Raw genomic sequence first — 48,964 nt, 5'->3', positions numbered from 1 at the left:
GTCTGGCCTTTAAAGCCCAGACGGACATAGCTGTTATCCCCATCAATGGCGGTATTGTCGCTGAAATAATGCCGGGCACGCACACTACCGTATAAATCCAGTTTGTTGCCGTCTTTGTTGTAAATCTCAGCGGCATGAAGAACTGGGGTCACCAATGTGGCTAAAACGGCCAATGCTATCTTCTTCATCACTATTTCCTTACCAAAAAAACTCTCTTGTTTAAGTGAAAGACTCGCCTTTTTGATGGCTGACGTCCGGGAGTAACCAAATTGTCATTTTCACGACAACAGCTCATATCTCACACAGCCATGGCCGGGGTAACTGCCCATCGCCAAATCGCGGTGGATAGTATCAGCTTACAGGCGGCAAAGATTGTGAACTTTTCATTAAATAAAACGTCACCACTTTATTAGAACCAGGGACCTGAGTTCAGGAAGGCCAACTGATAATCGCTCTCAAGACAAAGGACAAACCCGCTGCCAATTGTCCCAACCCGGATTAATTGATGGATCAAAATGATGTAAAGTCAATTAACCTGTGGTTAAGTTTTTATGATTCCCCATCCTGTCCAGGCCCTTTACTGCTATCTCCGTCTGGAAATTACCTCTTACGCTCTGCGTCGCATAATTCAAATTATCTCGCGGCATCCCATGCGCGGCGAATTCGGTGGCACAAGTGTCCACCGCCAACGGCGGACCCATAATGAGAGACAGGCTATCGCTCATTGCTTCCCAGTCGCGACGACGTGACGCGAATGCGTCAGCATATAAAATACAATCCACCGTCTAAGATAAAATACCCGACAACAATAACGGCTCCCCAGGGTAAAGCGTCAAACAGTCGACATCCCCCTATTGACCAGGGTAAGTCAACAGGCGCTAAGATAACTTGTCATACAGATTTAAAAGTTGAGAGCCATCACAAAAACCTTAATTTATGACTGAGTATACCCCTCTGTCTGAGGTTGTCCAGTAGATCGTTGATTGTTAATAGTCAAATCTGTAAAAGTTATCAGGGTTATTTATTTGTTAATTTTTTTGTAACCCGAGCGATACAAAGAATCGAGAAGGCAACTATTTACTTGATTTATGAGAAATTATTATTTTTTTATGCTCATTCTAGCGGTAAAAGAATCTACCGGTTTCCGCCGTTGGGTTCGTTTGCCCATCTGCGCGGACTTGCCTCAACGATTGGCTTTGAAGTAAATTCAATAAAAGTAAACTATGATTTTAAAAAAATGAAATTATGATTTTTTTGTCATAACGCGCTTTATGCTTTATCTGTATGACATCTTTTCCCGCGAATTGTCTGTCTTTATCATGTGTGCGAAAACCCCCGCGTGCCCTGGGCGAAACCCGCCATCGGCCCATATTTGCGTTACGCCTACCCTCAGTGCGCCGCGCGCTGAATTAGCAATAATGTTCCAAGCTTATAACAATTTTATCTCATGTCCCGATGGGAAACTAACAATAATTATTTAAGTTATGCTTGCCATATCTTAAGCCGCTTGGCAAAAAGACGATAAGCATGACAAACTCAATAAAGACCGTAGCCCCGCGCAACGAAAAATGGCCGTTTCAATCGGCAGATATTATAAAGGATTTTATCAAGCATGCTAATGAAATGTTCCACTTAATGCTTCGGCAAAACCGCTATTCTTTGTTGGACATTTGCCCAGAAAAATATATAGCTAGCAAACTATATGTTCATCCTGCTTTTACTGTGCTCACGGCACAACCCGTCATACTTCAGTTTGCCTCTTTGTTGGCCACGCCTGTCCACCCCGGTCACACAGTCGGCTATGCATTGGGGAGGCGAAAAGCATCCTGTCCCTCACCCGGACCCGTATGGACGGTTCGCAGGCGTTCCCGGCGTATTTGTCACTCACTTTCACCCGCGACGCCACTCCACGTATTTGGCGTAGTAAGTAAACATAAGGGTTGGCTATTATAGCCAACCTGCTATTAGAGGAGGGGAAATGTGGTTGATAACGGTAAACCCATTATAAGGAGGTGGAAATGAGGCTGAGAAAGGTAAAGTTGTCCTCGAAAAAAATCACAAAATTGACATAAATTTATAAATATAAAAATTTTCCTTGTAAATCAATATACTATAATTGTCATTTGTATTTAGCAAAATGAGCTTTGCAAAAATATAAGCACGACTTGTATAACAAGAAAAATTTAAAACTGACTATGGTTAGAGAACGGATTAACAAAAAAACCGGTACGAAAGCGATTGGCTTCACAAAAAGATAATTTTTACATCAAATAATACCTCTGTAACTTTGTTTGGACCATACTATTTACCCCGGAGCCCTATAAGGCAGGTGATCAGCATGTTAGAACTCTCCCTTCACGCCAAGCGCAACGACAACGCGGCCGTTTCCGGCTACCGCGCCGACGTCGCCTTGGGCGACTTGCTGTTGCAGCAGGCGGCTTTGAATAAGCATCATCCTGCGATCATTACCGCTCACCGGATCCTGCATTACGGCGAATTGGCGCGAGACGCGGTTTGCCTGGCCAGCCATTTGCGGCATCAGGGGGTCGATGCCGAAACGACAGTGGCGGTATTATTGCCGCCGGGTATTGAACATATCACCTGTCAAGTCGCCATTATGCTGGCGGGAGGGACCATCCTGCCGCTGGATCCCGCGTTAACCGATGATCGCCTGCGGGCCATTCTGCGCGACGCCGGCGCCGCGTGGAAACTGACCGATGCGCGGCATCGGCGCCGGCTTGCCGATGCCCGTTCTATTATTGTTGAACAAGTGGCCGTGGGCGACGGCAACGCGCTGGATTTTCGGCCGATGCGCTACAGCCTGTCGCAAATCACCCATCGCCTTTACGCCACCGCTCCCCATGATCCGTTGACGCCCAAATCCGTCTTTGCCAGGGATATCCTCCGGCTGGCGCTGGATTCCCGCCATGTGCGTTTTCATCATGAAGACAGGGTCGCCAATATCGCGCCGCTGACCGGCGAGGCTTCTCTATTCGAAGTGTGGGGCGCGTTGCTCAACGGCGCGGCGGTCGTGATGATTCCCGATAACGTGGTCAACGATCCCTGCCGATTCGAAAAGGCGCTTGGGCAATTCGCCATCAGTATTTTGCGGGCGCCGCCTGCCCTGTTCAATCTGATCGCCGACATCCGGCCGCAGATGTTCAGGCATTTGAATTATCTGCTGGTGGGCGGCGAGTCGATCAATGCCTTTGCCATGCGGCAGATACTGCGGGCCGGGCCGCCGCGCCATCTGCTTTATGGGGATGGCACCTCCACCGGCACCCGGCTGATGCCGGCGCTGTAGAGGGTATGGGCACGCGGGTTCGCCAAGGCCGTGCGGGGCGCTTTTCGACGCGCCGCCGCGGGCGTCAGTGGTGCTGTTGCCAAAGCGTCAGCATTTGTTCCTCTATCCGTGCCGGATCGTCCCTAAGGCTCTGCCAGATATCCCTGGCCCGCTGATCGGCCAACACATGATCCTCCCCTCGGCGGATGCCCGCCAGGGTTTGTTCGGCCACCTGCGCGGGGGAAACCTTGGGATTGACGATATGCGAAGTCATATCGGTGTCGATGAATCCGGCGTACACACCGATGACCTGGGTGCCCTGAGCGTGCAGCTCGACGCGGGCCGCATCGGTGACCGCCAGCGCGGCACGTTTTGAGGCGCCATAGGTGGCGTTCAGGGGCGAGGTGAACCAACTGACCACTGAAAGCATATTCACTATCGCGCCGCCGCCGTTGGCGGCCAGAATCGGCGCAAAGGCCCTGATCATCCGCAGTACGCCATAAACATTGACCTCCATTTCCCGCCGCATGGCCTCTTCGGCGTGCTCGGCCAGCATCGAACTTTGCAGCAATATGCCGGCATTATTAATAAGCAGATTGACATCGCCGCAGCGCCGCACCGCGCCGGCTACCTCTTCAGGGGAGGTAACATCAAGCCTGACCGGTATCAGCCCCGGCTCAGTGATAAGCGCCGGGTCGCGGGCCGCCGCATAAACCCGCGCCGCGCCCGCCGACAGCAGCGCGCGGGCAAACGCCTTCCCCAGGCCGCGATTGGCGCCCGTGACCAAGGCCACACATCCTTCGATTTTCATGGTGAAGTCCTCCCATCAGACTTTCATGACGGTCAATAAAGTGGTTATCACGATGATACTGATAAATACCGACACCGAGCCGGTAAAACTGGAAACCGAGCCCAGGCGGCTATCAGCGCAGCGGGTGGTGAATACCGGCGCCAGCGAGGACACGGGAGCGAACACCGCCACGGCCAGCACTTGCCGGACTTCCAGCGGCAAGGGCGTACCGAAATAGAATAAGGCGGCAAAGGCCGCTCCGGCGCCATAGCGCAGCAGCAAGATTCTGAAGACATTCTTCAGTTGAGTCCGGTCGATTTTGATTTCCAGCATCATGCCGATGATTAGCATGGCAATGAATGGATTGGCATTACCCACGACAGTCACCAGCGCGGTCACCTGGCTGGGCAGGTGCAGACCCAGCAACGCGGCAATCAGTAACAGGACGTACACATCGAACGGGACGGAGGAGAAAAGCCGGACAAAGGTGCTTTTCAGACCCGTGCTTATGCCAATGGCCCGGGAGGCGGCGACATAACTGCCGCCGGTGCAAATGATGGAATTACCGGCATCGAACAGACAAGTGGCGACGATGCCCACCGGGCCCAGAAAACTTTGCACATAGGGCAGGGTGAAGCAGCCGATGTTATAGCCCGGGGTATTGATCATGTACAACGCTTTGGCGTCGTTGTCCCGCGCACGTCCGACCATGAAGCCGGCGAACAACAGCGCGATGTTGCAGAGAAAACCGATGGCGACCAAGATCAGCAGGGCGTGATCCACCTGAAAGCTGGCGAAGCCGGTAATGACCGCCGCCGGCAGGGTTAGGTTCATCATGATCTTCGACAAGGCAAGGGTATCGTTTCGCTGCAATACACCGTAGGTTTTTAGCAGATAACCCACTACGATAATCAGAAAAAAAGACAGGGCTTTTATCAGAACATCAAACATAAGCGTGGTTCCCTGACGCGCCGGCCGGGGCGAGGCCGCTGATCCCCGCCTGATAACTATGACATGTTATTTATCATACCATTACATTTTCTCACCGTGGCATCTTTTTCCGCCGCATCCCATATGAAAAACGCCGCCGCGCAACTGCCTTCTCCTGGCTCAGGGTAAGCGGAAGGCGTGATAATCCCCCAGCCGCCATCGCCGCGTGGGAGAGACGATGGGGTGGAGGGTCGGCGTTGTCATCAGTACCAGCCGCCGGAGACGGCCAGCCTTTCGCCAGTTAGCCAGGCGGATTGGTCAGAGGCCAGAAAAACCGCTACCTTGGCGATATCATCGGGCTGGCCGAATCGGCCCAGCGGCGTTTTGTCCACCATGGCTTTTTCGAAATCGCTGCCCACCACGCCTATGCTGGCGGTACCCTCGGTGGCGACGCCGCCCGGCGCGATGGCATTGACCCGGATGAGGCGGTCGCCCAGTTCACGGGCCAGTTCCACGGTCAAGGTGTCCACCGCGCCCTTGGTCGCGGCATAAATCGAGCTATGCGGCGTGGGGTTGGTACTGGCCACCGAGCTGATATTGATGATGCTGCCGCCTTGGGGCGAGAAGTAACGCAGCGCTTCCCGGGTCGCGAGGAAGGTGCCCAGCACATTGATATTGAATTGCCGATGAAACTCATCCTCCGTCGCCTGCTCGATGGGATCAAAACGGAAAACCCCGGCATTGTTGACCAGAATATCCAGCGCGCCGACGATGCCATTGGCGGTAAGAAACAATTGCCGCACATCGTCCGATTTGGCCACATCGCCTTGAACCGCCACGGCCTGGCCGCCCCCGGCGGTGATCGCGGCCACCACCTGTTCGGCCCCTTCGCGATCAGAGGCATAATTGACGATAACCGAGGCGCCCGCCGCGGCGAGGCCTTTGGCGATGGCGGCGCCTATGCCCTTAGAGGCGCCGGTGACCAGGGCGGATTTTTTTGTCAGTTGACTCATGGTTGCTCCCATAGACAAGGTAAGTGCGTTAGTTCTGTTTTTATGAACTAGAGTAGTTCATAAAATATGAACTATTAGACGACTTGTCAATGTTCTGCTATAAAAGATCCATGAGACCCCTAATCCATCCCGCCGCCAGCGAAATCACCGTCGAAGGCATTCTTCATGCCTTGGCCGATCCGGTGCGCGCCCAGATTTTCGTTGAGATCGCCAAAGCCGATTGCCCGCAAACCTGTTCAGCTTTTCTGGCGGTCAGTGACAAATGCGTTCCCAAGTCGACGTTGTCTCAACACTTTAAGGTGTTACGGGAGGCCGGTTTGATACGCAGTGAACGCAAGGGGGTGGAAATGCTCAACACGTCGCGGCGAGAGGACCTGGAGGATCGTTTCGGCGCGTTGATTGCGGCTATTCTCGAGGCGCTGACCGCGCAATATCGGCGGGCGCGGCGGGCGGAAAATCAGCCCTCGCAACAGACCCCGGCTTGATTGCCCCGTCGCGGGCAGAGGTCCTTCTTCCCATCACACCGCCATGAGCTTATGCCGTTGATAGGGCGTAAGGACATCAGTCTTTGCATCGGTATTGCTCGCCGGATTGATATTCTGTATAGCGTCGGCGGAGTATGTCGTCAATTAGCGTTTCGCCTGGCGTGAATACCGGGCGAAACGGCATTGTCCAGTCAAGGTCGCCGCACAAGAAAGGGAGCAAGGATGTGTTCAGCATGAACCGTTATAACGCCGACCCATGGCGGGAATGCCGGCCTCGGCATAATCCGCCGGCCAATTCGGCCGCGGACGCCGACAAACCGCCGCCGGTTTTCGCCGTCCGCGGCGTGATCAATGCCGCCAATGGCGGTCCGGTGTTATCGCGACGCCCCGTGGGCCAAACGCCCTTTTCCATGCCAGTGGTCATGGCATACGGGTTCAACAATGTAAGGAATTTGGCGAATCGTGACGGCAAAGCCAAATTCACCATTGATTTACTTAACCGGGCGCTCAATATTTCTCACCGGAATCTTTCCCATCGGGTGATCATGGATATTTGGCGCGGGATACGGCTGCAAAAAACGGCGGTGGACAGATTTGCCGGCGTGACCGGCATCGATCAGCAAACCGCGAAGTTTTTACTGCAGTCCTGGGCGGACTGTCTGCGCGACGAATATCACTTTATTTCAATACAAAATGTCTTAAACAAGAAAACCACAAAATACGATCTCAGCCGTCTGGAAACCGTACATTATCTCTGCGTGAAAAACTTTCCCGGCGCTGCCTGTATCGAGCCGGCCATATTGAACCAGTTGGCGGCGACGTTTCAGGAGTTCATCAAACACGGCGACTACAGCGGTTTTCACGCGTTGGCCCGTTGCGATTCGTCGATAAAAATGGCATCGTCCAGCATCATCAGTACGCTGTTTTTTCGGCGGACATCCAAACTGGCATTGAAATGGAGCCACGATAATGCCATTCCGGTGAATTTCGATCGGAATTTCAGCTACAAGGACGCCCAGCGGAAATCAATGAAAAATTATCGGCCGATTACCTTTTCCGAATACTGTTTTTATCGCAAAAACCGCTTTAATAATGTGACGGAATGGCAAGTGGTCAATAACGAGTTCGCCGCTGTTTTCTGTTGTTTCGGCCGCCGGCGCATCATTAACCCCAATGGCTGAAAATAAACGCCGGACGTTTTGCCTATCACGGGCCAAGCCTATACCACCTGGCAATGGCTTTCCATACGCCAATGGCGGGGCAGAACATGCGTCTGCCCTGTTACCGTCACTCTGCCGCTGGCGCGCAGATCGGCGCTGGACGCGCCGATCTGCACCTCGAATTCCCCCGGCTCCACCACTCGTCGTCCGGCGCGATCGGTAAAATTGAGCATGTCGACGGGTATGCGAAAGACCAGGACGGCGCTTTGGTTGGGCTGTAGCGCGATTCGCTGGAAGGCTTTGAGTTCGTGTAACGGACGGACCAACGACGCGACGAGATCGCGGATATAGACCTGCACCACCTCGACGCCCGCCGTCGCTCCGGTGTTGGTGAGCGTTATTCGTGCCGTAATGTCGCCATTTACCGCTACGACGGCGGGCTGGTCGAGACAAAAATCGTTGTAGGCGAATGTCGTCCAGCTTTTACCATAACCGAACGGATAACGGGCGCCAAAGGAAAATGCAATGGGGGTGCCGCCGCTTTTGGTTTTATGATTATAGTAAAAAGGAACGGCGCCGGCGCTTTTGGGCGCGGAGATCGTGAGTCTGCCCGACGGCGCTTGGCGGCCGGACAAGATGTCGGCGATGGCGCGGCCGCCTTCCTGGCCGGGCTCGAACGCCATCATAAAGCCGGCCAGCCGGTCTTCGAGCCCATTGAGTGTGTAAGGTCTTCCGCCGGTCATCACGACGATGGTCGGCGTGCCGGTAGCCACGATTTCTTCCAGTAATCGTTGCTGAACGCCGGGCAGTTGCAAACTGTCGGTATCCGAACCCTCGCCCACGGTGCCGCTTTGGAATAACCCGGCCAGATCACCGACAAACACCAGCGCGATATCGCTTCGCCGTGCCAGCGCCACCGCGGCGGGAATAAGGCCGGGGTCCCGGGAGACCGGGGATTCCTGCATGGATTTACCGCTATCCCCCGGAAATACCGGCGCGCCGGCGCGGCGTGTCGCCAAAATGGAGCACCCCTTGGCGTAGGACACCTTATCGGCGCCGAAGACCTCCCGCAAAGCCTGGAGCGGCGTGATAACTTGCGAAGCGTGGCTCTCGATATCGCTAATGATAAGATGCACCGGGAAGCTGTAGCCGCTCAGCATGGCCAGCGGGTCGTCGGCGGTGGGGCCAATGACCGCCAGTTTCCGGCCAACGGCGGGTGACAGCGGCAGCATACCGGTATTTTCAAGTACGGTTATCGACTCCAGCGCGACTTGATAGGCCAGTTGCCGGGTTTCCGGTTGCTGCAACGCGACGCCGGTTTCATCCACATAAGGCTGCTCGAACAGACCGAGACGGAATTTTTCTCTCAGGACCCGCGCCACCACGGCATCCACGGTTTCCATGGCCACGAGTCCGTCGGCCACGGCCTGCCGCAGATGGCGGCTACAATCGTCCTTGGGCAGTTCGATATCCAATCCGGCGTTAAATGCCAGCGCCGCGGAGGCGGCGGCATCGGCGCTGATGCCGTGATGCTGGTGCAAAAGACTGATTCCGCCATAGTCCGCGACGATCAGCCCGTCAAATCCCCACTGACGACGCAAGACATCGGTGAGTAAAAATTCATCGCTATGGCAGGGTTGGTTATCAATATCATGGTAGGCCGGCATAACGGAACCGGCGCGGGCGAGCTTGACCGCCATTTCAAACGGCAAAAGGAAGGTGTCGTTCAATTCGCGAAATCCGAGATGGACCGGCGCGTGGTTGCGTCCTCCCTCGCTGAAAGAATGGCCGGCGAAATGTTTAAGCGTTGCCAGCAGACGCCGATCGGACCCTTGCAAACCACGGACATAAGCGCAGGCCATGATGCCCACCAGGTACGGGTCTTCGCCGAAGGTTTCTTCGGTTCGTCCCCAGCGGACATCGCGGGAGACGTCCAGCACCGGCGCAAGGCCCTGATGGCAGCCGACGCTGCGGGCTTCCGCCCCTATGGCCGCGGCGGCGCGTTCGATTAGCGCCGGATCCCAGGTGGCGCCATCGTTAAGGGCGGAGGGAAACAGCGTCGCATCACGGCACATTAGCCCGACCAGACATTCTTCATGGAACATGGCGGGAATACCCAGGCGGGTCTCTTCCACCAAGGTCCGTTGCAATCGGTTCAGAGCGCGCACTCCCTCAAGGGGAACTTTGGCTTGGGAGCCCAACGGGCGAGTGATCTGGCCGATACCGTGCCGCAGGCGCGCCTCCACGCTATCGGCCGCCTTGACGCCGGAAAATTCGTCGCTGGCATCGGTGCGCTCGCGATGGCGACCGTCCGCGGACAGCAATAGCCACAAAGCATGCATTTGAGCGAATTTCTCCTCGAGGGTCATCCGCGACAACAGGTCGATCACCCGGACTTCTGTTTCCAAGTCGGCGTTTTGATAGGGGTAAGTCATGCAATCCTCCTGTTAAACATGGGCGATGGCGGTATCCGGCGCTTTCGGCGATGGGTTTTGTTTATGGCGGGCGGCCAATTGCTCGGCGATATCCCGGACATAGCGGCTATTAAGCCGGTAGGCGAACAAAAGCATGGCCATGGCGATAAACAGTAACGAAGGTATTATCGTGAATAGCGCGGCGATGGTATTGGTCACATGCGCTGATTGGGCGCCCTGGTTCGGGAGATAATTCACCAGTCCCAACACCCAGCCCACCAGCGCACCGAATAAGGCGGCAATCATGCCACTGACAATAAAGGGAAATACCAGAGCCGGTTTTAACAAAACATATTTGACATAATAGATGGTGGCCGACCCGCGTGTGACCACTGCTATCAATAACAAAATATTAAAAACAAAAACGATACGCCATTGGGAATTATGCCAGAGCGATTTGAGATCCCCTAACATGGAATGTCCTTTCGGCTGGTCAGTTCGGTAACGTTCCCGGGTCATGGAAAAACAACAAAAAAACAATATCACGCCCAGGAGCCCCATCAGGCTCATTGCGTAAAAATAGCCATGACGGGAATCGCCATGGCCCAGCCAATCCACGAGCGGCAACGCAATCACGGTGACCACCAGACCGCCGATAAAGGACAGGGCGAACCGCCACGACTGGATGGAGTGCCGTTCGCGGGGGTCCTGGGTAAGGGCCCCCGGCATGGCGCAATAAGGTACGTTAATGGCGGAATAAACCAGACAAAGCAGGCAATAGGTTAGGCTGGCGTAAATGATCTTGCCATTAAGAGAGAGATTGGGCACATAAAAAGTCAACAGGCAACTGATACCGAAGGGGACGGCGAACCAGAGCAACCAGGGCCTGAATTTGCCGTGGCGGGTTTGGGTCCGGTCCACCAGCGCGCCGATGCACGGGTCCGCGAAAGCATCCACTGCCCGCACCGCCAGAAACAACGTCCCCATTACGGCGGCGGGCAGACCGAAAACATCGGTGTAGAAATAGGCCAGAAACAGGGTGGCCGTTTGCCAAACCAGGGCGCTGGCCATATCGCCCAGACCATAGCCGATCTTATCTTTAATAGAAAGCACAGAAGCGTTATTCATTCTCAACTTCCTCTTTTCGACGTTAAGAAGAGAATTGCATGAATGCCATGACATTATTTCAGAAAAAGCAAAGACCACCCTCAGCTACCGCCAGAGGGAAAATAGAGTGAAACCCGAATCGGGCGCATAATGGAATGCGCGCGATGAAACTCGAATTGGGTAAAGTATAGGAAGCGACGCCGGGCGAAAACAATTATGGTTTTTGACTATAAATTTATGTTTTTTTATTTTTTCACGTAATTGTGATCCGGTGAAAAATGTAATCTCAATGAATTGCTGCAAGTAATGTAGGCCGGACGAAAAGCCCTCCACTTATACTCGTCATACATCAAGCCGCCTCTTTGTTGGCTGCGTTCGCTCACCCCAGTCACATAGTTGGCTATGCTCCCGGGGACTCGCTCACTTGCCGCCGCGATGCAACTCGATGTATTTAGAGTATAGGGTATGTCATACATCAAGCCGCCTCTTTGTTGGCTGCGTTCGCTCACCCCAGTCACATAGTTGGCTATGCTCCCGGGGACTCGCTCACTTGCCGCCGCGATGCAACCCGATGTATTTAGAGTATAGGGTTGTCATACATCAAGCCGCCTCTTTGTTGGCTGCGTTCGCTCACCCCAGTCACATAGTTGGCTATGCTCCCGGGGACTCGCTCACTTGCCGCCGCGATGCAACCCGATGTATTTAGAGTATAAGGTTGTCATACATCAAGCTGGCGCCCCTCGAGTCGGGGCCCGTGTTATTACGCCTGGGCGGGAAGGGCGATATTGGCGGGAATTTTACCCGCCAGCAGGCTTGATAACCCGTCGCGTAGCGCGGCCGCCATATGCAGCCGGGTGGCATGAGTGGCGCTGCCCAGATGGGGGAGCCCGAAGACGTTGTCCAATGTTTGGTAGGCCGGATTTACCTGTGGCTCGCCGGCGAACACATCCAGTCCGGCGGCGGCGACTCGGCCGGAGCGCAAGGCGTCAATCAGCGCGTCATCATTGATAATATCGCCGCGGGAGATATTCACCACCACCGCGCCGGCGGGCAGCAAGGACAAGGCGCGGCGGTCGATGATGCCGCGGGTTTGCGGCGAGGGCGGACAGGCCACACAGAAGTAGTCGCTTTGCGCCAACAGCCCGTCCAGCGTGGCGTGATAACGGGCGCCGTCCGCCCGTTCGGGGGACAGCGGATGCCGGTTATGGTAATGAACGGTCATGGCGAAGCCCCTGGCCCGTCGCGCGATAGCCTGGCCTATCCGGCCCAGGCCGAAAATACCGAGCCGCTGTCCGTAAAGATCCTTGCCCAGCAGTTGATCGGGGCCCCATCCTTGCCAATGTCCGCTTTTCAGCAGGCGCAACCCCTCAACCGCCCTGCGGCCCGCGCCCAGCATGAGTAGCAAGGCCGTATCGGCGCAGGTCTCACTGAGCACATCCGGGGTGCAGAGCACCTGGACGCCCCGACTGGCGGCGGCCGGCAGATCAATGTGATTTGTGCCCACCGAATAAGTGCAGATTGCTTTTACCGACGGCGGCAGGGCGTCGATGGCCGCGCGGTCGAAGCGGGTGGTCAAAGAGATGAATACCGCGCAGATATCGTCCATGCCGGCCGGCAAGGGTAAGGGGTCAAGGGACTCGCCGTCCGGCCGAAAGCGCAAATCGAACTTTTCGGCCAGCAAGGCGTGGGCCTCGGGGAATAAAGTATCGGCCATATAGACCGCCGGTTTTCCGCACATAGCAACCTCGTTACCTTCCTGTCCAACCCCCTATCCGTCGCGCAGCGCGATAACCCGCAAACTGCGCACACCCTGCGCGCCGCGGATCAAAACGCCCTCAATATCGGCCGTGGCGGAAGGGCCGGACATCAATACCCCATAGTTGACCGTCGAGACTTCCTGACGGGCATACGCCACATGCAGATTCGCCACAATGGCGGCGACGGGCAGCAATACCACCAGATGTTGCGCCAGGAAGCCCAGGGCGTTGGCCGGGCATTCCCGTTCACTCAGCCAGACCGAACCGGTTTCCGCCACGCCGAAACCGGCCTTGACGATCGCCACATCCACGGATTCCAGCGTCGACGAGGGCGTTTGCGCCGTCAGCGGTATATCCCCCTCTATACCGGCCACCGCCGAGCAAAACCGGCCGGCGGCGGGAAACAGGCCGCGAATATAAGCGGATAGCTCGGCCGGATCCGCCGATTGACCCAAGTGGCTATCATCCCAGATCCCTCCCATCAAGGTCAATGTGCTGCCGAACGCCGCCGGCGTCGCCGGATAGCGTTCGGCGAAATCGGGCGGCCGAGGCCGGGGATGTGGCGCGCGGGCGCTATTGCGAATGGCGCGTAAGATAATATCGCGATCGCTCATCGTTTCGTCTCCTTGTCCGGCGACGGCGCGTCATCCCGCGTCGCGCGCGGATCCCCGTTTTTTTTATCACGGCGCTGGCGCTCCAGATACCAGCGATGGAAGCTCTGTCGCGGCGACGCCGGTATTTCCCGGGCCTCGCCCCAGGCATTGAACGGGTGATAAATCAGTATGCGCGGCAGTTTCGGCACCAGCAGATTGGCGGTATCGGTCGCCGCGCGGTAGAGCGCCGGATTGGCAAGGAGTTTGCCGGCGGCTTTCATGGCGCTTTTTTTAGCGAAAGGCAAGGCATTATGTGTCGCGACGATTTCGCGCCATTTGAAAATCTGCTCATGGATATTGATTTTTACCGGACAGACATCGGTACAACTGCCGTTGAGCGTGGACGCGAAAGGCAATGTACTGTATTTTTTCAGGTCCATCGTGGGGTTGATGATGGCGCCGATAGGGCCGGAATAGACGGCGCCGTAGCTGAGGCCGCCGCTACGCCGGTAAACCGGACAGGTGTTCATGCAGGCGCTGCAACGGATGCATTTTAGCGAATACCAGAAATCGTTCATCGCCAGCCGCGCGCTACGGCCGTTATCCACCAGGATGAAATGCATTTCGCCGCCTGGGCGCGGCGCGCGAAAGTGCGAGGTGTATTGCGTAATGGGCGAGCCGAGGGCGCTTCGCGATAACAACCGGATAAATACCGCCAGATCGGCCATGCCGGGGACCAGTTTTTCAATGCCGATGGAGACCAGATGCAGATTCGGCACATTGGCGCTCAGATCGGCGTTGCCCTCATTGGTGCAGACGGCGACGGTCCCGGTTTCGGCCACGGCGAAGTTGCAGCCGGTCATACCCGCGCCGGCGCGCAGGAACAACGGGCGGGTTTTTTCCCGCTGCTGTTCGGCAAGATAATGCGGATCGGCATTGTCCGGGTCGGTATCCAGGGCGCGGGCGAAAACACGGGCGACATCCTCGGACAATTTATGCACCGCCGGCACCACAATATGGCTGGGCATCTCGTCATCCAACTGCTGGATGCGTTCGCCCAAATCGGTTTCGATGACCTCGATGCCGCGTTCCGCCAGGTAGGGGCGCATATCGCATTCTTCAGTCAGCATCGATTTACTTTTTACCAGCGTGGTGACGCCGTGCTCGGCAAGAATGCCGTGGACGATGCGATTATGCGCATCCGCATCCGCCGCCCAGTGGACCTGAACGCCGTTGTCCAGGGCGTTGCGCTCGAACATTTCCAGGTAGTGATCAAGATGGGAGAGGGTGTGTTCCTTGATTTGCGAGGCCAGTTCGCGTAGTTGCTGCCATTCCGGATGGGCTTTCATCTGGGCGTCGCGGCCCTGGCGAAGACCCCACAACCGTTGATCCAGGAAAACCCGATGCCGATCACGGGCCAAAAAATGCCGCGAATTCTTGACATGATTAATGGCTTTCATCGCTTCTCCGTATGCCTGTCAGGCTGTCGCGCCATTGAGGATCTGGGCGATATGGATGAATTTGAGCGGCGCGCCCATGCGTTCGGCGCAGCCTTTTTGATGCATCAGGCAGGACATATCGGCCGACACGATATATTCCGCGCCGGCCCGCTGAAAATCAGCGACTTTGTCGTATCCCATCCTGGCAGATACCGGCGCCTCGGTGACGCTGAACGTACCGCCGAATCCGCAACATTCATCGGGCCGTTCGGGTTGGCAGAAGCGGATGCCCTCCACGGCTTGCAGCAACGCCAGGGGTTTGGAAAACGGCGGTTCGTCTATTTCGGATGTGGCGGCGTGCCGCAACGCGCGCAACGCGGAACAACTGTTGTGCAATCCCACGGTGTGGGGAAATGCCGCCCAGGGGAATGCCCTCACCTGAAGAACGTCGTGCAGAAAATCCACCAGCTCGAAGGTATGGCGCCGGACATGGCGCACTTCCTCGGTTTGGGGTATGGCGTCGAGATGATCGCGCACATGGTGCACGCAACTGGCCGACGGCGCCACGATATGATCGTAACCGCTGAAGTTGCGTACAAACAGCGCTTCGCAGCCGGCGGCGTCCCGGTGGCAGCCGCTGTTGGACATGGGCTGCCCGCAACAGGTCTGATCGAGGGGGTAATCCACCTCGCACCCCAGACGTTCCAATAATTCCAGTGTGGCGATGCCGACCTCTGGAAAATAAATATCGATAAAGCAGGGTATGAATAACGCGATTTTCATGACAAGGCCTGTCTCCCTGTGGGACCTTACGCTGAAGCACCTGGCACCTGGCACCTGGCACCTGGCACCTGGCACCTGGCACCTGGCACCTGGCGCCCGGCATCTGGCGTCTGGCATCTGACGCCCGGCGCCCCGCATCTGGCATCTGACGCCCGGCACGGGGACGGATCCGTCGCCGTCGGAATCCGATTATTCCCCCCCGTCCGATTTATTTGTGTGATTTATGCCTGATATTGCAGGTAGACCACCTGAGTTTGTAAATATTCCTCCAAACCGTGTCGCCCATCGGCGCCGCCGACGCCCGATTTACGCCAGCCGGCATGGAATCCCTGCATGGCTTCGAAATTCTCCCGGTTAATGTAGGTTTCACCGAATTTCAATTGCTTGATGGCCAGCATGGCGGTGTTCAGGTTGGTGGTATAAATGGAGGACGTTAACCCATATTCGCAATCATTGGCCATGGCGACGGCTTCCGCCAGCGTGCCAAAGGACGCGATCGGCAATACCGGCCCGAAGGTTTCCTCATGCATAATGTCCATATCCTGGCGAACCTCGGTCAGCAAGGTGGGTGGGAAAAAGTAGCCTTTCCCCTGGGGATAATCGCCGCCCACCAATAATCTGGCGCCTTGTTTCACCGCCTTGTCCACCTTATCCCTGACGCTTTGCCGGGATGCCGCGTCAATCAGCGGGCCCATCGCCACCGCCTGTTCCCGCGCCGGATCGCCATACCTCACCGATTTGAACGCCTCGGCCATCTTGGCGACGAACGCGTCTTTGATCTGTTCTTGAACATAGACCCGTTCAGCGCAATTGCATACCTGGCCGGTATTAATGATCCGCGAATCAAGGATACTTTTAACCGCCAGATCCAGATCGGCATCGGCCATAACGATGGCCGGCGCCTTTCCGCCCAGTTCCAGCGAAACCTTGGTGATATTCTTCGCGGCCGCCGCCATGGTCTGCTCGCCCGCCGCCACGCTGCCGGTCAAGCTGACCATGCCCACTTTCGGATTGGCCGCCAATTCCTTCCCCACTACCGAACCGCGGCCGGTAACCACATTGAAAACCCCTTTGGGCAGGCCGATGTGATGGACGATTTCGGCAAAGGCGATGGCGTTGTTGGGCGTCAACTGGCTGGGCTTAATCACTATGGTATTGCCGGTGACCAGAGCCGGCGCCGCTTTACGGGCTATCAGGAAGAACGGGAAGTTCCAGGGCAGAATCCCGGTGGTTACCCCGATGGCTTTTTTGAAAATCAAAATAGTTTCGTTACGTCTATCGCTTTGTACGATTTCACCTTCATACCGCCTGGCCCATTCGGCCATATAATCGAGATAGTCCGCGGTAAACAGAACCTCGGTGTTGGCCAGGCCCTGGGTTTTACCGCCCTCGGCCACGATGATGTCCGTCAGTTCCCGTTCCCGCTCGCGGATACCGGCGGCGATTTTACGCAACCACAGTCCCCGTTCCTGCGCCGGCGTCTCTTCCCATTCGCCCTGCGCCCGCTCAGCCGCGTCAATGGCGCTGCGCACCTCCTGCTCCCCCGCGTCGGGAATCTGGGAAATCACGTCTTCGGTAGCGGGATTGAGTACATCAATCCATTTGTCGGTAGGGTTGGGGATGAACTGTCCGTCGATGTACAGACATTGTTGTTTCACGGTCATTGCTGCAACTCCTTTAATAATTTGTTGGCTGGTTGTTGCATGTCTACCGAAGTGTTAACCCAGTCCGAGAAAAATGCAATGTCGCCCGAAACGATAACCCGGCGGGCGACGAGATGGTCCACGATGGAGTGCCGACCGTGGTCACCAGGACAAAAAATATCCCATAACCAATTGTAAATATTGTTAATTTATAACAACGCGGCAAGGGTTGGCCGCGTGGCTGAGGGCGAGGCGATTTTCGGTAAAACTTTTTATTTTATCGTTGGACCGGCCATTCGACCTCGATGGCCGCGCCAATTTTGAGGATAGTATGGCAGTGGGACCAAGAGTCGGACGATCAGGCGCACAAAGTCGTCGGCGGACGGCCAAATCGCCGTCATCTCGGGAAACTGCCCCGGTCGGCCAAATACGCTGGGAAGAGAGGGATTTTATGTTAAAAATTTGAAGTAGCTCATGCTTCTTGGCCCGTACCGTCTCCGGTTTCGCGGCTGTTCCCGTTTAGCGCTGGTTACGGTCTCCCGCGGCGGCTTTTCCTTAGAACGGGCCGACGATGTCCTTCTCCGGGCCAAGCAGGCTGGCCGCAACCGGGTTACGTCGGCCTAAGGACGGGCCGTTACAGGGTTTTCAGCGCGGCTAACGCGGGCGACGTCATGGTGGGCGCGAATTCGGTGACCTTATAATTGGCCACCGCCGTGAAGGGATCTTCCGTCAAAATGGCGTCCAGCGCCGGCCGCGCCATACTCTTGGCCAAAATGACACCGCCATTGCGCGGCACCTTGCGGCCGGAAGCGATAAAATCGCCGGTGGCGTAATGCGCCTTCAGCCAGGCGATATGTCCTTCCAGCAATGCTTCGACTTTTTCAATAGGTTCCTCGTAAGTCAACTCAACAATGAACATCGTCATTCCTCTCAAGATCGGGTAAGCCATCAGAATAAACCTTTGCGCCATACGGTAAAGCAGGCAATTCTTATACTCGTTACCCTGTCTGCTCGTCATACCGCATGTCGTCTTTAGCTTGACTGTGCCCCGTCACCGTTACGGTGTGGCTTGACGTATGACGAGGAGAGCGGCGCTTTGCCGGCCATGCTCCACCCAAAGCGGGCGCATCCGTACATGGGTCGGCCCCGCGGTCTCCCGCGTCGCGGGTCCCCGCGGGGGAAACGGCCGTAATCCGCTGAATGAGAATAGAAATTAGGGAAAAACAGCAAGATAAATAGTGCCCTATATATTATGCTTAGCTGAGCGTGAGACGTTTGCCAAACCGACGAACACCCCCTTTCCCTGAGGATATCCATGACAAGCCCATACTGGCTAACCAAAACCCGGGCCATCATTCTATTCACCCTGATGCTTTTGGGTGCCTTTTTGATCATCAGTTGGAGCAGCTATGAAGTGGCGCGGCGTTCGCTGACCAATGAAATCGAAGAAAACACCCTGCCGTTGACCAGCGATAATGTCTATTCTGAAATACAACAGGATTTACTGCGGCCGATTTTTATTTCATCTTTGATGGCCCATGATACGTTTGTGCGGGATTGGGTGTTGGATCATGAGCGCGACCCCCGGGCGATGATGCGTTATTTAGGGGAAATCGATCGGCGTTTCGATACAATTTTCTCTTTTTTTGTCTCCGATAAAACCGACAGATACTACGATCCTGATCGTGTTCTGGAAACCATCTCGCAAAAACTTGGGCGTGATCATTGGTATTTTCAAGCCAAAAACTTGCCGGAGGACCAGCCTTATCTTATCGATGTGCGGCCAGACCCCGAAGATCACACCCACCTTGATGTTTTTGTGAATTATAAAGTTCAGGATTACCAGGGCAATTTTATTGGCGTGACCGGAATTGGTATTTCCGTAACAAAAGTCAAAAGTCTCATTGAAAAGTATCAGCGCCGCTATAACCGGACAATCTATTTTATCGATAAAAGCGGTCAAGTGGTGCTGCATGGACAAACTTTCCAACGGCCGGGCAATATTCGCCAGGTTCCCGGTTTGGCGCCATTAGCCACTAAGATTCTCACCGTACCCGGCGGTAATTATCGCTACCAGGACCAGGGTAGTCATGTGTTGCTCAATACCCGCCTGATACCGGAATTCGACTGGTATCTGATGATTGAGCAAAGCAGTCATCCCTTGGAGCGGGTGCTGCTGATGACCCTGCTGAAAAATCTGGGTATCGGTATTCTGGTGAGCGCGTTGTTTCTGATACTGCTGTGGCTGACCATTGGCGGCTACCAGCGTCGTCTGGAGCAAATGGCCACCACCGACAAGCTTACCGGCGTCATGAATCGGCAGGCGTTCGAACTCGGCATCCAGCGGTTGCGTCCGGTCATCGCACAGCCGGGTAATCGCACCGCCATGGGCATTGTCGATATCGATCATTTTAAACCCATCAACGATCAGTACGGCCATAGCGCCGGCGATAGGGTGATTCAGCATGTGGTGCGCATGATTCAGGCCGCATTGCGCCACACTGATGATCTTTGCCGATGGGGTGGTGATGAGTTTCTGGTATTGATGAAAGGCTGTGACGGCGACCAGGCGCTACAGCGGTTGCAGGCTGTGGCGGAGCGTATCGCCCAGTCGCCCGTCGTCATCGACGGTCAGGCCATTTCGGTCACGGTCAGTTGCGGCGTGGCGGAATTCCAGGGCAGGGAAAGTGTGGATTCCCTGATTAACCGCGCCGATATGGCGCTTTACCAGGCCAAGCGGCGCGGACGCAATCGCGCCGAAAAAGAGTAGCGTTGGCGGGACAACGCGTTTTTGGCGGAGCGATCCCGCGGTCGCCGCCGTGCCGTATTTTCACTATTTTCACTATTTTCACTATTTTCATTTTTTAATGATGTAATGTGTTGTGAATTTTGTGTATTTTGCCTAAATAATTTTTGGCATTTGCCTATTCCATTTTTCTGCAAAGAGAACCTCTGTCTTGTTGGCATTTCGCAAGGAGGGTTGCGACAAGGTGGAGCTTCCCGCTCTCCACAGTCTGCCTCGCTTTATTTTATTAAAGTTCTCGCCGCCGCCGCCGATCAATATCTTCATTGAAACTGTGATAACCGCTGCCGCGATAATTGATACTTTGCACCATTCATCTTTCATCGTGGCAAATGTTTTTTTCTTTATACTTTTGATACTTCAAGTTGCATCGCGACGGTAAGAGAGCGACAAACTCGTCGGCAACGAATTTGAACCGCCAATGGCGGGCCGCCGATGAGAGACGGAATGTCCTTTATCGTCCCCGGGAACATCGCTGATTCCGTGATTGGGTGAACGTTCGCCGCCGACAATGAGGCGACGTGAAGTATGACAAGTATAGACAACCATATTATGGGATGGACTGTCATGGCGCAAACAGTCGTACTCAGCAAAACCGGATTCTTGCATAATATCCATCTGGTGACGCTGTTTCTCTTTATACTGGCTATGATCCTGACGCTATTCGCTCTATCGGTGGGGTCGGCGACGGCGTTTTTATATGGCAGCAATCGCTCGCTGGCCGCCGTGACCCAGGAGATAGATACCCGCATGGGATTGTCCAATAGCACCAATCATCTGCGTATCGCGCGGTTGCTGTTGATTCAGGCGGCCATTGCCGGACGCAAGGGCGACAATACGCTGGTGGCGGGGAATCTCAAACTGGCCGAGGGACGCATCAAGCAATCTCAGGCCAGCTTCGCGACCTACCTGCGCCGACCGGTGAAACTGCCTTTCGATATCAGTCTGGAGCCGACGCTAAAGCGGGCTTATGACGACTATCTCAAGCAAGGACTACTGCCTATGCAAACGGCGGTTGCCAATGGGCAATTCGATGCGGCGCTGGCGCTGGAAGCCGATAAAGTCAGATTACTGGATAACGCGTTCAACAAGCCGTTGCTGGCGGCGGTGGCCTTTCGTACTGAATACGCCCGTGGGTTGAATGAAGCGGCCCGCCATGATGCCCTGCGCGGTTATACGCTGATGGGCGGCGCTTTTGCGGCGGCATTATGTCTGGTGCTGCTGACTTACTGGGTGATAAGGCGCGTTATGATTATGCCTATCCGGCGTCTGGTGGAACGTGTCCGGTCTATCGCGCAGGGAGACCTTACGTCGTCGGCAGACGCCCATGGCCGCAATGAGCTGGGTTTCCTTGGGGAGAACGTGCGTCTTATGCAGGATGCCTTGGGGAAGATGGTGACCAGCGTCAGGCGGGGTTCGGACGCGTTTTATCAGGGCGCGGCGGAGATTGCCGCCGGCAATGCCGACCTTGCCTCTCGCACCGAACAACAGGCGGCCGCCCTGGAGGAGACCGCGGCCAGCATGGAGCAATTGACCGCAACCGTTAAACAGAACGCCGCCAACGCCCACCGTGCCAGACAATTGGCCGACAAGGCATCGGAAAAGGCCAGGCAGGGCGGCGCCATCGTTGGCGAAGTGGTCCGCACCATGGAGGATATTGCCGGCAGTTCGCAGAAAATCGCCGATATTACCTCGGTCATCAACGGTATTGCCTTTCAGACCAATATTCTCGCCCTGAACGCGGCGGTTGAAGCCGCCCGGGCCGGCGAGACGGGTCGAGGGTTCGCGGTGGTGGCCGGCGAAGTGCGGAGTTTGGCCCAGCGCAGCGCTCAAGCCGCCAAAGAAATCGACGCGCTGATCAATACTTCATCGTCGCTGGTGGAACAAGGGTCTGACCGGGTAGGCCGTGCCGGCCTGACCATGCAGGATATGGTCGCCGCGGTGGAGGACGTCACATCCATTATGGGAGAAATCGCTTCGGCGTCCGACGAGCAAAGCCACGGCATCGATCAGGTCAGTCAGGCGGTGGGTCAAATGGATGGCGTCACCCAGCAAAATGCCGCGTTGGTGCAGCAGGCCACCGCCACCGCGACGGTTTTGGAGGAGCAAGCCGCCTCGCTACAGCAGATGGTGGCGCAATTCCGATTATCCGACGATACAATCGACAGCGGCTTGCCTGCTCTGCCGGTTCAGGGAACCATTGCCGATTCGGAACATTTGGTAACCCATATATGAAGGTAACCTTGGTAGATTAGCTGTTTATTTGCTAGAGTGCCGTCATTATCCCTGAGGAGACGAATTGATGGCCCTCGTCGCATTTGCGCCGCCAATGGCGGTAATGGTGACTGATCAGCACAAGGCGATGGGGTGTTTTGCCATCGACGCCGGCTGCGATATTACCGATCCGCTGACCAAGACTGTCTTTGATCGCAACCGGCATCGGCGCGCCGGCGGTCGGAGAACATTATCTTGAAAGGCATGTTCCGTTCCCTGGGCGGGTATAACTACCGGCTATGGGCCGGTGGCGCGCTTATCTCCAATATTGGCACCTGGATGCAACGCACCGCGCAGGATTGGCTGGTGCTAACGCAACTGACCCATCATAACGCCACGGCGGTCGGTGTGGTGATTGCGTTGCAGTTTGCCCCGCAACTGTTACTGCTGCCGCTGACCGGTTTCGCGGCCGACTATTTCAATCGCCGCAAATTGCTGCTGGTCACCCAGGGGCTGTTGGGCCTGCTGGCGTTAGGGCTGGGGCTGCTGACGATAAGCGGGCGGGTGCGGTTATGGCAGGTGGACGTCTTCGCTTTTCTGCTCGGCAGCGTGGCGGCGTTCGATATCCCCGCTCGTCAGACGTTTGTCGGGGAGTTGGCGGGCGAGGAGGATTTGTCCAATGCGGTGGCGTTGAATTCCACTTCTTTCAACGCCGCGCGCATGATAGGACCGGCGGCGGCCGGCGTGCTGATTGCCGCCGTCGGCACCGGCTGGGTGTTTCTGATCAATGCCGTGTCTTTCGTGGCGGTGCTTGGGGCATTGCTCCGGTTACGCACGGCGCAGTTGCATGCCAGCCTCAGGGCGCCGCGCGGTAAAAGCGGCCTTGGGGAAGGGTTTCGCTATGTCTGGCGGCGCCCCGACTTGCGGGTGGGTATGCTGATGTTTTTCCTGATAGGCACGTTCGGACTCAACTTCCCGATTTTCATCTCCACCATGTCGGTGAGTGTTTTTCATGTCGGCGCCAATCAGTACGGTATGTTGACGTCAATCATGGCGCTCGGCGCCGTGGCCGGTGCTCTGTTGGCCGCCAAGCGGGAGAAGCCGCATATCGGCCTGCTTTGTCTCGGCGCCGCGGTATTCGGCGGCGGGCTGGCGGCGGCGGCGCTAATGCCGGACTATGTCGGGTTCAGTCTGGCATTGGTGGTGATCGGCGTCTCCGCCCAGACATTCACGACCACCGCCAGCAGTTTGGTGCAACTGTCCACTGAGCCGGGGATGCGCGGCCGGGTGCTGGCGATCCTGATGGCGATCGCCCTGGGCGGCACGCCGATCGGTTCGCCCATCGTCGGTTGGGTGGTGGACAGGTTCGGCGCGCGCTGGGGGGTGGCCATTGGCGCGGCGGCCGGTTTCGTGGCCGCGCTGGCGGGGGGGTATTACCTGGCGCGTTATCGCCATTTACGCTTGTGGCTGGAAGGGGGACGGCTCCGTTGCCGTTTTGACGAAGAGCCTTTTTTGACCGCGGCGTCGAATCAGCCCAAGCAACCCATCGCCGCAGATACGCCGGCGGACGCCGGCCGGGAGTGAACCGCCGCTGGATTCAGCGCGGCGAATCGTTATCCATTGCGCGCGCGCTGTTTTTCGCCGCCTGCTTTTTGGTCAGCGCGATGATATCCAGTGAGTTTTTCCTCAAAGACTCCAAATGATCCATTTCATGATCGATATGAATGGCCGAATTATCCACGTTCATGATCACCGCTATCCAGCCGACAAACAACAAACCCAGCAATGTCACAAGAAAACGTCCAAGCATTGTCGCCTCAATACCCCCCGGTGGAACCTGCCAGTCTTACGCGCTTTGTCGGGGAACAATTATCCCTTTGACCGCGCGATATCCTATTGGTTCCCTTGTCAGGGCGTTATTGATCCCGGAAATGGCATTGGCGAAAGACGATCAGGAGCCGAACGCCAGCGCGACCAGTACAATAAGCGAAAACGCGCCAAGCAGGACCATGTGCAGATCGATTTTACTGTGCCGCATACGCATTCCTCTTGTTGTCTGAAGACAGCGTGAGTATGGCGTATTTTTAACCTGCCCGCTGTGACTGCCACACCAGTTTTGCCGGGTAGGGACAGGAGGAATGGCAATCACGCGGGTTGACAACAGGATCTCGCCCGGCATAAAGATCTTCGGCGCACGGACGACGGCGGGAATACGACAGGGCATCATCTGGTTTTGACTGCGATAACGGTCAACGCTATGGCGTATAAAATAAAAGCGATAACAGTCAACATATGTCATCCTCTTCAGAAAAACCTCAGATAGAATAGCCCGTCATATGAATAAATTATGTACCAAAGGTGGCATTAAAGATGAGGCCATCGACCGCGCCGGCTGGGGCGGAGGCCCCGTCGCGAAAGGAAAAAGGCCCGTCGCCATCGTAGGACGGGCAAGTCATTACCAGGGAGCGGTCCAAAGTGATAAAGACCGCACAGACATTATCACTTTTGGTTAAAAAACAAACAGAATGGCGGATCACAAAAATCCGCACGACTTCAATACCGTCCGGCGTATTGTCTTAAAGACCGGCGGGAAGGTTAACGTCCCCTGGGGCGGGTCGTTGTCGGGCCAGGGCCGCGCCAAGCAATCTTTGCGTTTTTGACATAAACCCGTCGGGGGCGACTGGAGTGGAATGCCATTTAATAGCATGAATATTGGGGAAATTTTGCTTTTTTTGTCAGAATTTCCCCCTGTGATACCCATAAACGGTCATGAAGCATTGCCGGGGAAGGGAAAACGCTGAATTCGGCAGGGAGCCGCCTGCTGGCGCCAGAGACAAAAAAGCCCGCACAATGGCGGGTAATCAGGGTAGCGTACCGGCAGATTTCTACCTGCCTGTGCTAATCGTAACTAATTGGACGCAAATTACTGGAGGGTCATCACGAAATCCAATTTATGCAATTTGCACATAATAACATAGGCTGCTCACTGTTAAATTTTCGTATTGTTTTACCGCGAGACGGAAAAATCCTCCCGGCAAGCATTGCCTGGGCATCAGCGGGGGTTTCGGCGACGGAAATCGTCCAAAAATTCCACCAGACGCTCCACCGCCGCCGGTTCCAGCGCGTTATAAATCGACGCCCGCGCGCCGCCTAGGGCGCGATGGCCCTCCAGACCGGAAAAACCGGCCAGGGAAGCATCGGCGAAAAACCGTTTTTCCCGCGCCGCATCGGGCAGGCTGAACGCCACGTTCATATCCGAGCGATCGTCGCCGTCCCCCCAGTGGCGATAGAACCCATCGCTGTCGTCAATGGCGGCATGCAGCCGCTGCGCCTTGCGGTGGTTAATGCGCGCCATATTGTCCAATCCGCCTATCTGATCCCGTAGCCAGCGGGTGACCAGCAGCACCACATAGATCGCGAATACCGGCGGGGTGTTGAGATTGGAATGAGCTTCCACATGACGGCGGTAATCAAGAAACGCGGGTAAATTTTGCGGGGCGGATTGCACCACGTTGTCTCGAACCAGGACGATGGTGACCCCGGCCGGTCCGATATTTTTCTGGGCGTGGGCGTAGATCAGCGAGAATTTATCCGCCTGGCAGGGTTTGGACAGAAAATCCGAGGACATATCGCAAACGCGCGGAACATCATCCCGGCCCAGGATGCGATGAAATTGCAAGCCTTCCACGGTTTCGTTAGAGACATAATGCAGATAGGGCGCATCAGGCGAAAAGGTCAATTCCTCCTCCCTGGGCAGCCGGCGATAACCACAGCGCTCGCCGCTCCAGACCACGCGTACTGGACCCTCGCGCATCGCCTCGGCAATCACCTTGCGGCTCCAGTAACCGGTATCGAGGTAATCGGCGGCGTGCCGCCGGCCGCGCAGCAGGGTCATGGGCACTTGGGAAAATTGCTGGGTGGCGCCGCCTTGTAGGAAAAGAATATGAAAATCCTCGGGCAGATTCAGCAACGCCCGAATATTTTCCTCCGTTTCCCGCACGATGCCGGCGAACCAATCCGAGCGATGGCTGATGCCCAATATGGACAATCCCACCTCGGGAACGGCGATAATCGCCGTTTGAACCTGACGCAATACGATTTCCGGCAGCGCGCCCGGACCTCCTGAAAAATTCAGGGCATTGCGGGTATTTATCGGCATGACGTTGCTTGCTCCCATGTCATCGCGGCACGCCGAGCCGGTGTCCGGCGGCGCGCAGTATCAGCATTTCCCGCATGGCGTTTTTCACTTTCAGCATGTGGTATTGTTTGTGTGGAAAGAGGTCTTCCCTGTCCATGGCGTGGATCACCATGGCAGGATCGATTTCGAATACCAGCAGCCGCCCGTCGGCGGTTTCGGCACAGTCGATACCGAGGTAATCCAACCGGGTCCGGCGGTATATCGCCGCCAGCGCCGTGTGGTGGCGCGCGGCGAATGCCGGGAAGCCCGCCAGAAAATCCGCTTCTTCCGCCCGCTTGCTTTCGTCTTGGTACATGCCGGCATTAAGGTAATGAATCATCCAGTGCGATGAGACAGCCATGTGGCAGGCATAGGGTTGTCCGTCGATAAGGACTATGCGGAATTTGCGGAATAACCCGTCCGCTCCGCGGTAATCCACAAACCGGGAAAGAAAGTATTCCGGCTGGATCTCCTCGCTAAGATAGGTGCGCAACGTTTCCACAGAGGTAATTTTCGCCAGCCCGTGTCCACCGTGGGAACCCTCGGGACGAACGATAATCGGAAAACGGTGCCCCTCGGCGATACCCTCGAGGGTCGCCCGGCCGGCGGCGACATCCTCCAACTGCTTACGGCTGGCATGCAGGGCCGGACAAATGGTCAGGCCTGGCGCGCCCTGCAAAAGCAGACTGGCGGCGTGGCGTTCTGATAAAGGCACATAACCGGGCGCATTAATAATGGGTTTCGGCCAGTCGGCCAGCGCCGTCTCAAGCCGGCGCAACAGATCCCGGCTTTCCTCGTCGGCGCTGACGGCCACCATCGCCAGATCGTGCTCGGGAACCGGGCTGGCCAGTGGATCGCCGGGAGTGAGGAAGTAGTACACCAGCTCGATATCGGCGTTTTCCAGCAGGCAATCCAGCGGGATGTTCGCGGCGAGATCCCCCGGCGTCATCAACATCAGCAGCCGGAGTTTCACCGGTCGGATCTTGGCCCGCAGCCGATAGACCCGCTGCATCGCCAAAGCGTGTTTCTGTATGGCCAGCCCGATCTCCCGTTGTTTAAGACAGAGCATGGCCGTGGCCAGGTTCATCCACAAGGTCGCATCGTCCGGCCGTTGTTGCGCCTGGGCAAGCCAGTCGGCGGCCTGCGTGGAAAAATCGCCGCCGGCGATACTTATGCGCAAAAAAGGCGCCAGACCGATAAATTCGCCGGCCGCTTCGTCAAACCCTTCCAGTACCCCGGTTGCTGGGGATATCGCTATAGTTTGCAATTGGTCTATTCTTCTATGCTTGTCATACTTCTGGGGGGAGGTCGGATCGTTTGCGAAGGCTAGTATGGGTTTTGGCATACCCCTGGTCAAGGTCGTGTAAACGCCCTTTAAGCGGTCTTCTCGGCCGATTGCGGCGAAGATTTTTGAGTATTATGACGGGTTACGCAAAATGGATTGGCGGCGTCCGCCCACCCCGGTCATCCCGACGTCTGAGCGCCTGGGGATAAGGGCGGTTAAGCGACCGTCACCCCGCGAAGCGGCCGAAACAATCGGCCGGACTTAGGGCAAGCCACTCCCTGAGTCAACGGTTTCCGTTGGTTTGCCGGCCTCAGGCTTCTTCGGCATGCCAGGAAGCCCGCGAGGCGAAAGAGAACAGCGCCAGGACGGAAATGACGCAACCGGCGACGGCAACCGCCGGCCAGCCCCAATGGGCGAACAATGCCCCCGCCAGCAAGGCGCCGCTCGAGCCGCACAAAAATACGCTGGTCATAAACAGGCCGTTCAGCCGGCCGCGGGCTTCCGCCGGCAGGGTATAAATGGCGCGCAGGCTGAGAACTTGATGGGTTTGTACGCCGGCGTCAAGCACGATGGCGGCGATGACGAACAGCGTTACGCTGTGCCATGACCAGGCGGCGAACGTCGCGGCGAACGCCAGCGCCACCATTAACATTGCCGCTAAAGTGGCGGGTCCGGTCAGGCCCTTGTCCGCCAGGCGGCCGGCAATCGGGGCGGCCAGGGCGCCGGCGGCGCCGGCCAAGAGAAACAGCGCGATTTCATGCGCTGAAAGCTGGAAACGCGGGCCGGCTAGCACCATGGGCGTGGCGGTCCAAAACAGATTGAAAACAGCGAATAACAGGCCTTGCCACAGCGCGCGGCGACGTAACAGCGGCGTATGGCGAAACAAATGCCACAGCGAACCGAGAATGGCGTAATAGTTGCTGTTGTGTTTCGGCTGCCGCGCCGGCAACAGCAAACGCAGCATAACCGCCAGAATGGCCATTAGCAGGGCGGACAACCAGAAGATCACTTGCCAGCCGAACCAGCCGGCCAATAGCGTCGATAGCGGACGGGACAGCATGATCCCCAGCAAAAGGCCGCCCATGACATTGCCCACCACCCGGCCGCGTTGCGCCTCTGGCACAAGATGCGCGGCAAAGGGCACCAGCACCTGGGTCGCGGCGGAAAAAAAGCCGACGCCGAACACCGCCAGGAAAAACAACGCCGCGGCCGGCGCGACAGCCATGGCCAATAGCGCGAGAGCATTCGCCAGCAAGGCCAAAATCACCAGACGACGGTTTTCCATCAGATCCGCGAGCGACACCAGTAAAATCAGGCCGGCGGCATAGCCTATCTGGGTCACCGTCACCACCAGGCCGGACAGGGTATCCGGCATCGCCAGCGATTGCCCAATGGTGTGAACCATCGGCTGGGCATAGTACAGATTGGCGACCGTGATGCCGCAGGCCGTCGCGAAAACAGCGACGCGGGTGCGGGAAAGGGAACTGCGGGCCGTCTCTTTGTTCATGTATCACCTCATTGACCTACGGGCGGGCAAAATCAAGCGCCGCCGGCTTGACCCGACTTACCCCAATGGGCGGATTGCGGCCACTCCCCTACCGGGCTATGCCCGCCGCTGTCCGGCGAAAGCGGTGCGTTTTCGTCGCGCTGCCCGGGCCTGGGGCGTCTGGCTAGGGAGTGAGCTTTAGCGAGAGAACGTGTGCGCCGTACCCCATCTGGAAGCGCGACGAATCCAGATTCGGCCGCGATGTCCGTTATACCCCGAACGGTTGTCGAACAGACCGGTTGAAGGAGGAACCGCATTGTGAATATGATAGGCATGCCCTTGGAATAATTTTTAACGTAAGTGGACGGCGACGGGTTGTCAAGGGCGACGGTGGTCCCTTGCCGGTAGTCCGCCTCCAGGAGTAAAAACAAGACACGCCAACCGGTTCTGTTGAGCGGTGAAAAACCGGTGACACAATTCTTCGTTATGCTGACCGCTCTTTAGCGAATGCGATCGCCTGGCGTAATGCTCCGGGCGATGTACGAGGAGCGCAAATAAATATGCCCGATCAGATTGTCATTATTCATGGTTTCCTTTCAACGCCCCGTCATCATTGGTTTCGCTGGCTGCAGGCGCAGTTTGAGCGGCAGGGCGCCCGGGTGGTTTTGCCGAGAATGCCCTCGCCGCGCGCGCCGCTGCCCGAACAATGGCTGGCGCAGTTGCGGCAATGCGTTCCGGCGCCATCCCGCCGCACGTGGTTTGTCGCCCACAGTCTGGGCTGCGCGACGCTACTGCGCTACCTGTCCGCGCTGAAACAGGGCGAGGCGGTGGGGGGCGCCGTGCTGGTGGCCGGTTTCGCCGAACCGTTGCCCGCGTTGCCGGAACTCAACGCATTTACTCGGGACCGCTTTAATTTCGACCGGTTGAAACAGATTATCGGCCGGCGCGTTATCGTGCGTTCACTCAATGATGACGTGGTGCCCCCTGAACTGACCGCAACCCTCGGCCGGGCCCTTGCGGCGGAGATGTACAGTTTTCCCGAAGCCGGGCATTTTCGGCGGCAGGATGGCTTTATGACCTTTCCCGCTCTGCTGGAATTGCTTAAACGGTATCTGCCGGCGCCTGGCCGGACGATGTGATAATTTGGAGGCGTTGGGGGAATAAGGCATGCCGTTCACGGCCGGTTCAGACATTAAACAGGAAAAATTGATGTCCGTTGAATAAACAGTCTAACGGATATGCCGACAAAATTGATGTGGATCATATTCGAACCGCTGGGGGAATTCCTTTGCCATTCTGGGAATGTGAAAAGGATGAAAATTGAATCCGGAACGCCATGATTACCGGCTGTATTGTTCCAATAAGGTTACCAATCGGTAATGGAATAGGTATATATCATTCAAGTTGCGTAGCAGCGGAAAATAAGCGGGAAAAGTGTTAGAAGCTATATTTTTTATCATACTGTTTTACATGATTATTTTCAGTTAAATGGCAATAAATTGCTATCGCGTATGTTATTTTCCCCTTGAAATTTTTTTCGGCTGTTATTTTCTTAATGATTTGTTTCTCAGCCTTAATAATTATCTCTTGACGTTACTTAAAAAAGTATTCAGGATTATTGGCACAAGATACGGGTGCCCGATTTTCGCAATCGCGAAACGGGTGAAACGGGAAGCCGGTGCGGAATCCTGACCAGGATAGATTCCTCATCGTTCAAAATGCCTCGCGGCGGTAAGCTGTGGGCGGCAGATTCATCGAAAACGGATTTGTACCGCCAAAGAGGCAACCTGAAGGATGGCGAGTATAGTCACCCCATGAATATCGACCGCAATGCGAAAGCAGCCGCGCGGTCGCCCTGTCGCTCGAATAACCGGGCGATGAGGCGCGACCGGGACGGCCGCCCTGGCGGCAGTCGACATCCGGTGGTGTCATCCCATTCCGGCGCAGCCCCCGCTACTGTAAGCCAGACGAGTTTACACTTTGCCACCGTGTTCGACACATGGGAAGGCGGTAAATGAGAACGACGGCAAGCCAGGAGACCGGCCCGGATCTGTTTGTAAGCACCAATCCCCGGGGTGATGGGAAGGGTTCGACAATCCCATGGCGGCATAATGTTTCTCATTATTCCGCGTTGCGTTTATTCCATCCTTTTCCTCGGTCCGCTGGGTGACTTGCTTGCGTGATCCTTTATTTCATGAGGTAAAGGTATGCATATCGAAGATGGAATTTTGCCCTTATCCGCGTGCGCAGTCTATTACGTCGCCACCGCCGCGTTCGTGATTCCGGGTATCTATGAAATAAAACGTAAAATAAAAAGCAATCTCTCCTACAAACCCTTCCTCGCCATGGTCGGCGTGGCGGTCTTCGTTATTTCAGCGATGCATTTGCCGGTTCCGGTCACCGGATCGAGTTCCCATCCCTGCGGCACGCCGTTGGCGGCGATTATCGTCGGTCCGTTCGCCACGGCGGTGATATCGCTGATTGTGCTGTTTTTCCAGGCGATCTTTCTCGGCCATGGCGGGATCACCACCATTGGCGCCAATACGATTTCCATGGGTATCGTCGGCGCGCTGTCAGGTTACGCGGTTTGGCGCGGGCTGCGGGCGTGCCATGGACCCTTATGGCTGGCGGCGGGCCTGGCCGGGTTGGTGGGGGATTTGATGACCTATCTGACCAGCGCGTTCGAGCTGGCGCTTAGCCTGCATGGCAATGTGCCCTTTATGAAACAATGGATGATTTTTTTCATGGGTTATGGTCCGACGCAATTGCCTCTGGCCGTGGCCGAGGCGGTATTCACCGCGGCGGTGCTGCATGCCATGGTCTCCCGTCGACCGGATCTTTTGCCCGGTATCGCGGCAAAACCAGCGGTCTAGCCGTCAGGAAAACCCCTTCGGCGTGTTGCGCCGGTCCGGCCGGGACAGCAAGCAATCTATTCTTGGAGAAGAGAATGGCAACCAACAGCAATACTCTGAATACCGGGCATAATGCGGACCGTTTTTTCGACGGTTTCACCAAAACGATGCTCACCGTCATGTGCGTTATCCTCTTATTCATTTTCGCCGCGGGCAATTACATGAGCGCCCATAACATGGGCGGCGAGGGTACGGATAATCGCGTCAATGATCTGGCGACCGACGTTGTCCATAAACAGCATCATCCGTTTGCCGAGTTGCCGGGCGATGCGGAAGTGGGGGCGTTTTCAGTGGCCAATTTCTTCGCCGGCCTGATAGTGGGTTATCACTGGCTTAAGCTGTTCGGGCCGAAAGCCGTTGAGACGGCCAAAAAGAAAGAAGAAGAATAAGCATGGCGCTGGCGCGTTTTACGGCCCAGGCGAAGGGGCCTTTGGGTCGTCTGGACGGTCGGATAAAAACAATGGTGCTGCTATCAGCGGTAATAGTGGCCGCCGTACTCGACCGCTGGTACCTCTCGCTGGGGTTATGGGCAGCGGCGTCCAGCCTGTTCTGGGTCATGCCCTGCGATCGCAAGGCATTGTTAAAGCGACTGATCATGCCGTTTGGCATCGCGTGGCTGGTTTTTCTTAGCCTGTTGTTCACCCATGGCGCCCAGCCGCTGTTTGTCGTGCCTTTCCATTTCTTTTCCCTGACCGCTTATCGGGACGGACTGTTTTTCGGCGTCATCATCTTTTTACGGATCATGGCCGCGGTGACCCTGGTGGCCGCGCTATCGTTCAGCACGCCGATGATTGAAATCCTCGAGACGCTGCGTTTGTGCAAAGTTCCGGCCACCCTGATCGATATCGCGGATATGATGTACCGATATGTTTTCATCATGCAGGATACCGCGCATACCATGCGGCAGGCGCAAGTCAGCAGACTGGGCGAAACCGCGCCGTGCCTGAGGCGGATCAAGGATATCGGCGCAATAGCCGGTAGCATCCTTATCCGCTCGTTGGACAAGAGCAGTCGAATTTATCAGGCGATGCTATCCCGTGGTTATGACGAGGATAATCACGAACTGGCGTTCTTTACCGATGCCATCGCGGTTCGCGATAAAATAGTCGGCGTTGCCGCCGGTGTAGCGTTGCTGTTGTTGGTCGTCGCCAATTTCATCCGTCCGTAGTCGAGGTCATCATGGATATCATCGAACTGTCCGACGTCAGCTTTTCCTACGATGGCGAACATAACGCCCTGGACCAACTGAGCTTGCGCGTTGGCCGAGGGGAGCGCGTCGCTATTCTGGGACCCAACGGCGCGGGGAAATCCACGCTGTTTCAATTATTGAACGGACTGCTGCTGCCGGGCAGCGGCACGGTAATGGTGGACGGCCTCCCGGTGGTCAGGGACAATTTCATTGAACTACGCCGCCGGGTGGGGATGGTGTTCCAGGATTCGGACGATCAGCTGTTTAATTCGACGGTGTATCGGGAAGTGGCCTATGGCCTGGTCAATATGAAAATGTCGGGCGAGGCGCTGGACGAAACGGTCAAATGGGCGTTGGGCGTGGTGGGAATGGAAAAGTATATCCACCGTAATCCCTTCAATCTTAGCGGCGGTGAAAAAAAACGCATCGCGCTGGCGAGCGTCATCGCCATGAAGCCGCGAGTCCTGGTGCTGGACGAACCGTTTAATGCGCTGGACCCGCACGCGGCCAGTCATCTGGTGCATATGCTCAACGACATTAACCGGACATTGGGCATCACGCTGGTGTTCACCCTGCATGACATGGATATCGTTCCGTTGCTGTCGGACCGGGTTTATCTGATGAATCAGGGGAAAGTCGTGCTGGGCGGCGATTTGCCGACATTCTTCAGCCACAAAGAGACGTTGCGCCGTTATGATTTGCGCTTGCCGAGGGTGGCGCACCTGGCGGAACTGCTGATGCGTGATGGACGTCTGGCCGGCGACGCGTTGCCCTTGACCATAGGCCAGGCCAAAAGCCGGCTGGACGCCGCCATCGACGGTGAATAGATCCCGCCGGCCCATGCGTCGTCGCGTCGTCCGCTGCCGAACGTGGTTGCTGCAACGGGTTTGATCTAAAATAGTGGCTTGGCGCGCAACACAAGTGTAGGCGGAAAACATCAAAATGAAATTTTGGCTGATAGGGACGGCGTGCATGCTGGCGAGCCTGACCGCCACCGGGGCGTTTGCCGCCGACGCCTGCTTCGCCAGGCACCGCCTGCGCAATGATAACAACAATCTTATCATGCTTGACGGATTGGGTAAGGGCAATATCAAATTGATGGTTTCCGGCATGGTGGGCAAGGATGTGGACGAGCAGGCCAGCGGCAATGTCCGTTTCGATCGCTGCGGCGTGTTGGCCGATGCGCTGTTTGATTATCGGAAAAACGAACGGAATGTGTCGCTCAGAATGGTCAATCATACCGCTCGAACGGCCCATGGCTGGATGACCGACTATGAGCTGGCGGTTATCGTCGATCGTGACGGACACCCCGAACTGGCGACGCACAAGCAGGGTCAAATCCTCTTTTCCACGGATAAACTCGGGCAGATCACGTCGGCGTCGGATGCCTTTGTGCTAGACGGAGATAAAGGCTTCACCACCACAATCTATTATTATGACAAGCAGCGCCGGTTGGTGAAAAGCGTGGCGCGCGGTTCTGACGTCCTGGCCAATGATCAGTATCTTTATCATTATGACGATAAGGGACGTCTGCATAATATCGTCAACGCCAAAGGCGTGACGACCTTTCACTATGATGGGTTGAACAGAGAAACGGGATCTGAACGGGTTTCCACCACCTCCGTTAGTCAGACCAGCAAATCCGAACAATGCCGGCGGTTCGACGATGCGGGCAATTGCACGTTAAGCTATGCCCGTGAAACAGAGATCTTTCCCACGGCGATAATCCATCGCAACACCAGCACCGCCATGCAGTACAATTATTGGTAAGGCGGCGAGGGCGGTGTCATCTGGGCGAGGACGGCGCGCAACCGATGCAGCGCGGCGATTTCCTTTTTCAGTTCGGCCAGTCTGGCGCATTGTTCGCGTCGGACCGCGCTGAGGGATGTGTCCGGTATCAGCGCTTGCAAATCCCTGATCAACGCCGGCAGTTTCTTGGTCGGCGCCTGTCTGGCGAAATGGCATAGCGCGGCGAAGGTGAAAACGGGTTGCGCTGTTTCGTCGCGGGTTATCATGCGTGGATGCCGCAGATAAAGATCCAGCAGCGCCAATTAGGTGTCCGCCACGATTTCATTTTCCCGCACAAAAGCAATCCAAGCGGCATATTCTTCTTCCAAGTCGAAACCGTCGTTCAAGCCGAAACTATCGTTGTCGATAACCATTGATCCGCGTCCGTAACCTGTCGCCGAGCAACGCCAAATCCCGTTGCCAATACAAATAATCCGCATTTAACCGGTCTTCGCCGGCCGATACCTGTTTATGGCGGGTTTTGATGGCCCGCGCGATACAATCGTCCATGGCGCCAAGCAGCGCTTTAATACCGCTAGTGCGCATTGCCGTCAGCCCCCCCGGATAACCGGCCAATGACACCGGCCATTGCCGGCCTAAGATTCGGATCGCGGGACGAAGGCGGAAAAGTGAAACCCTGTGCGCCACGTTTGTTCCGGGAACGCAGGCGGCCACAATGACCGGCGGCGCGATCGGAAGCGCGGCCAGCTCTTCGCTAAGGACATCACGCCGGCGCTGCCAGGACGTCGGGTCTCCCCCGTTTTGCATGATGAGAATAATCAAACGCCGGTCCAGGTCGGGGAAGTGACCGCGCAACGCTTGCAGAAAACGGCGTTCGTCGGCGCTGAACCGGCCTGAAGACGTCGCCGGCGCCCTGGCAAAATAAAAAAGCCCGCACAGGGGCGGGCAAGGACTTCACAGCAAACTGAAACGCTCATTATGCCCGTCGTTGAAAGGGATGAGTGAATTCATACTGCTTATCGCACGGGACTTAATATGGCTCAGGACGAATAAACACCAAGGCAACCGAGGCTGAAATAATCCTGTAAGTTATGCGTATATACTCTAAATATTTGGCGTTGCGTCGCGGCGGCGAGCGCGCGGGATAAAGGCACAGGCGGACATTGAAGCCGATGATTAAAAAGCGCATGCTGACCTGGCGCTTGCCAAGGAAGAAACGGCTTTTTCCACTAGCGCGGTAACCCTAATTCATTACTCAGGCACCCCCGCCGAGGCCGGCAGGGGAAGGAATCACAGCAGGTTTGTCCCTTTGGGCATCTAAGGTAATAGTATGGTCCGCAAAACTCCCATAGAACGATATCGCAACATTGGCATCAGCGCGCATATTGATGCCGGTAAGACCACCACTACCGAGCGTATTCTGTTTTATACCGGGGTCAGCCATAAAATCGGCGAAGTGCATGAAGGCGCCGCCACGATGGACTGGATGGAACAGGAACAGGAACGCGGAATTACCATTACCTCAGCTGCCACCACGACATTCTGGAAGGGAATGGCCGGTAATTATCCGGAGCATCGCATCAATATTATCGATACGCCGGGGCATGTGGATTTCACTATCGAAGTGGAACGCTCCATGCGGGTATTGGATGGCGCGGTCATGGTATACGATTCGGTTGGCGGCGTGCAGCCGCAATCGGAAACCGTCTGGCGTCAGGCCAATAAATACAAAGTGCCGCGTATCGCCTTCGTTAATAAAATGGATCGCACCGGCGCGGATTTCCTGCGGGTGCAAAAACAAATAGCCGACCGGTTGAAAGGCGTGGCGGTGCCGATCCAACTGCCGGTGGGCGCAGAAGATCATTTCCTGGGCGTGGTGGATTTGATCAAAATGAAAAGTATCGTCTGGGACGACGCCAGTCAGGGTGTTAAGTTCACCTATGAGGATATCCCGGCAGAGCTGCTGGAGTCTGCCCGGGAATGGCGCGGCAGGATGCTGGAGGCGGCGGCCGAGGCCAGCGAGGCATTATTGGAAAAATACCTCGACAGCGGCACGCTGGATGAGGAGGAAATCAAAAGCGCCTTGCGCGCCCGTACCATCGCCAATGAAATCGTGCCGATGTTGTGCGGCAGCGCGTTCAAAAACAAAGGGGTACAGGCTTTGCTGGATGCGGTGGTGGATTTTCTGCCCTCTCCCATTGATGTCCCCGCCATTGTCGGCCACACCGAAGATGATCGGGAAACGGAACGCCACCCCGGCGATGATGAGCCGTTTTCGGCGCTGGCGTTCAAAATCATGACCGATCCCTTCGTCGGCCAGTTGATTTTTTTCCGGGTGTATTCCGGCACGGTATCCACCGGCGATTCCATCTATAACCCGGTGAAAGGGAAAAGGGAGCGTCTTGGCCGGCTGTTACAGATGCATGCCAATGAACGCAGGGACATTAAGGAAGTCCGCGCCGGCGACATCGCCGCCACGCTGGGAATGAAAGAGGTGACCACCGGCGACACGCTATGCGATCCCGATCATCCCATTATTCTCGAACGCATGCTCTTTCCCGATCCGGTTATTTCGCAGGCTATCGAGCCAAAGACCAAGCTTGATCAGGAAAAAATGAGTATCGCGCTAGGCAGGCTGGCGCAGGAAGATCCGTCGTTTCGGGTAAAAACCGACGAAGAATCCGGCCAGACCATCATCTCCGGGATGGGAGAATTGCATCTGGAAATTTTAATGGAGCGGATGCGGCGGGAATTCGGCGTGGAAGTCTCGGTGGGCAAACCGCAGGTGGCATATCGCGAAACCCTTCGCAAAACCGTCGAGGAAATTGAGGGCAAGTTCGTCAAGCAAACCGGCGGCCGGGGCCAGTACGGCCATGTGGTGTTGAAAATCGAACCGCAGGCGCCGGGCATGGGTTACGCGTTCGTCGACGCCATCAAAGGGGGCGTGGTGCCGCGGGAATACATTCCCTCGGTGGACAAAGGTATCCAGGATACGCTGACATCCGGGGTGCTGGGCGGTTATCCGGTAGTGGATGTCAAGGTCACGCTGGTGTTCGGGTCCTATCATGAAGTGGACTCCAATGAAAACGCCTTCCGGATGGCGGCGTCCATGGCGTTTAAAGACGGAATGCGTCAGGCGCAACCGGTATTGCTTGAGCCGATGATGGCGGTGGAAGTGGAAACGCCGGAAGCGTTCATGGGCAATGTGATGGGGGATCTGTCTTCTCGGCGGGGCATGGTCCAGGGCATGGAAGACCTGGCCGGCGTTAAGGTGATCCGCGCTGAAGTGCCGCTGGCGGAAATGTTCGGCTATTCCACCACGCTGCGCTCGCTTTCCCAGGGACGCGCCACCTATACCATGGAGTTCAAACACTACGCCGAAGCGCCCAAAGCGGTGGCGGAACAGGTCATCAGTCACCGTCGCAAATAGCGGCCGATCGCGTTTTTACACCGCGCGTTTCGCCGCGGCCGGGGAGAGAGCCCGGCCGCGGCCGTATTGTTACCGACGCGGGTTAAATATAACTGTCGTCGTCGTTGCCGAAGTCATCGTTGCCGAAATCGTCGTTGCCGAAACCGTCATTGCCAAAACCGTCGTTGCCAAAATTGTCATTGCCAAAACCGTCGTTGCCAAAATTGTCATTGCCGAAACCGTCATTGCCAAAATTGTCGGCATTGCCAAAGCCATTGTCATCGCCGTTGTCGTAATCGGTGTTGCCGGAGTCATCGTTGTTCTGATCAAGGAATCGGCTGTCGGAGACGTCGTTGAACGTGCTGAGGTTGTCGGCATCAAAATTCTGATTGGTCAGCGGATCGGCGGCCGGATCCATAGGCTGCTGGTCGATGATATTAACAATGTCCTGCGGCTGGGAATGGTGGAACATGCTGGTCAGCATGTCGGCCAGTACCACGCCGCCCGCCACACCGGCGGCGGTTTGCAGCGCGCCGGCCATAAAACCGCCGCCCCTGGGCGCGGCCGGCTGTTGGGCATAGCCGGTATACCCGGGTGGCGTCTGGGCATAACCGGTGTTACCCGGCGCAACCGGCTGAGCCGGTTGCGCCGGCGCGTTCCAGTGGTTGCCCGGGGCGGGGCGTGAATTTTTACCGCCGCCGAACAGGCTGCTGAGAAACCCGCCGCTGGACGGCTGGCTGTTCTTCAATGTCGTCATTTCTTCTTCCAGGTTACGGATCCTGGCGTGCAGACGTTTCAGCGCGGCTTCCTGGATCAGCATGGACTGCGCCATATAATAGGGCGCCGAAGGCTGTTGCTGCACAAACTCCCTGATTTGCCGGTCCGCGTCGGCATCCCGGGCGCCGTTTTGCTGTTCCGCCTGCTTTAAGCGCTGAAACAGCCCTTCTATAAGACGTTGTTCTTCAGATTGCATGGCATGACCTTTTGATTGCTCAGGTTCGCAGCGAACTGCATTAATGACAAATTTAGTCTGATTACCCTTAATCGGGAAGATACCCAGCGTAAAGGTTTGCAGAAAAATGTTACCAACCAACATTATTATTGCCTTACTTTCCCTGACCCGCCGTCGGGCGTAGGTCGCGCGCCGCTCCCGCCAACCTGCGCGGCAACGGAACATGTCTCCAGGGCCGTTGTGGTTTAATCAACGGTTAACATCAGGGAGCCGCGTCTATCCATTGGCCGCCGTTATGCTATATTTCGCCGAAGGCCCTTTCCTTTAGGAGCAAATGTTATGGCGCAACCCCATCGCCCCGTTCTCACACTCCCACGGCAGGCAAACCGGCTTTTGCTGCATTCCTGTTGCGCGCCCTGTTCCGGCGAAGTCATGGAGGCCCTCAGCGCCTCGGCTATCGATTACACTCTTTTTTTCTATAACCCCAATATTCATCCGCAACGGGAATATCTCATCCGCAAGGAAGAAAATATCCGTTTTGCGCAAAAACACCGGGTACCGTTTATCGACGCCGACTACGACACCGATAATTGGTTCGCCCGGGCCAAGGGGATGGAGAATGAACCGGAACGCGGCATCCGTTGCACCATGTGTTTCGATATGCGATTTGAGCGGACTGCGTTATATGCCTACGAGCAGGGATTTCCGGTGATAACCAGTTCCCTGGGCATTTCCCGCTGGAAAAATATGCAACAGATAAACGAATGCGGTAAACGCGCGGCCGCCCACTACCCCGGCATAACGTATTGGGATTACAACTGGCGCAAGCAGGGTGGCGCGGCGCGCATGATTGACATCAGTAAACGTGAACGCTTTTATCAGCAGGAATATTGCGGTTGCGTCTATTCGTTGCGTGACAGCAATAAACACCGTAAATCACAGGGCCGGGATATTATCCGCATAGGCGTAAAATATTATGGCGCCGATGATGATAATGACGAATAAATCGAGTCGACGTATTCCCGTCAACTTTCACGATGCCTCTTTGATGGCTGCGCCCACCCCTCCCGGATTTAACGGATGAATCCGCTGACGCTGAGTTTTGGGCGGCGGCGGGCCCTTTATTTTGGCATTCCGTGCGGTTTTTATTTTCAGTCAGCGTATTTGCCGCGGGGAACATAACATGACGGTTAACGATGTAAATAAATTGTTGATATAGGTTGCCGGCGGGATAATTCCAATGGCCGCTGATAACCTATTGATATCAATTCACTCCATAACATACGCCATGTAACGGATGCCCAGGTCGTTTATACCCTCCGGGCGGCATTTCATTCCTCCATCGGTGTAACTCATTCCCAATCAGCCCCACCTACTGTCCGGTCTTTTATAGTGAAGTTATTCCGCCCGTGTAGGGCATCAATAATTTCGGCTACTAGCGATGCGAGGCAGAAAATGATTATTCAACGCGGCAACCCCCTCCGTTGGCTGACCCTGGCGGGTACGGTGATTACCCAGTTCGCCTTGGGCTCGGTGTACACCTGGAGTCTTTTTAACGGCCCGCTGGCCGATAAGTTGCATCAACCCGTCAGCCAGGTGGCGTTTTCGTTCGGCTTGCTAAGCCTGGCGCTGGCGGTGGCCTCTTCGCTGGCCGGCAAGTTCCAGGAGCGCTTCGGCGTGCGGCGGGCCACCCTCGGCGCCGGCATCATGCTGGGCGTGGGATTTTTTCTGACCGCCCGGGCGGATAATCTACTGTTATTGTGGTTATGCGCCGGCGTGCTGGTGGGTTTTGCCGATGGCGTCGGCTATCTGATGACGCTATCGAACTGCGTAAAATGGTTTCCTGAACGCAAGGGCGTGATTTCCGCTTGTTCCATTGGCGCCTATGGACTGGGCAGTCTGGGATTCAAATACATCAATAGCCTATTGCTGGCGCATTACGGATTGCGCGACGCTTTCGAGTTATGGGGGCTTATCGCCATGTTGATGACTATCGCCGGCGGTCTGCTGATGACCGATGCCGTATGTCGACCCGGCCGGCACGTTGCGGGCGGACGCGATTTTTCCCTGGCGCAGTCTATACGGATGCCGCAATACTGGCTGCTGGCGCTGATGTTTCTGACCGCCTGCATGAGCGGATTGTATGTGATCGGGGTGGCGAAGGATGTGGGGGAAAGCCTGGTGCATTTGCCTTCCGCCGCCGCGGCCAATGCCGTTACCATCATTGCGCTGGCCAATCTGGGGGGCCGGTTGGCGCTGGGGGTACTTTCCGACCGGATGACGCGCATCCGGGTCATTTCCCTCGCCCAGGGCATCACGCTTATCGGTATGGCGACGCTGCTGTTCGCCCGCCACGACCCGTTATCATTTTTCACGGCGCTGGCGTGCGTGGCATTCAGCTTCGGCGGGACCATCACCGTGTATCCCTCGCTGGTGAGCGACTTTTTTGGACTGAACAATCTGACCAAAAATTATGGACTCATTTACCTGGGGTTCGGTATCGGCAGTATTATCGGTTCGATAGTCGCCTCATTGTTCGGCGGTTTCCTGGTCACTTTCCATTTAATTGTCGCGCTGTCGGTCATCTCGCTGGTTATCTCGCTGACGTTGCATAGGCCTGACGCCGATCCGTTGACGCTACAACAGGCAACGGGTAAATAAGCGCGCATTACCCCTAAGCCGGCCCGGTCGAAATGACCCCCGGCTTGTTTGGCCAGCGCCCCTAAACCCTCCCCATACCGGCGACCCGCCCATCAAAATGCCTCCTTCGCCAGGGCGATACCGGTCTTCGCCACCCTCGTCCCTCATTAGCTGCTAGGCTTAATGATAAACCTGTCAAAAAGTACGGTTTCCCTACTCTCGATACGTCGTATTGCATCATGGCGGGCGGTGATTGACGCCTTTCGTCGGCAGCGCATCCCACCCGCCCGACGCGGCCCCTCTCCACAACGCCGGGTTGTCTTTTCATTACCCACGGGGAACAGACTCCTTGGCCACGGGGTAAATACGAAGAACGGCAAAGACGCTATGCGGGGTATCACGGGTAAAAAATCGAAGGAGTCTATCGTGGCTTTTCAAAGAGTCATGTCGTTATCCGCCATGGCGGAATCGGAACCCCAAAAAATCAGCGTCGATGGAACCGACATCGTGCTGGTCAAACTGGGCGATAAAGTCTTCGCGCTGGAGGCGGCCTGTCCCCATTCCGGCGCGCCGCTGGAAAAAGGCGCCGTTTGCCAAGGGAAATTGATTTGTCCCTGGCATAAATCCGTCTTTTCCCTTGACGGTACATTGGAGGATCCGCCGGCGCTGCGTTCCCTTAAGCGATACCCGGTCAACATCGAAGGGAACGCCGTGTGGATCGACCCCTCGCCGATGGCTCAACCAGGCGTCCCGTCCATTGCCGTTGAATCGGACACGGAAGCGCTGGTGGTGGTGGGGGCGGGCGCCGGCGGCAGCGCCGCCGTCAAGGCGCTGCGTGACAAAGGTTATGCCGGACGATTAATCGTCATCGACCGCGAGAAACAGGCTCCCTATGACCGCACCGCCTTATCCAAATTCGTTCCGCAGGGGGATATGGCCCTCGATGAGGTGCCCGCGTTACTGGAGACACGTTTCTACCGCGAAGAACACATCGAGCGGATAACGGGTGATGTCGAGGCATTGTGCGTTAAAGAGCGTAAGCTGCGCCTGGCTGATGGCGGCATCATACCTTACCGGCGGTTGCTGTTGGCGACCGGCGGCACGCCCCGCCGGCCGGATTTGCCCGGTAAGGCGCTGCTGGGCGTCGAAGTGCTACGCAGTTGGGAACACGCGGCGGCCCTGATGAGCGCGGTGGAAAAACGGCATCGGCTGGTCATCATCGGTAACAGCTTTATCGGTATGGAGATGGCGGCGGCGTTACGCAAACGGAATGTCGATATCACGGTGGTGGCAAAGCGTCCGCTGCCCTTTGAGCAACAATTCGGTACCGTACTGGCGACGTTTTTTCGTCGTCGCCACGAGGACAGGGGAGTGAAATTCGTCGACGGCGAACCGGCGTCATTCGACGGCGAACAGCGGGTAACCGGGGTTATCCTTAAGGACGGCCGGCGCGTTGACGGCGATTTGGTTTTATTGGCCACCGGCGTCGCGCCGTCCACCGGTTTTATTCACGATTTGCCGCTCAATGACGACGGCAGCCTGAGCGTGGATTCGGCCATGTCGGCCGGTCAGGATGTTTACGCTATCGGCGATATCGCCACGTTTGCGCTTAATGGCCGGCCCACGCGCATTGAGCATTGGCGGGTGGCGCAGCAGCAGGGGCGCATCGCCGCCGCCGCGATGATAGGCGGGAACGACGCCTATCATGCGATACCCTATTTCTGGACCCAACATTATGGCGTCCGCTATGAATATCTGGGCCATGCCACTGATTGGGATGATATCGACATTTTCGGCTCCCCCGATAAAGACGATTTCGTGGCGCTGTTTAGCCGGGATGAACGCTTGGCGGCCGTGGTGGCCGCCGGCCGTATGCGCACCACCGGCACCCTGTTGGTCAGGATGGGCGAACCGCTCACCCTGCGCGAGGCGCGACGCATCGTCAACGAGGTGGCCGAACCCGGAAAGTAAGCCACCGAACGTCCAGGGGAGCGGCGCCGGGGCGGCCCGTAGGATAAGCCGCCGCGGTTGTCCGGCGTTGTCCGACAATGCCAGCGCCGGTTTTTTCTTTGGTCGGGGAGACAACCCCATTAAAAATATGTTATATACTCGCCATACTTCCCGTCGCCTCTTCGTCGGTTGCCTTGCTCATCCCCAGTGACGGCGTAAGCGATGCGACTTAAATGATTTACCAAGTACCCGTCATCTTCCTATCGCCGCCGGCGAGCTGAATGCGTTTCCGACGATTGCCGCCTAGTCGCAACGGTAGTGGCGGGTATGCCCAATGCGCGGGCAATCATGATCGTTGCTGAAGTACGGGTCTCGATGGCGTGATCCGGACTGGACGCGAGGGGCCATTGCTGCCAGAATTGCCGCCGATCGAACGGGCCGAACACGGCCAACCTTGCGATTGCAGTTAATAACAAAAGGAAATCAGTTGATTACTCAGCCCATTTATTTGGTCGGCGCGAGGGGTTGCGGTAAAACCACCGTAGGCTGCGCGCTGGCCCAGGCTCTGGGATTTCAGTTTAGCGATACCGATCATGCATTGCTGGCGTCCACCGGCCAAAGTGTGGCCCGGATAGTGGAAACCGAGGGATGGACCGGTTTCCGGGCCAGAGAAAGCGAGATATTGCACAAGGTCACCGGCGCCTGTGGTCATCAGGTTATCGCCACCGGCGGCGGTATCGTTTTGTCCGAGGCCAACCGGCGGTTTATGCGGGAGCACGGTATCGTGGTCTATTTGCATGCGGCGGCGGCTGTACTGGCCCATCGTTTGTCGACGGTTCCTCAGGAGGAACAGCGGCCCAGTCTCACTGGCCGGCCGATCACCGAGGAAATCGAGGAAATCCTGCTGGCGCGCGAATCGCTGTATCAGGATGCCGCCCATCATGTGCTTGACGCCAGCGCCGCGCCGCAGGATGTGGTCTTGGCGATTATGCGCCAACTTTGCCCCTGCGCCGCCGGTTAAGACACCCCCGCGCTCTGTGGGGCGGGATGCGGCGCTGTCGGCTATACTTAATGGGTCTCGTTGCATCAAAGGAGAAATGACCATGGCGAGTAAACCACCGTATCCCCGTGAAGCCCATATTGTGCGAAAGGAAAAAGGATTGCCCGGCAGAACCCAGCAAGTCTACGAGCTGCGCGCCAATCATCCAAGGCCGGATACGCTTATCAGCGAACACCCTTCCGAGCAGGAAGCCTTGGACGCCAAGCAACGGTATCAGGGTAAAAGCGATGCCTGACGGCCGCGGCGCGGCAAACGGTCTGTTCCAATGCCGCCCCGCGCCTTGGGAACCCGCGCCTTCCCCACCGGTTGTGGCCGCCGCGTTGCCGTTGCCGGCGGCGGGATAACCGATCGTTTGAGCCATTAACCGCCTTAATGGACGACACAAGGCCAGTAACCGTGCTAATACCGTATAATACGCTGAATTATGCCGGTTTTTAGCCGGGTTTTCCTCATGTTCCCCTGACTCTTTCGGTTAACGTCATGTCCGTGTCAACGGTGACGATATGTTTGTCTGCCGTCCGTCGCGGGGGAAAAATATTGTCTTGACGAACAGCGGCGACCACTTAAAGATGGACTAACCTGCTGTTAAAAAATAGCCAAAATGCAAAGTTATCATGTCTACCTTAGAAAACGCCTCCGCAGTGCTAAAACTGTTTGCCCGTGAAGATGTTTCGCTACGCCAGTCGGGGTTATCTTTCAGCGACGTGGCCAGCCGTCTGCCTTTACCGAAAAGCACGCTATCCCGCCTACTTATCGCCATGGAAGGTCAAGGATTACTGGTACGCAATCCCGTCAACCGGCTTTATTCGGTGGGGGATTTGTTTTTGGCCGTCGGCAGCCCCTACCACGCCAAGCCGTTGGTCGATTTGGTCGCGCCGGCGGTGGAACGCCTGGCCGCCCTGCATGACTGCGCCGGTTTCGTCTGCGTACTGGAAAAGGAGCATGTGCGGATTACCTCGATTACCGCCGGCCACGCCGAGCGGCCGGATTATTTTGCCGTTGACCATCTTTTGCCGGCCGCGCACACCGCCGCTGGCCGCGCGCTGCTGTCCGGCTATGCCGAGCGCGATATTATCGCGCGTCTGGTGCCGGACGCCCCGGCCTATGCGGCTTTTTCGCAACATGGCCTTACCCGTTTACTGGAGCGCCTCACCGTGGTACGTCGCCAGGGGTGGTCCTATGCCCGCAATGAAACCCGTCCTGATTATAGCGAGCTGGCCACCGCCCTACGGCATCCGCTACGCAATGAACGCGTCGGTCTGTGCCTGACCTTCCCAAGTTTAAGCGACAGTGATGATTTCCCGCATTCGCTATTGACCAGTCTGAAAGCGGCAACGCAGAGTCTGGCTGAAAAAATCGGTGATGACGACTGGCTTCGGCGTTGAGGTTTTCTGCCGGATCGCCGGTGTTTTTCTCTTTCAGAACGTGACAAAACGTCATTTCAGCTTTTACTATGAGGGACTTATTGATAAACCAAGGAAAATATACATGCTGAATGTAAATGAGTATTTTGCCGGTAAAGTGAAATCCATCGGATTCGACTCCCCCAGTATCGGTCGCGCCAGCGTCGGCGTCATGGCGGCCGGCGACTATACTTTCACCACGGCCCAGCCCGAGGAAATGACGGTCATTAATGGCGCGTTGAAAGTGTTGCTGCCCGGTACGCATGATTGGCGGGTGTTCATGCCCGGCGAGACATTCAGTGTTCCTGCCAAAAGCGAGTTTTCCCTTCAGGTGGCCGAACCCAGCGCTTACCTGTGCAAGTATTTGAATAAATAGGCGCCAGGACGAAAATCCGTCCTGACGGTGAATCTCGGCCGGGCGTCTAGCGCTGGGGTTCGCCGCCCAGCGCCTCGGTCAATTCGGTCATCAGCGCCGATAGCTCGCCGGTCATCAGAATAAAATCCGCGTCAAAGCGCTGGGCCGCGTCTTCTTTATCGATATCTTCATTCCGCTCGCGTAGCGTATCGGCGAATTTTAGCCGTTTCACGCACGCATCGTCGGCCAGAACGAACTGGATGCGTTCCCGCCAGTCCAGCGCCAGTTTGGTGACCTGTTTTCCCGCTTCGATATGGGCGGCGATTTCATCGCTGGCGAGATCCTGTTTTTTACAGCGGATGATGCCGCCTTCTTCCAACAGCGCTTTTAATTCGGCCTCATCCTGCACGGTAAAACCGGCCGGTGGTTCGCCGCGCACCCACTCGGTCAGGGTCAGTTCGACGGGGGTGTCCAGCGTCAGCGGCACCACCGGCAGGGATCCGAGGGATTTACGCAGCAGCGCCAGGGCGTCTTCGGCTTTCTTGGCGCTGGCGGCGTCGACCATCACCCGATCCGTTACCGTGTCCAGCCAGATAAAGGTCTGGCTGAAGCGGCTGAAAGCCCGCGGCATCAGGTTGAACAATACTTCATCCTTCAAACTGTCTTTTTCGACTTTACGCAGTTTTCGGCTCTGTTCGGCTTCAAGCCGGTCGATTTTCCCCTGCAGTTCCTGTTTGACCACCGAGGAGGGCAATATTTTTTCTTCCTTGCGGACACACACCATGATTTGCCCCCCGGCGACATGGGTCAGGGCTTCGCTTTTCGGTCCCAGCGGCGACACCCAGCCGGATTTCGCCATGTCCTGACTGCCGCAGGGAGTAAAGGCCGCTTGGGCCAGCAGTTTTTCCATGTCGTCCGCCGACGTTTCGAGGGAACGGGTCAAACGGTAAATCATAAGGTTTTTAAACCAGAACATTATTATTAATCCCTGAACGGGCGCGCCACGGCGCGCATGTTTTCAAACGCAGCGCGCATCATACCGCATTAGGCCATACCCTCAGCTATGGAATTTTCCGGGTTTGCCGCATCGGTGGCCGAACCGGTTACGCCGCTAACCCCCGCGGGAATAGGCTACAAACGTAATATATGCTTTTGAAATCAATTAAATGTAATCAGTTTGCCACCTTGGGTATTCTTGAATTCGCGTCAACATAAACTACGTTAAGTGCGTAGCCTGTCGCTACAGGAGAGAATATTCAGGAGAAGGTTATATGGAAACGCATACTCTGGCCGCAACGCCAAGGATTACAGCCTGGGGCGCAATCATCGGCGGCGTATTTACCGTGTTGGCAATATCCATTTTACTGTCGGTGCTGGGTACGGCGCTGGGACTCGCCATAGTGGATCCCACCGCCGGGCAGTCGACGCAGGGGGTCGGCACCGCGGTGACGATCTGGTCTTTCGTCTCGGTCCTGATAAGTCTGGCCGCGGGCGGGTTTGTGGCGGGAAGACTGGCGGGCGCGGCGGGGATCAGTCACGGCTTCCTGGTCTGGGCCACCTCATTGCTTGTCGCCATTGTGCTAAGCGGCATGATTGTCGGCGGGGCCTTACGCGCGGCGGGCAATGCCATCGGCGCCATCGCTTCCGCCACCGGCGGCGCGGCGTCCGGTATCGCGTCGTCACTGACGGCGCCCAATGGCGGCATGCGCGACTGGCTGGACGAGGCCGGCAGGCAATGGAGCCGCGACGCGCAACTGCCGCCGGACCAAACGCCGAAAGCGATCATGGATGCGCTGCGTAACAGTAATATCGACGCGTTACAGCCCGATTACCTGTCAAAGCAAATCCACGCCGCCAGCGAGGACATGCGACGGACGTTCCGCGCCATACTGGATAATCCGGATAACAGCGACGCCGAAATGGCGCATTTGTCCGACCGGCTTAAACAGCGCGTCGATCATCTTTCAGCCGCGATCAAGCGGG

The 48,964-nt window shown here is 56.4% G+C and carries 43 protein-coding genes and 1 riboswitch (1 of these 44 running past the window's edge); of the genes, 22 read left to right on the top strand and 21 right to left on the bottom strand.

Features of this window, described 5'->3' with window-relative positions:
• Positions 1–188, bottom strand: a 188-nt coding sequence (locus FCN80_RS11020; RefSeq protein ID WP_170975369.1) for a porin, incomplete at its 3' end; no start/stop codon positions are given.
• Between the two features lie 2,150 nt (positions 189–2,338).
• Between FCN80_RS11020 and FCN80_RS11015 the strand changes: the two genes are divergently transcribed.
• Positions 2,339–3,304, top strand: a complete 966-nt coding sequence (locus FCN80_RS11015) for an AMP-binding protein (protein WP_136990207.1) — start codon at positions 2,339–2,341, stop codon at positions 3,302–3,304.
• 64 nt (positions 3,305–3,368) lie between these two features.
• Here FCN80_RS11015 and FCN80_RS11010 read toward each other — a convergent pair whose 3' ends face one another.
• The 3 genes from FCN80_RS11010 to FCN80_RS11000 all read right to left on the bottom strand — a co-directional run bounded on the left by FCN80_RS11010 (position 3,369) and on the right by FCN80_RS11000 (position 6,016).
• On the bottom strand, positions 3,369–4,094 hold the full coding sequence (locus tag FCN80_RS11010) for an SDR family oxidoreductase (protein ID WP_136990206.1): 726 nt from the start codon (positions 4,092–4,094) through the stop codon (positions 3,369–3,371).
• Positions 4,095–4,109: 15 nt separating this feature from the next.
• A complete protein-coding gene (locus FCN80_RS11005) occupies positions 4,110–5,024 on the bottom strand; it encodes an AEC family transporter (protein WP_136990205.1) in 915 nt (304 codons plus the stop codon).
• A 242-nt stretch (positions 5,025–5,266) separates the two neighbouring features.
• On the bottom strand, positions 5,267–6,016 hold the full coding sequence (locus FCN80_RS11000) for an SDR family NAD(P)-dependent oxidoreductase (RefSeq protein ID WP_136990204.1): 750 nt from the start codon (positions 6,014–6,016) through the stop codon (positions 5,267–5,269).
• Between the two features lie 110 nt (positions 6,017–6,126).
• Between FCN80_RS11000 and FCN80_RS10995 the strand changes: the two genes are divergently transcribed.
• Together FCN80_RS10995 and FCN80_RS10990 are read left to right on the top strand one after the other, a co-directional pair.
• Positions 6,127–6,501 (top strand): ArsR/SmtB family transcription factor, encoded by a 375-nt coding sequence (locus FCN80_RS10995; RefSeq protein WP_136990203.1) that lies wholly within the window; start codon positions 6,127–6,129, stop codon positions 6,499–6,501.
• Between the two features lie 233 nt (positions 6,502–6,734).
• Positions 6,735–7,682 (top strand): hypothetical protein, encoded by a 948-nt coding sequence (locus tag FCN80_RS10990; protein ID WP_136990202.1) that lies wholly within the window; start codon positions 6,735–6,737, stop codon positions 7,680–7,682.
• A gap of 38 nt (positions 7,683–7,720) precedes the next feature.
• Here the strand turns inward: FCN80_RS10990 and FCN80_RS10985 are convergent, their stop codons facing one another.
• From FCN80_RS10985 to FCN80_RS10950, 8 genes are all read right to left on the bottom strand, one after another.
• Positions 7,721–10,096, bottom strand: a complete 2,376-nt coding sequence (locus FCN80_RS10985; RefSeq protein ID WP_136990201.1) for a glycoside hydrolase family 3 N-terminal domain-containing protein — start codon at positions 10,094–10,096, stop codon at positions 7,721–7,723.
• A 12-nt stretch (positions 10,097–10,108) separates the two neighbouring features.
• Entirely contained in the window at positions 10,109–11,203 is a 1,095-nt protein-coding gene (locus FCN80_RS10980) for a glycoside-pentoside-hexuronide (GPH):cation symporter (RefSeq protein WP_136990200.1), read from the bottom strand.
• A 739-nt stretch (positions 11,204–11,942) separates the two neighbouring features.
• Positions 11,943–12,896 (bottom strand): 2-hydroxyacid dehydrogenase, encoded by a 954-nt coding sequence (locus FCN80_RS10975; protein ID WP_170975368.1) that lies wholly within the window; start codon positions 12,894–12,896, stop codon positions 11,943–11,945.
• A gap of 54 nt (positions 12,897–12,950) precedes the next feature.
• Entirely contained in the window at positions 12,951–13,553 is a 603-nt protein-coding gene (locus FCN80_RS10970) for a LutC/YkgG family protein (RefSeq protein ID WP_136990198.1), read from the bottom strand.
• On the bottom strand, positions 13,550–14,992 hold the full coding sequence (locus FCN80_RS10965; RefSeq protein ID WP_136990197.1) for a lactate utilization protein B: 1,443 nt from the start codon (positions 14,990–14,992) through the stop codon (positions 13,550–13,552). The genes FCN80_RS10970 and FCN80_RS10965 overlap by 4 nt, the downstream gene beginning before the upstream one ends.
• Positions 14,993–15,010: 18 nt before the next feature.
• Complete coding sequence (locus FCN80_RS10960) at positions 15,011–15,754, bottom strand: (Fe-S)-binding protein (protein ID WP_136990196.1); 744 nt, start codon at positions 15,752–15,754, stop codon at positions 15,011–15,013.
• 221 nt (positions 15,755–15,975) lie between these two features.
• Positions 15,976–17,418 (bottom strand): aldehyde dehydrogenase, encoded by a 1,443-nt coding sequence (gene aldA, locus FCN80_RS10955; protein WP_136990195.1) that lies wholly within the window; start codon positions 17,416–17,418, stop codon positions 15,976–15,978.
• Between the two features lie 613 nt (positions 17,419–18,031).
• A complete protein-coding gene (locus tag FCN80_RS10950; RefSeq protein ID WP_136990194.1) occupies positions 18,032–18,316 on the bottom strand; it encodes a YciI family protein in 285 nt (94 codons plus the stop codon).
• A 396-nt stretch (positions 18,317–18,712) separates the two neighbouring features.
• On the opposite strand from FCN80_RS10950, the gene FCN80_RS10945 reads away from it, so the two are divergent.
• The 4 genes from FCN80_RS10945 to FCN80_RS10930 all read left to right on the top strand — a co-directional run bounded on the left by FCN80_RS10945 (position 18,713) and on the right by FCN80_RS10930 (position 23,998).
• On the top strand, positions 18,713–20,167 hold the full coding sequence (locus FCN80_RS10945; protein ID WP_136990193.1) for a sensor domain-containing diguanylate cyclase: 1,455 nt from the start codon (positions 18,713–18,715) through the stop codon (positions 20,165–20,167).
• Between the two features lie 561 nt (positions 20,168–20,728).
• Positions 20,729–22,435 carry a methyl-accepting chemotaxis protein gene (locus FCN80_RS27240; protein ID WP_306767870.1) on the top strand — a complete coding sequence of 569 codons (1,707 nt, stop codon included), beginning with the start codon at positions 20,729–20,731 and terminating at the stop codon, positions 22,433–22,435.
• A 67-nt stretch (positions 22,436–22,502) separates the two neighbouring features.
• Positions 22,503–22,673 (top strand): hypothetical protein, encoded by a 171-nt coding sequence (locus tag FCN80_RS26435; protein ID WP_170975367.1) that lies wholly within the window; start codon positions 22,503–22,505, stop codon positions 22,671–22,673.
• Positions 22,674–22,678: 5 nt separating this feature from the next.
• Positions 22,679–23,998, top strand: coding sequence for an MFS transporter (locus FCN80_RS10930; RefSeq protein WP_230492613.1), 1,320 nt, complete (start codon positions 22,679–22,681; stop codon positions 23,996–23,998).
• 13 nt (positions 23,999–24,011) lie between these two features.
• Here FCN80_RS10930 and FCN80_RS10925 read toward each other — a convergent pair whose 3' ends face one another.
• From FCN80_RS10925 to FCN80_RS10905, 5 genes are all read right to left on the bottom strand, one after another.
• Complete coding sequence (locus tag FCN80_RS10925; protein ID WP_136990190.1) at positions 24,012–24,224, bottom strand: hypothetical protein; 213 nt, start codon at positions 24,222–24,224, stop codon at positions 24,012–24,014.
• Between the two features lie 141 nt (positions 24,225–24,365).
• Complete coding sequence (locus FCN80_RS10920; RefSeq protein ID WP_136990189.1) at positions 24,366–24,713, bottom strand: hypothetical protein; 348 nt, start codon at positions 24,711–24,713, stop codon at positions 24,366–24,368.
• 753 nt (positions 24,714–25,466) lie between these two features.
• On the bottom strand, positions 25,467–26,573 hold the full coding sequence (locus tag FCN80_RS10915) for a phosphoserine transaminase (protein ID WP_170975366.1): 1,107 nt from the start codon (positions 26,571–26,573) through the stop codon (positions 25,467–25,469).
• Positions 26,574–26,592: 19 nt separating this feature from the next.
• A complete protein-coding gene (locus tag FCN80_RS10910; protein ID WP_230492609.1) occupies positions 26,593–27,858 on the bottom strand; it encodes an ATP-grasp domain-containing protein in 1,266 nt (421 codons plus the stop codon).
• Between the two features lie 328 nt (positions 27,859–28,186).
• Entirely contained in the window at positions 28,187–29,383 is a 1,197-nt protein-coding gene (locus FCN80_RS10905) for an MFS transporter (protein WP_136990188.1), read from the bottom strand.
• A 539-nt stretch (positions 29,384–29,922) separates the two neighbouring features.
• Here FCN80_RS10905 and FCN80_RS10900 point away from each other — a divergent pair.
• The 6 genes from FCN80_RS10900 to FCN80_RS10875 all read left to right on the top strand — a co-directional run bounded on the left by FCN80_RS10900 (position 29,923) and on the right by FCN80_RS10875 (position 35,233).
• Positions 29,923–30,501 (top strand): RBBP9/YdeN family alpha/beta hydrolase, encoded by a 579-nt coding sequence (locus tag FCN80_RS10900; RefSeq protein ID WP_136990187.1) that lies wholly within the window; start codon positions 29,923–29,925, stop codon positions 30,499–30,501.
• A gap of 476 nt (positions 30,502–30,977) precedes the next feature.
• Positions 30,978–31,424: riboswitch (cobalamin riboswitch) on the top strand.
• A 145-nt stretch (positions 31,425–31,569) separates the two neighbouring features.
• Complete coding sequence (locus tag FCN80_RS10895) at positions 31,570–32,235, top strand: energy-coupling factor ABC transporter permease (RefSeq protein WP_136990186.1); 666 nt, start codon at positions 31,570–31,572, stop codon at positions 32,233–32,235.
• Positions 32,236–32,309: 74 nt separating this feature from the next.
• Positions 32,310–32,663, top strand: coding sequence for a hypothetical protein (locus FCN80_RS10890; protein WP_136990185.1), 354 nt, complete (start codon positions 32,310–32,312; stop codon positions 32,661–32,663).
• Between the two features lie 2 nt (positions 32,664–32,665).
• Complete coding sequence (cbiQ, locus tag FCN80_RS10885; protein ID WP_136990184.1) at positions 32,666–33,442, top strand: cobalt ECF transporter T component CbiQ; 777 nt, start codon at positions 32,666–32,668, stop codon at positions 33,440–33,442.
• Positions 33,443–33,453: 11 nt separating this feature from the next.
• Complete coding sequence (locus tag FCN80_RS10880; RefSeq protein ID WP_136990183.1) at positions 33,454–34,290, top strand: energy-coupling factor ABC transporter ATP-binding protein; 837 nt, start codon at positions 33,454–33,456, stop codon at positions 34,288–34,290.
• 115 nt (positions 34,291–34,405) lie between these two features.
• On the top strand, positions 34,406–35,233 hold the full coding sequence (locus FCN80_RS10875; protein ID WP_136990182.1) for a hypothetical protein: 828 nt from the start codon (positions 34,406–34,408) through the stop codon (positions 35,231–35,233).
• On the opposite strand, the gene FCN80_RS10870 is transcribed toward FCN80_RS10875, so the two are convergent.
• A complete protein-coding gene (locus FCN80_RS10870; protein ID WP_136990181.1) occupies positions 35,224–35,514 on the bottom strand; it encodes a hypothetical protein in 291 nt (96 codons plus the stop codon). The genes FCN80_RS10875 and FCN80_RS10870 overlap by 10 nt on opposite strands.
• Before the next feature lie 91 nt (positions 35,515–35,605).
• Positions 35,606–36,034 carry a hypothetical protein gene (locus FCN80_RS10865; protein ID WP_136990180.1) on the bottom strand — a complete coding sequence of 143 codons (429 nt, stop codon included), beginning with the start codon at positions 36,032–36,034 and terminating at the stop codon, positions 35,606–35,608.
• A gap of 508 nt (positions 36,035–36,542) precedes the next feature.
• On the opposite strand from FCN80_RS10865, the gene fusA reads away from it, so the two are divergent.
• Positions 36,543–38,642 (top strand): elongation factor G, encoded by a 2,100-nt coding sequence (gene fusA, locus FCN80_RS10860; protein ID WP_136990179.1) that lies wholly within the window; start codon positions 36,543–36,545, stop codon positions 38,640–38,642.
• A gap of 82 nt (positions 38,643–38,724) precedes the next feature.
• Here fusA and FCN80_RS10855 read toward each other — a convergent pair whose 3' ends face one another.
• The gene (locus FCN80_RS10855; RefSeq protein ID WP_136990178.1) at positions 38,725–39,594 is read right to left on the bottom strand and encodes a DUF2076 domain-containing protein; all 870 of its coding nucleotides are present in this window, start codon (positions 39,592–39,594) and stop codon (positions 38,725–38,727) included.
• Positions 39,595–39,912: 318 nt separating this feature from the next.
• Here FCN80_RS10855 and FCN80_RS10850 point away from each other — a divergent pair, with 318 nt between their 5' ends.
• The 7 genes from FCN80_RS10850 (at position 39,913) to ppnP (ending at position 47,002) form a co-directional block, all read left to right on the top strand.
• Entirely contained in the window at positions 39,913–40,578 is a 666-nt protein-coding gene (locus FCN80_RS10850) for an epoxyqueuosine reductase QueH (RefSeq protein WP_136990177.1), read from the top strand.
• A gap of 450 nt (positions 40,579–41,028) precedes the next feature.
• Positions 41,029–42,234 (top strand): OFA family MFS transporter, encoded by a 1,206-nt coding sequence (locus FCN80_RS10845; protein ID WP_136990176.1) that lies wholly within the window; start codon positions 41,029–41,031, stop codon positions 42,232–42,234.
• A 405-nt stretch (positions 42,235–42,639) separates the two neighbouring features.
• Complete coding sequence (locus FCN80_RS10840) at positions 42,640–44,184, top strand: FAD-dependent oxidoreductase (protein WP_136990175.1); 1,545 nt, start codon at positions 42,640–42,642, stop codon at positions 44,182–44,184.
• Positions 44,185–44,650: 466 nt separating this feature from the next.
• The gene (gene aroL / locus FCN80_RS10835) at positions 44,651–45,184 is read left to right on the top strand and encodes a shikimate kinase AroL (RefSeq protein WP_230492608.1); all 534 of its coding nucleotides are present in this window, start codon (positions 44,651–44,653) and stop codon (positions 45,182–45,184) included.
• An 82-nt stretch (positions 45,185–45,266) separates the two neighbouring features.
• Entirely contained in the window at positions 45,267–45,458 is a 192-nt protein-coding gene (locus FCN80_RS10830; protein WP_136990174.1) for a hypothetical protein, read from the top strand.
• A 379-nt stretch (positions 45,459–45,837) separates the two neighbouring features.
• Positions 45,838–46,608 (top strand): IclR family transcriptional regulator, encoded by a 771-nt coding sequence (locus FCN80_RS10825; protein WP_136990173.1) that lies wholly within the window; start codon positions 45,838–45,840, stop codon positions 46,606–46,608.
• A 103-nt stretch (positions 46,609–46,711) separates the two neighbouring features.
• A complete protein-coding gene (gene ppnP / locus FCN80_RS10820; RefSeq protein ID WP_136990172.1) occupies positions 46,712–47,002 on the top strand; it encodes a pyrimidine/purine nucleoside phosphorylase in 291 nt (96 codons plus the stop codon).
• 46 nt (positions 47,003–47,048) lie between these two features.
• Here the strand turns inward: ppnP and rdgC are convergent, their stop codons facing one another.
• Positions 47,049–47,957 carry a recombination-associated protein RdgC gene (gene rdgC / locus FCN80_RS10815; protein ID WP_136990171.1) on the bottom strand — a complete coding sequence of 303 codons (909 nt, stop codon included), beginning with the start codon at positions 47,955–47,957 and terminating at the stop codon, positions 47,049–47,051.
• A gap of 295 nt (positions 47,958–48,252) precedes the next feature.
• On the opposite strand from rdgC, the gene FCN80_RS10810 reads away from it, so the two are divergent.
• A protein-coding gene (locus FCN80_RS10810) for a TIGR04086 family membrane protein (protein WP_136990170.1) crosses the window boundary here: on the top strand, positions 48,253–48,964 show its 5' portion. 320 nt of this gene lie beyond the right edge of the window; the window shows 712 of its 1,032 coding nt (coding positions 1–712); the start codon lies at positions 48,253–48,255; the stop codon falls past the right edge of the window.

The organism is Martelella alba (genome assembly GCF_005217455.1).
Lineage (GTDB): Bacteria > Pseudomonadota > Gammaproteobacteria > Enterobacterales > Enterobacteriaceae > Acerihabitans.
The sequence above is the reverse complement of the archived record's forward strand: the minus strand, read 5'-3'. Positions and strand labels throughout refer to the sequence as shown.

Coding starts and splice junctions, on each gene's coding strand:
- FCN80_RS11015 (WP_136990207.1), top strand. CDS start 2,339: ATGTTAGAACTCTCCCTTCACGCCAAGCGCAACGACAACGCGGCCGTT.
- FCN80_RS11010 (WP_136990206.1), bottom strand. CDS start 4,094: ATGAAAATCGAAGGATGTGTGGCCTTGGTCACGGGCGCCAATCGCGGC.
- FCN80_RS11005 (WP_136990205.1), bottom strand. CDS start 5,024: ATGTTTGATGTTCTGATAAAAGCCCTGTCTTTTTTTCTGATTATCGTA.
- FCN80_RS11000 (WP_136990204.1), bottom strand. CDS start 6,016: ATGAGTCAACTGACAAAAAAATCCGCCCTGGTCACCGGCGCCTCTAAG.
- FCN80_RS10995 (WP_136990203.1), top strand. CDS start 6,127: ATGAGACCCCTAATCCATCCCGCCGCCAGCGAAATCACCGTCGAAGGC.
- FCN80_RS10990 (WP_136990202.1), top strand. CDS start 6,735: ATGAACCGTTATAACGCCGACCCATGGCGGGAATGCCGGCCTCGGCAT.
- FCN80_RS10985 (WP_136990201.1), bottom strand. CDS start 10,096: ATGACTTACCCCTATCAAAACGCCGACTTGGAAACAGAAGTCCGGGTG.
- FCN80_RS10980 (WP_136990200.1), bottom strand. CDS start 11,203: ATGAATAACGCTTCTGTGCTTTCTATTAAAGATAAGATCGGCTATGGT.
- FCN80_RS10975 (WP_170975368.1), bottom strand. CDS start 12,896: ATGGCCGATACTTTATTCCCCGAGGCCCACGCCTTGCTGGCCGAAAAG.
- FCN80_RS10970 (WP_136990198.1), bottom strand. CDS start 13,553: ATGAGCGATCGCGATATTATCTTACGCGCCATTCGCAATAGCGCCCGC.
- FCN80_RS10965 (WP_136990197.1), bottom strand. CDS start 14,992: ATGAAAGCCATTAATCATGTCAAGAATTCGCGGCATTTTTTGGCCCGT.
- FCN80_RS10960 (WP_136990196.1), bottom strand. CDS start 15,754: ATGAAAATCGCGTTATTCATACCCTGCTTTATCGATATTTATTTTCCA.
- aldA (WP_136990195.1), bottom strand. CDS start 17,418: ATGACCGTGAAACAACAATGTCTGTACATCGACGGACAGTTCATCCCC.
- FCN80_RS10950 (WP_136990194.1), bottom strand. CDS start 18,316: ATGTTCATTGTTGAGTTGACTTACGAGGAACCTATTGAAAAAGTCGAA.
- FCN80_RS10945 (WP_136990193.1), top strand. CDS start 18,713: ATGACAAGCCCATACTGGCTAACCAAAACCCGGGCCATCATTCTATTC.
- FCN80_RS27240 (WP_306767870.1), top strand. CDS start 20,729: ATGACAAGTATAGACAACCATATTATGGGATGGACTGTCATGGCGCAA.
- FCN80_RS26435 (WP_170975367.1), top strand. CDS start 22,503: ATGGCCCTCGTCGCATTTGCGCCGCCAATGGCGGTAATGGTGACTGAT.
- FCN80_RS10930 (WP_230492613.1), top strand. CDS start 22,679: ATGTTCCGTTCCCTGGGCGGGTATAACTACCGGCTATGGGCCGGTGGC.
- FCN80_RS10925 (WP_136990190.1), bottom strand. CDS start 24,224: ATGCTTGGACGTTTTCTTGTGACATTGCTGGGTTTGTTGTTTGTCGGC.
- FCN80_RS10920 (WP_136990189.1), bottom strand. CDS start 24,713: ATGACATATGTTGACTGTTATCGCTTTTATTTTATACGCCATAGCGTT.
- FCN80_RS10915 (WP_170975366.1), bottom strand. CDS start 26,573: ATGCCGATAAATACCCGCAATGCCCTGAATTTTTCAGGAGGTCCGGGC.
- FCN80_RS10905 (WP_136990188.1), bottom strand. CDS start 29,383: ATGAACAAAGAGACGGCCCGCAGTTCCCTTTCCCGCACCCGCGTCGCT.
- FCN80_RS10900 (WP_136990187.1), top strand. CDS start 29,923: ATGCCCGATCAGATTGTCATTATTCATGGTTTCCTTTCAACGCCCCGT.
- FCN80_RS10895 (WP_136990186.1), top strand. CDS start 31,570: ATGCATATCGAAGATGGAATTTTGCCCTTATCCGCGTGCGCAGTCTAT.
- FCN80_RS10890 (WP_136990185.1), top strand. CDS start 32,310: ATGGCAACCAACAGCAATACTCTGAATACCGGGCATAATGCGGACCGT.
- cbiQ (WP_136990184.1), top strand. CDS start 32,666: ATGGCGCTGGCGCGTTTTACGGCCCAGGCGAAGGGGCCTTTGGGTCGT.
- FCN80_RS10880 (WP_136990183.1), top strand. CDS start 33,454: ATGGATATCATCGAACTGTCCGACGTCAGCTTTTCCTACGATGGCGAA.
- FCN80_RS10875 (WP_136990182.1), top strand. CDS start 34,406: ATGAAATTTTGGCTGATAGGGACGGCGTGCATGCTGGCGAGCCTGACC.
- fusA (WP_136990179.1), top strand. CDS start 36,543: ATGGTCCGCAAAACTCCCATAGAACGATATCGCAACATTGGCATCAGC.
- FCN80_RS10855 (WP_136990178.1), bottom strand. CDS start 39,594: ATGCAATCTGAAGAACAACGTCTTATAGAAGGGCTGTTTCAGCGCTTA.
- FCN80_RS10850 (WP_136990177.1), top strand. CDS start 39,913: ATGGCGCAACCCCATCGCCCCGTTCTCACACTCCCACGGCAGGCAAAC.
- FCN80_RS10845 (WP_136990176.1), top strand. CDS start 41,029: ATGATTATTCAACGCGGCAACCCCCTCCGTTGGCTGACCCTGGCGGGT.
- FCN80_RS10830 (WP_136990174.1), top strand. CDS start 45,267: ATGGCGAGTAAACCACCGTATCCCCGTGAAGCCCATATTGTGCGAAAG.
- FCN80_RS10825 (WP_136990173.1), top strand. CDS start 45,838: ATGTCTACCTTAGAAAACGCCTCCGCAGTGCTAAAACTGTTTGCCCGT.
- ppnP (WP_136990172.1), top strand. CDS start 46,712: ATGCTGAATGTAAATGAGTATTTTGCCGGTAAAGTGAAATCCATCGGA.
- rdgC (WP_136990171.1), bottom strand. CDS start 47,957: ATGTTCTGGTTTAAAAACCTTATGATTTACCGTTTGACCCGTTCCCTC.